Below are 55,971 nucleotides of genomic sequence, written 5' to 3'. Positions count from 1 at the left end.
TGCGCACGATGAAGGAAGGCGATCTGGCGTTCTTCTATCATTCCAACATCGGCAAGGAAATCGTCGGCATTGCCACGATCAGCGTGCCCGGCCTGACCGACCCGACTGACCCTGAGGGCAAGTGGGCAGCGGTCAAGGTCAGGCCGGTGGCAAAGCTGGTCCACCCGGTCACGCTCAAGGCGATCAAGGCCACGCCCGATCTGGCCGAGATGGAACTGGTGCGGCTTTCGCGGCTCTCGGTCTGCGCGGTCCGTCTGCCCGAATGGGAGCACGTCCTGGCGATGGCGGGCGGAACCCGGCCCGGGGTTGGCGCGTAGGGTTTGCGAAGGGTGCGGCTGGCTCCTTCCTCTCCCGGCCGCACCCGACCCTCAAACGCCAAGGAGACATACCATGGGTGAACTCAAGGATCGCGCCAAGGGCCTGACCAACGAAGCGCTCGGCAATGTCAAGGAAGCCGCCGGCAAGCTGACCGACAACCCCTCGCTTCAGGCCGAGGGCCTGGCCCAGCAGGCCAAGGGCAAAGTCCAGCAGGCCGCGGGCAAGGTGAAGGGCGCCTTCGGCAACGAGATCTGATCGCAGGATCTGCCCCTTTTCGAGACGCATGTAGCGGGCCGTCCCTTCGGGGGCGGCCCGTTTTGCGTGGGGGCAGAAAGTTCCCGTGCAGATGGCGTCATTCCCGAACTGTCCCGGTACGGTACGGCCCGTTTCCGGCGGTGCGCGGGCAGTGCCGCAATGGTAAATTTTTGGTTAAACGGATCGCGCAATGATCCGCTCTGCTTTCTTTCCCGGTCGGCGGGTTCCGGCCCGGCCCGGCCATCCGTTCCGCCGCACGCTGCCCGAGCGTGCGTTGCGCCCGGTTCCCGTCATCGTTCCGGTTCACGAGCCGGAAGTGCGCGCGGCGATGGCCCGTGCCCTGACCACTAGCACCATGACACAAGGCGCCGCGCTGCGGTCCCCGCCGGTCAATCCCGCGCGGATCACCGCGCGCGATGTCAGGGATTTCCTGCTTGCCTATTGCGCGTGCTTCGTGGCGCTCATGGCGTTTTTGAGCTGATGGGCCTTCGTTGACGAGGTGGGCGCTCAGCCCATTTCGTCGAACGTGTGGTGTTCCTGCTCGCCGTGGTGGGCCAGTTCGGCGCGATAGAGGCGCCAGCCCAGCAGGGCCGAGATGAAGCACAGCAGGCCGGTGAACAGCAACTGGTCGACGATGCTCACCCCCATCGAGGTCAGCACCATGGCCAGGACCGAGCCGATCAGCATGGCCGCCGAATTGACGATGTTGTTCGCCGCGATCGTGCGCGCAGCCTCGCACTTCTCGACCACCGTGGTCAGGAACGCGTAGAGCGGCACGATGAACATGCCCCCGGTGATCGCGATGCCCAGCAGCGTGCCCACCAGCGGCACCGCCAGCGGCGCGCGCAGGAACAGGCCCAGCGTGAGCAACCCGCGCTGGCTCGGCACCGGCCAGGCCGCGCAGACGAAGTGGAAGGCCACCACGAACAGCCCGGTTCCCACCACGCAGGCCGGGGCATAGCGCGCCGAAACCGCGCCCTTGAGCATCCGGTTGATCGACATCGAGCCGATCGCGATCCCCACCGAGAAGACCACGAGGAACAGGCTGGCGACTTCCTTGCTGCATCCCAGCACGTTCTTGGCGAGCGGCGGGAACTGCACGAAAAGGATCGCGCCGACCGCCCAGAAGAAGCTGATCGCCGCGATGGCAAGGAACACGCGCGGATGGCGCGTGGTCGAATGGACGAGCCGGTAGAGCGAGACGGCTTGGTCCGCCACGGTGACCGGCACCATGCCCAGCGTGCGCAACAGCCCGCGCGGACGGCGCAGGAACGGGCGCAGCAGCGGCAGGGCCAGCGGCACGTCGGGCATTTCGGGCGGGGCCGGGGGCACGCGCTGCCCGGCGAAAAAGCCGATCAGCGCGACCACGATCACGCCGATGGCCGCCGCCGGGGCCGAGATATAGCCCGCCACGATGGTTCCGGCCAGAATCGCCAGATAAGTCCCTGCCTCGACCAGCCCGGTTCCGGCCAGAACTTCCTCGGCATGGAGATGCTGGGGCAGGATCGCGTACTTGATCGGCCCGAAGAACGTCGAATGGATGCCCATCGAAAACAGCGCGATCAGCATCAGCGGGATCGCCAGCGCGTGGACCTCGATCCCCTTCCACGCCAGCAGCAGGCCCGCCGCGCCCACGGTCATGATCCCGATCTCGCAGGTCTTGACGATGCGGATGATGCGCGCCTTGTCGCGCATGTCGGCCAACTGGCCCGAGATCGCCGACAGCGCCACGAAGGGCACGATGAACAGCGCCGTGGCCAGCCCCGAGAAGCGCGCTTCGGCCTGCTCGGAATTGTAGACGTTGAACACCACGAACAGAACCATGGCGTTCTTGAACAGGTTGTCGTTGAACGCGCCCAGCAACTGCGTGACGAACAAGGGCAAAAAGCGGCGCGTGCGGAGGAGATGCGTCGTGGTGGTCATTCGGTTATGGTGCCAAGCATCCCTGTTTTTCCCGTTTTTGCCTTAACGCCCCCGAAGCGGTGGGCAAGAGGCAAGCGTGGTGGATCATCATTTTTGCTTGGGGGGCGGTTTGGGGCGCCGGTCGCAAAAACCCCTGCAATCGGGCGCATAAACCGTTTCCATGTCGGGCAAGGGCCGCGTATTGCGGGCTTTGCCATGCTGACTTTGCCCAATATCCTCACGCTCTCGCGCATTGTTGCCGTTCCGCTGCTCGTGGCCCTGCTGTGGTGGCCGGGCTGGCCGACCGGCTATGCGCTGGGCTTTGCCATGTATTGCCTGATGGGGGTGACCGACTATTTCGACGGCTACCTCGCGCGGGCGCAGGGGGCGGTTTCGAAGCTGGGCGTGTTCCTCGATCCGATCGCCGACAAGATCATGGTCGCCGCCGTGATCCTCGTGCTGACCGCGCAGGGGATTTTGACCGGGCCTTATGTGGGCGACATGCATGTGATCGCGGGGCTGGTGATCCTGCTGCGCGAGATCGCCGTTTCGGGCCTGCGCGAGTTTCTGGGCGGTATTCAGGTTTCGGTGCCGGTGTCCAAGCTGGCCAAGTGGAAGACCACGTTCCAGATGATCTCGCTCGGCGCGCTGATCCTGGGCGGGGCGATGCCGTGGTGGACGGTGCGCGTGGCCGGGATCGTCGCCAATGTGCCCCATACGGTGGGTCTGGCCACGCTCTGGGGCGCGGCGGGGCTGACGCTGATCACCGGCTGGGATTACCTGCGCGTGGGCCTCAAGCACATGGACTGAAGCCGGAGCGTGGAAAGCCCCGGATGGGGCCTCTCGCTATGCGGGTTCCAGGCGGCATGGGCCAAAGTGCTGCGCGATGTCTGCTCCATTTCTCGTCATCCCCGCGCAGGCGGGGATCCAGTTCCGAGGGTTGCGCATGCAAACAGAGCATCAGGCTGGATTCCCGCCTGCGCGGGAATGACGAAGAAAATCACGCAAATCAGGTTTTTTCAAACCTCAGGGTGCATTTCCAGGATCTGAATTTGTCCATGCCGTCTACCGGCTCTGGGCCAGATAGCGGTCGGGGCGGTGCCAGGTCATCAGCATGAGGTTCATGCAGACCGCGCTCAGCAGCGACCACAGCGCGCGCTGCGGGCTCAGCACGAGGAACGAGGAGCCGATGATCATCGCGTCTCCGGCCATCATCAGGCGGCCAAAGTTCCAGCCCTTCTTCACGCTCAGCCAGCGGGCGATCATCGTCGATCCGCCCACCGCCGTCCCGTGGCGGGTGACGGCCAGCAGGCCCATGCCCATGACCGTCCCGCCGATGATCGCGGCGGCCAGCGGGGTAACCGAGGTGATCACGATCTCGTGGGCGACCAGCGTGATGATGCCCGAGATGGCCAGCGTCGCGATGACGCTGCGGATCGTGTAGAAAACCCCCTGGCTGCGCCAGAAGATCAGGAAGATCGGCAGGTTGAGCACGGCAAACAGCGTGCCGGGCGTGGCCGGAAGGGCATAGGAGAGCAGCAGGGCGAGGCCCGCCACGCCCCCGGTGATCAGGTGGGCCTGATGGAGCAGGTGGACGCCCAGCGCGAGCATCATGCACCCGGTGGTGACGCCATAGACGTCTTCGCGCGCGTTGTGGCGCTGGGGTTGCGGTTCAAACGGAAGGTCGGTTTGGGGAGGCGTGCTCATGGCGCGCGCAGTTCCTGTGCGAGAAGCTGGAATTCTTCGGCCCTGGGTGAATTCTTGCGCCAGACCAGCGCGATCTCGCGAAAGGCATGGTCGGATTGCAGGGGCCGGGCGACGATGCTGGTGCCTTTCAGGATGCCCGCCTCGATCGCCATTTCGGGCAGCATGGTGAGCCCGAGGTCGTTGTCGACCATCTGGACCAGCGTGTGCAGGCTGGTGCCGATCATCGTGGCGCTCGCGCGCAGTTCGGGGCGGTTGCACGCGGCGAGCGCGTGTTCCTTCAGGCAGTGGCCGTCTTCGAGCAGCAGCAGCCGGTGCTCGTCGATCAGGGCCGGGGAGACGATTTCGGGCGGATCGCGCGGATCGTCCTTGGGAAAGGCCACGAAGAGCCGGTCATCGAACAGATGCGCGACCTCGACTTCGCCGGTGGCGAAGGGGAGGGCGAGCAGCACGCAGTCGGCCCGGCCATGGTGGAGCGATTCGATGGCCGCCGCGCTCGGCTCCTCGCGCAGGAAGAGCTTCAATTGCGGGCGCTCGTGGCGCAGGCGCGGCAGGATGCGTGGCAGCAGGAAGGGCGCGATCGTGGGGATCACGCTCATCCGCAGCTCGCCCGCCAGCGGCGCGCCGTGCGACTGGACCAGTTCGGACAGCTCTTCGGCCTCGCGCAGCAGGCAGTGCGCCTTGGCGACCACCTGATTGCCCAGCGGGGTGAAGCGCACGACACGGCGCGTGCGCTCGACCAGCGTGACACCGAGCAGCGATTCAAGCTCGCGCAGGCCCGCCGAGAGCGTGGACTGCGAGACGAAGCACGAATCGGCGGCCTTGCCGAAGTGGCCATGCTCGTGCAGCGCCACCAGATACTGGAGCTGCTTGAGCGTGGGCAGGTAGGTGCTCATTTACGCCGCCGGTTCGTCGCCCCGAGGGACTTCGTTGTGCGGGGCTTCGTCCTGTTCGTCCTGCGGCGCCTCGTTTTGGTCCGTCTCGTTCTGGGGTGCCGCGCTGCCGCTGGCGCCGATCTGGTCGATATGCGCCATCTTGAGCTTGCCGTTCACCGCCGCGAAGGCCAGCTTGCCCTCGACGAGTTCGAGCGCATCGCGGCCAAACTGGTCGAAGCGCCAGGTTTCGAGCAGGGCGAGGCCCTTGCGCTGCCCGGCGGCGAGCGCCTCCAGATCGTCGGAACGGGCGAGCAGGCGGGCGGCCACGTCGATCTCGCGGCTGCGGATCTTGAGCAGCAGCTTGAGCAGGTCGGCCACCAGCGCGCCTTCCTTGCCCAAGGGCGCGCCGCGCGGCGCGCGCGGGGGCATCTCGGCCTCGGTCAGCGGCTTGGCATCGGCCAGCGTCTGCATCAGGCGGCGCCCGATGTCGTTGTCCTTCCAGCCCGAGGACAGGCCGCGGACTTTGGCAAGGTCGTGCTGTTCGCGCGGGGGGTGGCTGGCGATGTCGGCCAGGGTTTCGTCGCGCATGATGCGCCCGCGCGGGATGTTCTTGTCCATCGCCTCGGATTCGCGCCACGCGGCCAGCGCGCGCAGGCGGCCGAGCACGGCGGGGTTGCGGCTGGGCGGGCGGATCTTTTCCCAGACCTTGCCCGGATCGTTGCGGTAGTTCTCGGGGTCGGCCAGCTTTTCCATCTCGATGTCGAGCCATTCGCCGCGCCCGGTCTTGATCAGCCGCTTGAGGATGCGCGGGAAGATCTTCGACAGGTGGGTCACGTCGCCGATCGCATATTCGATCTGCCGCTCGGTGAGCGGGCGGCGCGACCAGTCGGTAAAGCGCGCGCCCTTGTCGATGGTCAGCCCCAGCCAGGCCTCGACGAGGTTGGAATAGCCGATCTGCTCGCTCTGCGAGAGGGCCATCATCGCGATCTGGGTGTCGAAGATCGGGTGAGGGGTGCGCCCGGTCAGGTTGTAGATGATTTCCACATCCTGCCCGCCCGCGTGGAAGACCTTGAGCACGTCCTCGTTGTCGACCAGCAGGTCGAGCAGGGGGGACAGGTCGATCCCCGGCGCGAGCGGGTCGACGGCGGCCGCCTCTTCCTCGTTGGCGATCTGCACCAGGCACAGTTCGGGCCAATAGGTGTTCTCGCGCATGAACTCGGTATCAACCGACACAAACTCGGACTTGGCCAGCCGCGCGCAGATGGCGGCGAGGGCTTCGGTCGTGGTAATCAGCGGATGTATCTTCATCGTTCTTTTTTCTGTATGGCCCGTTCCCGCGGCAGGTGGTTAAAGACCCGACATGGTATGGGGCCGGTTGTGCCCCCGTCCGGGAGCTGCGGCCTGAGAGCTGTCGCTTGACAAATGCGCGGCCATCGCCTCTTGGCCGCGCCTGACAGTGATGCCTGCAACACCTGCCTTATTGCAGCCCGATTGGAAAGAGTTTCGATGCACCCTTATCGTTCCCACACCTGCGGCGCCCTCTCGCGCGAGCAAGTCGGCGAGAATGTCCGCCTCTCGGGCTGGGTCCATCGCAAGCGCGATCATGGCGGCGTGCTGTTCGTCGACTTGCGCGACCACTACGGCATCACCCAGATCGTCGCTGACAGCGACAGCCCCGCGCTCGCCCTCCTCGAAGCCACCCGCGTCGAAAGCGTGGTGACCATCGAGGGCGTGGTCAAGGCCCGCAACGATGCGACCGTCAACGCCAACCTCGCGACCGGCGGGATCGAAGTCTTCGCCAAGGCCGCCACGGTGATCTCGGCGGCCGAGGAACTGCCGATGCCGGTCGCCGGCGAACAGGAATATCCCGAAGACATCCGCCTGCGCTATCGCTTCCTCGACTTGCGCCGCGAAACGCTCCACGCCAACATCGTGACGCGCACGAAGATCATCTCGGACATGCGCCGCCGCATGGAAGGGGCGGGCTTTACCGAGTATTCGACGCCGATCCTGACGGCTTCGAGTCCCGAAGGCGCGCGCGACTTCCTCGTGCCCAGCCGCATCCACGCGGGCAAGTTCTATGCGCTGCCGCAGGCGCCCCAGCAGTACAAGCAGCTGCTGATGGTGGCCGGTTTCGACCGCTACTTCCAGATCGCGCCCTGCTTCCGCGACGAAGACCCGCGCGCCGACCGCCTGCCGGGCGAATTCTACCAGCTCGACCTCGAAATGAGCTTCGTGACCCAGGAAGAAGTCTGGGAAACGATGGAGCCGGTGATTGGCGGCGTGTTCGAGGCCTTCGCGCAGGGCAAGCCGGTGACCCCGGTGGGCCAGTTCCCGCGCATTGCCTATGACGAGGCCATGCTCAAGTATGGCTCGGACAAGCCCGACTTGCGCAACCCGCTGATCATTTCGGACGTTTCGCACCACTTCACCGCTTCGGGCTTTGGCCTGTTCGAGAAGATCGTCGGTTCGGGCGGCGTGGTCCGCGCGATTCCCGCCCCGAACACTGCCGAGAAGAGCCGCAAGTTCTTCGACGAGATGAACGACTGGGCCCGCGCCGAAGGCCATGCCGGTCTTGGCTATGTCACCCGCAAGGGCGGCGAGTTCGGTGGTCCGATCGCCAAGAACCACGGGACCGAAGGCATGGAAAAGCTCTATGCCGAGCTGGGCCTGGGCGAAAACGACGGGCTGTTCTTTGCCGCGGGCAAGGTCGAGCAGGCCGCCAAGCTGGCAGGCGCCGCGCGGACCCGCGTGGGCAACCTGCTGGGCCTGATCGACGAAGGTCGTTACGACTTGTGCTGGATCGTCGACTTCCCGTTCTACGAATGGGACGAAGACGCCAAGAAGGTCGAATTCAGCCACAACCCGTTCTCGATGCCGCAGGGCGGGATGGAGGCGCTGACCGGTCAGGACCCGCTGACGATCAAGGCCTATCAGTACGACCTCGTATGCAACGGCTACGAGATCGCCTCGGGCTCGATCCGCAACCAGTCGCCCGAAACCATGGTCAAGGCCTTCGAGATCGTGGGCCTGACCAGGGACGACGTGGAAGAGCGTTTTGGCGGTCTCTATCGCGCGTTCCAGTATGGCGCGCCGCCCCACGGCGGCATGGCCGCGGGTGTCGACCGCATCGTGATGCTGCTGTGCGGCGCGCAGAACCTGCGTGAAATCACGCTGTTCCCGATGAACCAGCGCGCCGAAGACCTGCTCATGGGGGCGCCTGCTCCTGCCGAGCCCAAGCAGTTGCGCGAGCTTAACATTCGCGTGGTCGAACAGCCCAAGGGCTGAGCGGCCACCCGTTCCGACCGGGCTTGCGCATCTCTCGGCTCAAGGGCCTTGGATGCGCGGCCTCTTGCCAGCGGGTCATCCGCCCATTAGGGCGATGCCAAACCCGCCACCACCAACCAGTTTCCTGTGAAGGGGCATACAATGAGCGATACCGCCGACCGCGTTAAGAAGATCGTCGTCGAGCACCTCGGCGTCGAAGCCGAGAAGGTCACCGAAGACGCCAGCTTCATCGACGATCTGGGCGCCGACTCGCTCGACATCGTCGAGCTGGTCATGGCCTTCGAAGAAGAATTCGGTGTCGAAATCCCCGACGACGCGGCTGAAAAGATCGCGACCGTCTCGGATGCGATCAAGTACATCGACGAAAACAAGGGCTGATCGCCCCGCTTCCCCACGCGCGCAGCAAGCCTTTGAGCAGGCTGCCAAAGGGGAGGATTTCGGCAGGCTCAGCCCCTTTTTTCAGGGGCTGGGCCTGTTCGTTTGTCATTTCCGGAGAATAGAATGCGTCGTGTCGTCGTAACCGGCCTTGGTCTTGTCACCCCCCTGGGGGCAGACGTCGAAACCGTTTGGGCGAACCTGCTTGCGGGCAAGTCGGGGGCGGGCCCGATCACCCGTTTCGACGCCAGCAACCAGAAGTGCCAGATCGCCTGCGAGGTGAAGCCCGCCGATCATCCTTATGGTTTCGATGCAGGCAAGCGCGTCGATCACAAGATCCAGCGTCAGGTCGATCCGTTCATCGTCTATGGCATCGATGCCGCAGGGCAGGCGCTCGAAGATGCTGGTCTCGTCGACATGGACGATGACCTCAAGCTGCGCACCGGCTGCTCGATCGGCTCGGGCATCGGCGGCTTGCCGGGCATCGAGAGCGAATCGATCGTCCTTCACGAAAAGGGGCCGAACCGCGTTTCGCCGCACTTCGTGCATGGCCGCCTGATCAACCTGATCTCGGGTCAGGTCTCGATCAAGTATGGCCTGATGGGCCCCAACCACGCGGTCGTGACCGCCTGCTCGACGGGCGCGCACTCGATTGGCGATGCGGCGCGCATGATCAAGGATGGCGACGCGGACGTGATGCTGGCGGGCGGCGCGGAAAGCACGCTCAACCCGCTGGGCGTGGCCGGGTTCGCCCAGGCGCGCGCGCTCAATTGCAGCTACAACGACCGCCCCGAACAGGCCAGCCGTCCTTATGACAAGGACCGCGACGGCTTCGTGATGGGCGAGGGCGCAGGCGTTGTCGTTCTCGAAGAGTACGAGCACGCCAAGGCGCGCGGCGCGAAGATCTATGCCGAAGTCGTCGGCTATGGCCTGTCGGGCGATGCCTACCACGTCACCGCTCCCCACCCGGAAGGCAAGGGCGCGGAACTGGCCATGCGCATGGCCCTGCGCAAGGCGGGCATGGAAGCGGGCGACATCGACTATGTGAACGCCCACGGCACCTCGACGATGGCCGACACCATCGAACTGGCCGCCGTCAAGCGCGTGCTGGGCCCGGACCTGAGCGGCGCCTCGATGAGCAGCACCAAGTCGGCCATCGGCCACCTGCTGGGCGGCGCTGGCGCGGTCGAGGCGATCTTCTGCATCCTGGCCCTGCGCGACCAGATCGTGCCGCCCACGCTCAACCTCGACAACCCGGATGAAGGCACCGAAGGGGTCGACCTCGTGCCGCATGTCGCCAAGAAGCGGCAGGTGCGCGCGGTCCTCAACAACTCGTTCGGCTTTGGCGGCACCAACGCCAGCCTGATTCTCAAGGCGGTCTGAGCTTCCAGCCTGCATAATGTCCGGGAAGCGCCGAAAGCGTCGGAAAGCTTCCCAAAAGCAAAGGAAACGCGCCCCCATGATCGCCCGTATCGGTCCTGTCCGATTGGCCATTCTGGGGGCGCTGCTCCTGATGCTGGGCTGGGGGGCCCATTTCTTCTGGGGCTGGTATGGTCCCGGCCCGCTCGACAAGGAGACCTCGTTCGTGGTGCCCGATGGCGCCAGCGTGGGCTCCATTGCGGGCAAGCTTGAAGCCGAAGGGGCGATTGCCTCGGCCAGCACTTTCCGCGCGCGGGCGCGCCTGCTGGGGGCCAAGGACCCGATCAAGGCGGGTGAATTCAGCCTGCCGGCCCATGCCAGCGGCTCGACGATCCTTCTGATCCTGCAAGGCCGCGAGGGCGTGATGCGGCGGCTGGTCAATGTGCCCGAAGGGATGCCCTCGGTCATGGTGGCCGAGCGCCTGATGGCCCAGCCCCTGCTGACCGGGCCCGTCGCCGTGCCCGCCGAAGGCAGCGTGCTGCCCGACAGCTACGACTTCCGCCGGGGCGAGGCGCGCAGCGCCGTTCTGGCGCGGATGCAGGCGGCGATGACCACCACGCTGGCCAAGCTGTGGGCGGAGCGCGGCCCCGACACGGTCGCCACGACGCCGCAGGAAGCGGTGATTCTGGCCTCCATCGTCGAGAAGGAGACCGGCAAGCCTTCGGAGCGCAAGATGGTGGCCGGGCTCTATTCCAACCGCCTGCGCAAGGGCATGCGGCTTCAGGCCGACCCGACGATCATCTATCCGATCACCAAGGGCAAGCCGCTGGGCCGCCGGATTCTCGCCTCGGAAATCCACGCCCGCAACGATTACAACACGTATACGATGGCGGGCCTGCCCAAGGGGCCGATCACCAATCCGGGCCGCCTGTCGATCGAGGCCGTGCTGCACCCGGCCCAGACCAAGGCGCTCTACATGGTGGCCGATGGCAAGGGCGGGCATGTCTTTGCCGACACCCTCGAACAGCACAATGCGAACGTCGCCAAATGGTTTGCCCTGCGGCGATCCCGTGGTGAGTTGTAAGAGCCCGACCCAAAAGTCCTTCGGGTCGGTTTGGCGGGTCTTTTGCCCCACCACGGCGTCGGCTGTTCGCCACGATGCTTCCAGCATCGCTGGGCTCGCAGCCTTCTTGTGGTGACCCAAAATCCCTCGCCAAACCTCCGCCGCCCGACTTTTGGGTCGGGCTCTAAGCTGGATTTAACCTTTAGAGCTGAGTAAAAGGCCTTAGGGAAACTTACGGATTTGCCGATTGATACCCATCATTCCGGCTGTTCCGGGGTTTCCCGACCTTTCACAATACACCCTGCACCCTGCTCTCGTCCGGGATCGACCCGGCCAGACCGGCGCAACGCGAGAGGCTGGACATGAACCGGAACGACACGGGCCCGGCCCCGCGCGCGCTGCATGTCCAGCCTCTTTCACAGACACAGGCCCAGACGCAGACCCCGTCACAGGCCCCGGCACAGCCCCCGTCACAGGCGCTCATCGTCACGGCGCAATTGCCCCACGGCCTGTTTTCCAGGCTCGAAGGCTTGCGCCGCGCGCATTATCCGCCTGCGCGCAACCATGTGCCTGTCCACGTCACCCTGTTCCACGCGCTGCCTCCCTCGTCGCTGGGGGAAGTGCGCGGCCTGCTGGCGCGCGCGGCGCGTGGCGCCCCTCCCGCCGCGCAGACGCGGGGGGTGTTCGACATGGGGCGCGGCACCGGTATCGCGATTGCCAGTCCCGCGCTCGCGGACTTGCGCGAGGAGCTGGGCCATGCCCTGCATGGCCTGCTGTCGGCGCAGGATCAGGGGACCTTGCGCTTTCATGTGACCGTGCAGGCCAAAGTGGACCGGGCCGAGGCCCGCGCGCTTCAGGCGCAGTTGCAGGCAGGCTGGCGCGACGAGGCTTTTGCCTTCCCCGCGCTCGCCCTGCACCGGCTGGTGCCCCGGCCCGGAGGTGGGGCGGGATGGGACACACTGGGCGAATGGCCGTTTCGCGGCCATCGCTGAGCCTGCGTCCATCCCGCTTGCCGGCACGTCAGAACTCGTAGCCGAACGTCGCGCCATAGGTGCGCGGCGCCATCAGGGTGCCCCCGATGGTGCGGCTGGTGGCCACGGCATAGCTGCCGGCCCAGACCAGCTTGTCGGTCAGGTTCTTGACCCACAGGTTGATCGAACTGCGCCCGTCCGAATGCTTGTAGCGGACATTGGCATCGATCAGCGTGTAAGCTTTCTGCGACAGGCGATCATCGTTGAATTCGGTGTGATACTGCTTGGACCGGTAGGCGATGTTGGTGCCCAGCGTGACGTTGGCGCCGCTGGCGAGGGGGATGCGGTAGGTCGGGTTGAAGTTGAGCGTCCACTTGGGGCTCATGCGGGTATAGTTGCCCGAGAGGTCTTCGGGCACGACGGTGCTGGCATTGGGGCCGAACAGCACCGGGTCGAGCGGGTTGGTCGAGTGGAAGTCGGTGAACTTCGAGTTGAGATAGGCCGCTGAAAGATCGAGCGCGAGGGCGCGGGTGGCCTGCCAGCGGAATTCCACTTCGGCGCCATACGAGCGCGAGGCCGCCGCATTGTCGAGCGAACTGGCGAAATAGGGTGCGACGGGGATCGGGAAGGAGCGCTGGAACTGGCCGTTCTTGAGCTTCTGGTAGAAGATCGCGAGGTTGGCCTGAAGGGTGCCCTTCGAATACTTGATGCCGCCTTCGAAGGCCTCGACCTTTTCGGGGTTCACGAAAGGCGTGGTCGCCGTGGCGCTGCGCCGCGCGCCGATTTCAGCCGTGCCCGACTTGAACCCGCGCGACCAGTTGAAATAGAGCATCACCGGGTCGGACGGGCGATATTCGAGGCCCGCCGAAGGCGAGAAATCGGTCCAGGTCTTGCTGGTGTTCCACTGCAAGGGGTCGAGCTGGAAGCCGGTGGCTGCGGTGCCGATGCCCGCATTGTTGGCGACGTGGCGCTTTTCCCACGAATAGCGCCCACCCAGCTTGAGCGAGAGCTGGTCGGTCAGGTCGTAGGTGGCATTGGCGAAGACGGCCCAGGTCTCGATATCGAGCTTGCCGTCGAACTGGACGCGATAGGGATCGGTGTCGGTCAGCACGTCGTAGCCGATGTGGTTTTCGACGCGGATGTGTTCCTTGAGGTAGAAGGCCGCGAGGATCGCGTGGAGGCGCTGGCTCTCGTAGTTGGCCTGGAGTTCCTCGCTGAACTGGTGCTGCCAGACCGGCTGCCAGTGGTTGGCGCTGGTCTTGACGGCGTTGGTCTGGGCCAGCGGATAGCCGGTGTAGCTCGAAATATCGAAATCCTGGAAGAAGTAGGCGCGGAAGTCGCGATAGGAGGTCGCCGACTTGATCGTGAGCGCATCGCTGGCGTCATAGGTCGCAACGCCGGTGAACGCATATTGGCGGCGGTCGTTGATCGGGTCGAGGTTGGTGTTGAGGTCGCGCACGTTCTTGGCGAAAGCGGCCTGGCTGCCGTCGGGATTGGTGCGCTGGCCCAGCGCGGTCAGGCTCGGGATGGTGGTTCCCGGAAACGAGACCTCGCGGAATTTCACCGCCAGCCCGCGATCCTTCTCGGTGTGCAGCTCGCCGGTGAGCAGGATCGAGAGCTTTTCGGTCGGTTCGAGCATCAGGTGCCCGCGCACCGACCACTGGTGGGCATTGTCGATGGTGTTGCCGGTGAATTCGTTGACGCCATAGCCGTCGCGGTCGATCCGCTGGACGGCGATGCGCGCGCTGATCCCGTGGGCGAGGGGGCCGCTGATCGCCGCATCGGTCTGTGTGAGCAGGGCCTCGCCGCCGATGGTCTGGCGCACATAGCCGGTCAGGTGGTCGGTCGGCTTGGCGGTGATCAGGTTGATCGCGCCGCCGGTCGCGTTGCGGCCATAGAGCGTGCCCTGGGGGCCGCGCAGCACTTCGACGCGTTCGAGGTCGAACATCGAGCCCAGCTGCGCCTGGGGCAGCGAGACGACCACGCCATCGACATGGAAGGCCACCGAAGGATCGACGCCGGGCAGCGAACTGGACAGGCCGATGCCGCGGATGAACAGCTTGGCGAAGTTGAAGTCGTTGCCGAAGCTGATCGAGGGAACCAGCGTCTGGAGACCTTCGAGGGAGACGGTGTTGTTGGCCTGAAGCTGGGCGGCGCCGACTGCGGCGACGGAGAGCGACACGTCGGACAGGGCCTGGGCCCGCTTTTGCGCGGTGACGATGATCTCGCCGGGGATGCCCGTGGTGGAGGCGGGTTCCTCGCTCGATTGCGGCTCGGTTGCAGCCTGCGCGGACGGGGAGGGCGCAGCTTGAGCCATGGCCGACGGGCTCGCGGCGATCTGGGCGGTGAGGGCCAGAGCTGTGAGGGGGTGGGTGGCAGCAGACAGCAGGCGCGCACGCAGGGGTACGCGCGCAAGTGCGCGAATTTCAGGCATCAGACATCCTCTCACTCATTGGCGCATTTTTGCGCTTATCAAAATTCTGGCGCCGCAACCGGGCGGGCACCTTCATTCCGGCGTCGCAATTCTGTTACGATTCATAACAATCTAAAATGGAAAATCACCGGGCACAAGGCCTTTGTGCGAAGGCGATTCCAAAATCCGGGGTTGGGGGAGCGGGTGGTTGTTTTCAGGCCAAAATGCCGGGCCGTCCGGTGGCGAATGCCGCGCAACGGGCGCGTTTTTCAGCCCTGTCAGGTGCCTCAGGCGGCGGGGATCGGGACGAGTCGCACATCGTGCATTGCGCCATGCCGGGATGACCTGTCCGGGCAGCCGGCCCGCAAGATTCCGATGGACACCGTATTGCTGCGCAAAGACCTTGAGGGCCTGGTCCTGATTGAGGCGGCAACCGGGCCCTGTCGTGAAATTCCCGGTTGCCCGCGCGCCTGATCCGGCACAAACGTGCGGCCCCGGCTTCCTGACCGCATCCCGGCGGGCTGCCGGTCGGCTCTGGCAAGGTTGCACTGCGTTTCATGCGTACGTTCGATATTTTTGACACCCTGATTGCAAGGCGTTGCATCGACCCGGCGCTGGTCTTCGAGATTGTCGAACGCAAAGTGGGCAGGCCCGGCTTCGCGCGTGCGCGCCGTCAGGCCGAAAAGGTGGTCAGCGAGCGCGATTACACCCTCGATGACATCTATGCCGAACTGGCCCGCTCCGGGTTCTGTTCGCAGGAGGAAGCCAAGGCCCTGAGCGAGGCCGAGATCGACACCGAACTGGCCCAGGTGATCCCGATCCGCGAGAACATGGACCAGGTCCGCGACGGCGACATGCTGATCACCGACATGTATCTTCCGCTCCGGGTGATCAAGGCGCTGCTGGCAAAGGCCGGGTTCAAACGGAAAGTGGGGATCCTGCTGTCGAGCCATGGCAAGCGCAACGGCAAGGTCTGGCGCGACCGGACCCTGTTGCCCGACACCAGCCTGCACATGGGCGACAACTGGCGCAGCGATATTGCCAATGCGCGCGCCGCCGGGTTTCGGGCCATGCACACCACGCTGAGCGCGCCCACGCAGGCCGAACGCGCGCTCATGGGCCATGGCTATGTCCAGTTGGCGCGGCTGGTGCGCGAGGCCCGGCTGACCTTGTGTGGCACGCAGGGGGACGCAGGGACCGGCGGGCAGACCTCGCGCGATCGCATCCGGCTGCTTCAGGTCCAGTACAACCTGCCCATGCTGGTGATCATCTCGCATTACATTGCCGGGGAAGTCATCGCCAAGGGCTATCGCAACGTGCTGTTTTCCAGCCGCGACTGCCTGTTCCTCAAGGATGTCTACGAGGCGCTGGCCGGTGACACCTGCCGCGCCCGCTCGCACTATTTCTACACGAGCCGGGTCTCGCGCCTCAACGCGAGCGAGGACTATCTGGCCTATTTCCGCTCGATCGCCTGCGACAGGTCGCTGGTGGTCGATCTGTGCGGGACGGGCTGGTCGCTCCACCAGCTCTATCGCCATGCCGGGATCGCGCCCGATACTTTCATGTTCCACTTTCTGGGCAACCGGCTGGCCACGCGGCTGCGCTATCGGGCGATTGCGCGGTCGCAGGGCACGCTGGCGGTCGGCTCGCTGATCAACGGGCTGAGCAGCCTGTGGATCGACCAGTCGCTGCTGGAGATGGCCAACTACAACGGCATGGGCATGACGCTCGATGTGCGCAAAGGGGCGGGCGCGCAGGACGGTGCGGACACCATGTACCCGGTTCTCGAAGACCCTGACTTTCCCGAGGCGGCGCAGGCCGATATCGAGGTCATCTGCCAGAGCGTGCAGCATTTCGTCGACCTGTTGCGTGGCTCTGACCGCGAGGCCTTGCGGGCGGAGATGGGCGCCCATGCGAAGCAGCGCCGCTCGATCCTGTTCCTGCTCTATCGCGCCCTCGTGCGCGAGGCGCAGGCCCTGACCGGGCTCATCGCCTATCATGGCGAGCAGGATGCCCGGACGGTGGAGCGGTTGCGGCAGGTGGGCGCTGCCTGAATCGGCCCTGGATCGGCATTTTGCGCCGGCAAGGGCATGATTTGACGCTGGAAAGGCCGCTGTTCCGGGCATTCTGGAGCCGGTTTCACGGGCTCCGGGTGTCAGGACAAAGGGCTCTGTGCGTCAAATATCGAGGCTTGTCCGCGCGCCCCTGTTAACCCACTTTTACCACGCAGACACCGGCGGCACCGTCGGGTCAGGCGACCGCGGGGCCGATGGAGCCGGTGCGGCGTGCCGGGTCCGGCGTGATCCGGGGGATGGGGTGGGGAAGGCCAGGGACCGAACGAAACAGGCCGCGCAACCGGCCGTCAAAAAAGCTAAGGGGCTCTCCGTGAGGATATCGCAACAAGTCCGCAAGACTTTCACCAGCTCGTTTCTGGCCATCGCCGCCGTGATGGCCGGTCAGGCCCATGCGGCCGAAAGTGCTGTCGAAAATGGGGGCGATGCCGCCGTTCCGGGCGTTCAGGGAGGGCCGACGGACGCCGCTCAGAACAACGGGCAACTGGGCGAGATCGTGGTTTCGGCCGAGCGCACCAACACCACGCTGCAAAAGGCCAATCTGGCGGTCACCGCCGTTACCGCCGACTTGCTCAGGCAGAACAACATCACCGAGATCGGCGGCCTCAACGGCAGCGTGCCGGGCCTTGTCGTGGCCTCGGGCAACGGGGGCGAGCGCAATATTGCGATCCGCGGCATCGGTCTGGGAACGCCGGAAAATCCGGCCACCCAGTCGGGCGTGTCCTATCACATCGACGGCGTCTACATCTTCAATTCGATTGCCGCGAACGCCGCCTTTTCCGATGTCAGCCAGATCGAGGTGCTGCGCGGGCCGCAGGGCACGATGTATGGGCAAGGCTCGACCGGGGGCACGATCAATGTCGTCTCGACCCAGCCGACCACCGACAAGCTTTCGGGCTATGTGGATGCCGGATATGGCAACTACAACTACGTGACGACCAATGCCGCGCTCAACGTGCCGATCACCGACACGCTGGCCGCGCGCGGCGCGATCCAGTTCATGAAGCACGACGGCTATGCCAAGGCGACCGACGTGGCCGGGCAGCCCGGCTATCCGCTGAGCGATGCCAACACCATCAGCGGCAAGGCCTCGATCAAGTGGACGCCGGGCACGGTGTTCAGCCTGCTGCTCAGCACGATCCAGTATCGCGGCGATGCCAATGGGGCCGAGCAGAAGAACGTGCTCGATCCCAATCCCGATCCGCGCAAGGTGACCCAGGATTTCCCCGGCACCAGCTATGTGCGCACGCAGCTCTATTATGGTGTCGCCAAGCTCGATTTCGACGGGTTGGTGGCGACCTCGATCACCAGCTACCAGAAACTGCTGTCGCGGCAGGGCTGGGATGGCGATGGCCTCAACCAGGCGCTGTTCCTGCAATATCAGGGCGCAAACACCGGCGGGGCGGCCTATGACCATATCGCCCTCTGGCAGCAGCAAGCCAAGTCGTGGACGCAGGAAGTCAACCTGGCCTACGACAAGGGCGGGCGCTTCAAGGGGATCATCGGGGGCGTCTATCTCCACAGCCGCAACAGCAGCTATATCAACGAATATAGCGCGGCCACCGGCGACGGGCTCAATGCGCCGCTGGCGATGCACACGGCCTATGACGATCCGCTGATCTCGGCGCTGCAATATGCCGAGCTTTCGTCGATCACGCGCGATTCCTTCGCGTTCTACGGGCAGGGCACCTACAAGCTGACCGACCGCCTCTCGATCACGGCGGGCCTGCGCTACAACCGCGACAAGTACGTGGGCGAGAGCGACAGCATTTCGGGTGGACGAAGCTCGCAGACCTCGGGGGTCTATCTCCAGCCCAGTTCGTCCGGCCCTGCCAATATCAGTGATGCGCTGACCTGGAAGGCGGCGGTCAACTACGACATCACGCCCGTCAACATGGTCTATGTGAGCTATACCCGTGGCTACAAGCCGGGCGGGGTCAATACCAATGCCGGTCGGTTCGGGTCGTTCATCTCGATGGGCAACCCCTATGGCGTGCAGGGCAATTTCAACAAGGAAACCGTCGACAGCTTCGAGATCGGGTCGAAGAACCGCTTCTTCGGCAATCGCCTGCAATTCAATGCGGCGGCTTTCTATTATCTCTACAAGAACATGCAGTTCATCAACGACGACCCGATCCTCTATTCCTACGGGATCGGCAACGTGCCGATGGCGCATATCTATGGCGGGGAGTTCGAGGCCGACTGGCGCGCGACCGAGCATCTCCGTCTGGACGGCAACCTTTCGCTCCAGCACGGTTCGTTCACCGACGATTTCCAGGCGCTCAACCCGATCACCGCAACCGCGGCGCAGGCGGCGGCAGGCTTTGCCGGGACCGGCGGCTTTTATGGCAACTACTATGCGGCCTATCTGTCGCGTGCGGCGGCCTACCAGAACGTCAAGGGCAATGCCGTGCCCAACATGCCCACGGTGCAGGGCAGCGGGGCGATCTCGTGGACGGGGCAGGCGGGGCCCGGCAAGTTGATGCTGCGCGCACAGTACCTTTACCGTGGCGGCTTCCAGTCCAACGTCTTCCAGTCGGCCTGGTATGACAAGACGCCGCACTATTCGCAGGTCAACCTCTTCGCCAACTACGATTTCGTGGGCACCGGGTTCTCGGTCTCGGCGACGGTTACCAACCTGTTCAACGTCGACGGCATTTCCTCGCGCTTCACCGATCCTTACGGTACGCATCAGGTGTTCAGCACCTATATTCCGCCGCGTCAGGCGCTGGTTTCGGTCAAGTACGCGTTCTGATGGCAAAAAAAGGGGGGCAGGCCTGCGGGATCGTCCGCAGCCTGCCCCCTCTTTTTCCGGTCTGGCGTCAATAGCGGCTGAGCGCGAGGTCGGCCGCTTCGATGGCCGGGCGCTTGCCGCCGATGATGTCGGCGATCACATGGGCCGAGCCGCAGGCCATCGTCCAGCCCAGCGTGCCGTGCCCGGTGTTGAGGAACAGGTTGGGCAGGCGGGTGGGGCCGATGATCGGGGTGCTGTCGGGCGTCATCGGGCGCAGGCCCGACCAGAACGTGGCCTCTTTCATCGCGCCCGCGCCGGGGAACAGCGAACTGGCCGACATTTCGAGCGTGGCGCGCCGGGCTGCGGGAAGATCGGTGTTGAAGCCCGAGATTTCGGCCATGCCGCCCACGCGGATGCGGTTCCCCAGCCGGGTGATCGCCACCTTGTAGCTCTCGTCGAGCAGGGTCGAGACCGGGGCATGGGCTTCCTCGACGATGGGCACGGTCAGCGAATAGCCCTTGACCGGATAGATCGGCAGGTGAAGCCCGAGCGGCGCCATCAGGTGGGGCGAATAGCTGCCCATGGCCACCAGATAGGCATCGGCAACGACCGGGCCCTTGCTGGTTTCGACGCGCACGATCCGGCCTGCGTCCTCGACCATGGCGGTGATCGTCGTGTTGTTGAGGAAGGTCACGCCTTTGGCCCTGGCCATGTCGGCCAGCGCATTGGTGAACTTGAAGCAGTCGCCTGTCTCGTCGTTGGGCAGCAGCAGGCCCCCGGCGATGGGCGCGGACGAGCGGGCAAGGCCCGGTTCGGTCGCAATGCAGCCCGCGCGGTCGAGCACCTCGAAGGGCACGCCATCGGCCTTGAGCACGGCGATGTCCTTGCCGATCCCGTCGAGCTGCTTCTGCTCGCGGAAGAGTTGCAGCGTGCCCTGCATGCGCTCATCATAGGAAATGCCGGTTTCCTCGCGCAGCGCGGCCAGGCAGTCGCGGCTGAATTCGGCGAGGCGGACCATGCGACTCTTGTTGATCGCATAGGCGCTTTGCGTGCAGTTGCCCAGCATCGCCACCAGCCAGCGCAGCATCGCCATGTCGGGCTTGGGGCGCAGGATCAGCGGGGCGTGATCCATCATCAGCCAGCGCAGCGCCTTGAGAGGAATGCCCGGCGCCGCCCAGGGCGAGGCATAGCCGGGCGAGATCTCGCCCGCATTGGCAAAGCTGGTTTCCAGCGCGGGGCCGTCCTGACGGTCGATCACGACGACTTCGTGTCCGGCCTGCGCCAGATACCAGGCCGAGGTGACGCCGATGACGCCGCTGCCGCAAATCGCGATTCTCATGCGGGAATGCTCCGCTGTTCGGGGGTGGGGGGAGAGGTGAGGCCAGGGGCGGGCAGGACCACGCGCTCGTACCGGCGGCTCAGTTGGGTGAGGATTTCATAGGAGATCGTGCCCGCATCGGCGGCGACCGCATCGATCGTCTGGTGCGGGCCGATCAGTTCGACCGGGGCGCCGGGATAGAGGTGTTCGGGCGCGATGTCGGTCACGTCGAGGGTGATGCTGTCCATCGAGACCCGGCCCACGACAGGCACCCGCGTGCCCGCGATGAAGGCCGATCCGCGATTGCCCAGGCACCGGGGCCAGCCATCGGCATAGCCGACCGGGATCGTGGCGATGCGCGTCTCGCGGGTGGTCTGGAAGGTTAGGCCATAGCCCACGCCCGTGCCCGCCGGGATCGTGCGCAGTTGCGCGATCCGCGCTTCGAGCGCCACGACCGCGCGCATCGGGTTGGGGCCGGTGCTCGGGGTGCCCCCATAGAGCGCGATGCCCGCCCGCACGAGGTTGAAATGGCCGCGCGACTGGAACGCGCCGCCGCTGTTGTCGAGGGCAAGGGGAACATCGGGGAAGCGGGCGGCGATCGCGCGGAAGCGGGCTTCCTGTGCGCCATTGGCCGGGTCGGCAGGGTCATCGCCACAGGCCAGATGGCTGATCAGCCAGCGCATGTCGAACCGGGCGAGCAGTTCGGGCCGGGCGAGCAGGGCGTCGATCTCCTCGGGGGGAAGGCCCATGCGCGACATGCCGGTATCGACCTGGAGCACGGCGGGCAGGCGGCGGCCCAGCCGTTCGGCCTCCGCGCCCCATCGGCGGGCCTGATCGAGCGAGTTGAGCACGGGGATTGCGCCGGCTTGTGCGCAGGCTTCCTCGCCGCCGGGCAGCAGGCCGTTGAGGATATAGACCGGAACCGGGCCCACATGAGGGATCAGGGCCTCGGCCTCGCCCTGAAGCGCGACGAACAGGTGTTCGCACCCCGCCGCGATCAGGGTTCGCGCGACGAGGGCCGCGCCAAGGCCATAGCCATCGGCCTTGACCACCCCGCCCACGCGCGCCGGGGCGACTTGCGCGCACAGGGTCCGGTAATTGGCGGCCAGCGCCGCCAGGTCGATCGTCAATCTTGCTCCGGCTGCCATCGTGCCCCTCGTCTGCAACGCGGCCAGGCAGGAAAGGGCCGCGATCTGTGATCAATGGTATCGCATGTCCTGTCAAATAGGCTGCCTCATATTGGCATGATCGATCAATTTATGCCACTGTACGCATGATTGAACGGGGGATTTGACACGATATGTCTTCGTTGATGGACGATACCGACAGCGCCATCCTGCGGATTCTGCGCGCCGACGGGCGCAAGCCCAATTCCGAGGTGGCCCAGGCGGTGGCGCTTTCGCCCTCGGCCTGCCTGCGCCGCATTCGCATGCTGGAAGAGCGCGGGATCATTCGCGGCTATACGGTGGTGACCGGCTCGGACGTGGAGGAGGGGCGCGGGGTCGACGTGGTGGTGCAGGTCACGCTCGACCGGCAGACCGAGGACTATCTCTCGCGCTTCGAGAATGCGGTGCGGCAATGCCCGGAAATCCGCGAATGCTTCCTGATGACCGGCGACGTTGACTACTGGCTGCGCGTGCGCACCGAGAGCGTGGCGGCCTACGAGGTGATCCATGGCGAGGTGCTCTCGCGCCTGCCGGGGGTGACGCGGATCAATTCGAGCATTGCCATGCGCGATGCGCTTCGCCCGCGCAGGCGGGGGCGAAACTGACCAAGGTGCCCGCGCAGGCTGGCGCGAAGCTGGCAGGTTGGCCCGCGAAGGGGGTCAGGCCAGCCGGACGGGTGTGTCGGATGCGGTGCTGACCCCGTCGCGTCCGGTGCGCTTGACATCGTAGAGCGCCATGTCCGCCGCATCGAACAGTTCGCCGCGGGTCATCCCTTCGCGATATTCGGCCAGCCCGCAACTGATCGAGGCCAGGACCCCGAGCTTGCCGTGGCGGTAGACCGGCTGGTTGCGGATGGCCGCGGCGATGCGTTCGCAGGCCTTGCGTGCGGTCGGCAGGTCGCAGCGGAACAGGATAGCAAATTCGTCGCCGCCCAGCCGCCCGACCAGATCGGTGCTGCGCGAACCGGCGCTCAGGCGGGCGGCGATTTCCTTGAGCACTTCGTCGCCCACCGAATGCCCATACTGGTCGTTGACCATCTTGAAATGATCGACATCGATCAGCGCGAGCACGAGCGGGCCATCATGGCGGACGATGGCGGGGGCCAGGTGGCTGCGGAAGCCCTTGCGGTTGAGCACCCCGGTCAGGTCGTCGGTCTCGACCATGCGGACCATCGCGGTTTCGCGCTGCTTGCGCTTGGTGATGTCGCGCAAGGTCGCGACCACGCCCGAACGGGCACCATCGGTCTCCAGCACGCCGACCGAGGCTTCGAGAATGGTGCCCGGATGCCCGACCGGCTCGAAGTCGGCGCCGATGGCCTCGTCGCCGGTTTCCAGTGCGCTGGCAATGAGATCGGCGAGCCGGTCGCTGGTCATTTCCGACAGTTCGTCGAGCGACTTGCCGACCAGGCTGGCCGAATCGAGGCCGAGTTGCTCGCTCAGCCGCCCGTCGGCCCAGCGGCAGGTGCCGGCCATGTCGAAGGTAAGCACCCCGTCGGGAGACTGCGAGAGGATCTGTTGCAGCACGAGGCGCTGCTCGGTCAGCCTGTTGTGCGCTTCGGCCAGCGAGGAAACCACGGCAGCCACCGGCAGCGCCGTGCACAGGATCGTGCCGAGATAGACCTGGAAGAAGACGGCCTGGATGGCCGGGCTGTGCCGGATCAGGACGACCGGGCCGACATCGAAGTAGCCCGCCGTGGCCCCTGCGGCAGCGACCATGATCACCCCGGCCACGGCCCCCAGCTTGCCCAGGCGGAAGGCCAGCAGGAGCAGCGAACTCATCGGCAGGAACAGGATCGGCAGCGTGGACTGGCAAAAGACCACCGCCAGCACGGATGCATGCAGGACGAGCAGGGCGAAGCCCTCGAAGCGGCCGGAGGGCGATTTCTCGCGCAAGCAGGCCCAGTAGCTGCCGTCGAACACCGCCTTGAAGAACGGCGCGCCGATCAGGAACCCCAGCGCATTGCTGGTGTACCAGCGCAGGAACGAGGGGATGAACGGTTCGCCATAGCTGGCCAGCGAGACCATCGAGCCAAGCAGCGCGCCCATGGCTGGCGCCAGCAGGCCGGCCATGAGCAGGAACCGCAAGGTCGCGCGACCGTCGCTGAGCAGGCCCCGGCTCGCGTCATGGCGGTCGATCAGGGTGGCGGCCAGAAAGGTCTGTCCCATGTTGATCGCGCCATAGAGCACGATCCCGAACGACCAGTCGCGGGTCAGGGCATTGCCCAGCAGGTTGCCCAGCCAGCCTGCCGCCAGCAGCATGGGCCAGTGGCGCCTGGGCATCAGCAGGAGCAAGGCCAGCACCACCGCGTCGGCGGGCCACACGGTCGCATGGTCGCGCCCGTCGCTGGTCATTGTGATGGTGGTTGCTGCCAGCAGTGCATAGCCGGCAAATGCCAGCAGCAACGCGCGTACCATCGATGGAGCTTGATCGGTGCTGGAATGCGGCGTCGGCATGTCTTGGTCATGAACGAAATGGGTTAATGCGTCGTAAGCACAAACCGTGATGACGGTGAGCCTGGAGAAGCCAGGTTCGGGAACCGGGGTTCGACAAACGCAATGCCGGCAAGGATGCGCCAGAGCCTGATACACGCGCTGTGCATAATTCGACAAGTTGCCGTCTTTCAGAAATGGGGGACCAATTTGGCGACTTTTTCGAGCCAGCGACTTTTGCCTTTCCGTGCCGATAGATGAGCGCCATGAAAGACCGGCATGACTTTGTAATAAAAGGTTTCCGCGTGATCGACAAACCGGTGCCCGGGTTTCACAGGCGGGGCCTGGGCCATCCGGGAAAGCGGGAGACCGGGAGGGCGCATGCTGTCTGACAGGGTTGTCTGCATGTATCGGGCCGGTCGATGCTGCACCCGGATGCGCTGCGCGGACGCGGTGTGACGGTGCATTCGGGCGGTGATTTCGAATCGGCTTGTCCGGCGCAAGACTTGCCGTGTCAGGCATCCGCGCGACAATGGCGCGATTCGATGGAGGAGACGAGGATGTCGGCGCGGGGGTTCTTCGTGGCGCTGGTGGTGGCGACGAGCCTGGCCTTTGCCTGGCTGGTCATGCCTTTTTCCGGGGCGATCCTGTGGGCGGTGGTGGCCGCGGTGCTGTTCGCGCCGTTTCATGCCCGGCTGCTGGCCGCGATGCCGGGGCGGCGCAACCGGGCGGCGCTGGCGGGGCTTGTGGTGATCGTGGTCGTGGTGGTCGTGCCCGCGATCCTGCTGGGGCTGGCCCTGCTCGACGAGGCGCGCGCCGTCTATGCGCGGATCGAGCGGGGCGGGATCGATCTGGGCACGCTGTTCGACCGGGTTCAGGCGATCCTGCCCGGCTGGGCACGCGACAGGCTGGTTCAGGCCGGGCTGGGTGATGTCGACGGCCTGCATGCCCGCTTCGACCGGCTGATGACCAGCAGTTTCCAGACCATGGCGGGCCGGGTGCTGAGCATCGGGCAGGGGGCGCTCGGTTTCTTTCTGGCGCTCGGGGTGATGCTCTATCTCACCTTCTTCCTGCTGCGCGACGGGCGGACGCTGGCCGCGCGCGTCGAACGGGCCATTCCCCTGCCGCCCGATCTGCGCGCGCTGCTGCTCTCGCGCTTCGTCACGGTCGTGCGCGCGACGATCAAGGGCAGTCTGGTGGTGGCCGTGCTTCAGGGGCTGGTCGGCGGGCTCACGTTCTGGCTGCTGGGGCTTCCCGGCGCGCTGCTCTGGGGGGTGGCGATGGGGGTGTTTTCGCTGTTCCCGGCGATCGGCACGGGCATCGTATGGGTGCCGGTCACGCTGGTCCTGCTGGCCTCCGGGGCGATCTGGCAGGGGGTGGCGCTGTTCCTGTGCGGGTTCTTCATCATCAGCAGCGTCGACAATATCGTGCGGCCCGTGCTGGTCGGGCGCGATGCGCAGATGCCCGATTATGTCGTGTTGATCGCCACGCTCGGCGGGTTCGAACTGATGGGCTTCAACGGCTTTGTCGTCGGCCCGATGATCGCCGCGCTGTTCCTCGCGGTCTGGGATATCGTGATCCGCGAGAATGCGCGGGAGGATGAAGAAGGGGCCATCGGGCACCCGTGAAGGGGGCCCGCTGGTTGTTCCTCGGTGGTTGTTCCTCGGGGGTTGTTTTTCAGTGCAGTCTGGACAGCATGTGCGCGGTGACAATCACCGCCGCGCAGGCCGCCAGCGCCAGCCAGGGCAGGATGCCGGCCTTGCGGACCATGCGGCCCTGTTCGTCGCGGGCATAGTCCTCGACCAGCGCGTGCGGGAACATGCCCTTGTCCTGGACATAGTGGCGATAGGCAAAGACCGGCACGATGAACAACAGCGCGACCAGCCCGTTGCGCAAGGTGCCCATGCCCCACACTTCGGCGCCCGCGCCCATGAAGACCATGTTGACGAAGCCGAAGCCGCAGCCCAGCGCCAGAAGCCAGGTCGGCGCGCGGAACGGACGCTCGCGCTCCGGGCGGTCGATCCGGTGGATCCAGCCCGATTGCAGGTTGAGGAAGTTGAACGCGAGGTAGCACACGTTGCTGATCATCAGCACCGCGAAGTAGTCCGAGGCGAGCAGCAGGACGAGGTTGAACCCGAGGTCGGTCCACATCGCCGCCGTGGGCGCGCCATGGTCGTTGACGCGCGAGAGGTACTTGGGCAGCCAGCCATCGACCGAGGCCTGGTAGAGCGTGCGCGACGAGCCCATCATCGAGGTCATCACGATCAGCAGCAGCGAGAGGATCAGCATCGCGATGAACACGCGGGTCACCAGCATGGCCGTCGGGCTGCTGGCCGCCGCGCCCATCGCCTTCACGAGGATCGAGGCGAGCGCCTGCGCCACGCCCGAGCCGTCGTAGATGCCCGGCGAAAGCATGTTGTCGAGCCCGAGCGAGGCCTGGAAGGCGAGGGGCACGAGCGTGAAGATCAGGATGCACAAGACGCCCGAGGCCAGAATCGCGCGCGGCGTATCGCGCGCCGGATTGCCGAATTCGCGGGTGTAGCACACGGCTGTTTCAAAGCCGTAGGTCGACCAGCCCGCGCCGAACATGGCGCCCGCCAGAAGCGTCAGCCCATAGACATCCCAGGTTCCGAAATGGGGTGCGCCAGTGGCATCGCGCAGCAGGGGGAGCAGCGGGAACAGCCGGTCGGCGGGCAGGTCGCCAGTGATCAGCGGGACCAGCCCCACGAGGATCAGCGGCGCGAGGCAGGCCACGCCCAGGATCTTCTGGACATAGGCCGCGCGCGCGGCGCCGTTGTGCTGGAGCACGAAAGTGATCAGCAGGAACACCGTGGCGATCAGCGAGACCGCGTTGATGCGCAAGGTCAGCCCTTCGCGGATCATGCCCAGATCGACCAGCGTGATCTGCCAGTGGACGATGGCCGCATCGGGCCCGAACAGCACGGCCATGACATAGCCCGCGCCAAGGCTGGTCGCGAGCGCCAGCACCGGCGACCAGGCCAGCCAGTTGGCCCAGACCGAGACCGGGGCCACGAACTTGCTGTAGGGCAGCCAGGCCGCCGCCCCGTAGACCGAGGCCCCGCCCGACTTGTGCGGGTAGAGACCGGCGATCTCGGCATAGACGAAGCTCTGGACGAACCCCATCAGGATCGAGGCGATCCACACCACCCAGCTTGGCTGGCCGATGGTGGCGGCAATGCCCCCCATCGTCAGCAGGACGCCCGCCGGAACCCCCGAGGAGGCCCAGAACGCGCCCTTCCAGTCGAGCGAGCGATGGAGTTCGCCCGTGCCCGGTTCGCCATGAGGCGGATGGAGCACGTCGCCCGGTCTGGCTTCGGCCAGGGTGATGTCTTCGCCGATCATCGCTGGCTGGTTTCCCAGTTGGGGTTCACATAATAGGGTTCGTTGGCCGGGGGCAGCATACCCTTGCCCAGGACGTGGTCGGCGCCCTTTTCACCGATCATGATGCTCGGCGCGTTGAGGTTGCCGGTGGTGATGCGCGGCATGACCGAGCTGTCGATCACGCGCAGGCCCGCCACCCCGATCACCTTCAGTTCGGGATCGACGACCGCCATGGGGTCGTCGATGGCGCCCATCTTGCAGGTGCACGAAGGGTGCAGCGCGCTTTCCAGCCGTTCGCGCAAGAATTCGTCGATCTGCTCGTCGGTCACGCAATCGGCGCCCGGCTGCATCTCGCGCCCGCGGAACGGGGCGAAGGCGGGTTGCTGGAAAATCTCGCGCGTCAGGCGCACGCAGGCGCGCATCTCGGTCCAGTCGTCGGGATGGCTCATGTAGTTGAAGCGGATGACCGGATGCTCGCGCGGGTCGGCGCTGCGCAAGGTGACGGTGCCCCGGCTCTTGGAGCGCATCGAGCCGACATGGGCCTGGAAGCCATGTTCGCTCGCCAGCGACGAGCCGTCGTAGTCGATGGCCATCGGGAAGAAGTGGTACTGGATGTCGGGATACTGGATCCCCGCGCGGCTGCGGATGAAGCCGCACGATTCAAAGTGGTTCGATGCGCCAAGGCCGGTGCGGTGGAGCATCCACTCGGTGCCGACCTTCGCCTTGCCCACCAGATTGGCGTGGCCGAACAGGGTGATCGGCTGGGTACAGGCCATCTGGAAATAGAATTCTAGATGGTCCTGAAGGTTGGCCCCCACGCCCGGACGGTCGGCGAGGACCGGCAGGCCCAGCGCGCGCAACTCTTCTGCCGGGCCAATGCCCGAAAGCTTGAGCAGCTGGACCGAATTGATCGGCCCGCCCGAAAGGATCACTTCCTTGCCCGCACGCACTTCGTGGGTCTTGCCGCCACGCTCATAGGCGATGCCCACCGCGCGCTTGCCCTCGAACAGGATGCGCGAGGCCAGCGCATGCTGGATCACGGTCAGGTTGGGGCGCTTCATCGCCTCGTAGAGATGGGCCTTGGCCGACGAGCAGCGTTCGCCATCGCGCACGGTCATGTCCATCCGGCCAAAGCCTTCCTGACGGAACCCGTTGTAGTCCTCGGTCAGCTCGTAGCCGGCTTCGACCGCCGCATCCATCCAGGCCTGGTGGAGCGGGTTGTCGAGCGTGCCATAGGTGGTCGAGAGCGGGCCGCTGCCGCCGCGATAGGCATTGCCGCCTTCCTTGCGGGTTTCGGCGCGCTTGAAATAGGGCAGGACTTGCGCATAGCCCCAGCCGCGCGCGCCCGCTTCCTCCCAGTGCTCGAAATCGAGCGGGTTGCCGCGCACATAGACGAGGCCGTTGATCGACGAGGAACCGCCCAGCCCCTTGCCGCGCGGGCAGTGCAGGCGGCGGTTGTTGAGGTGGGGTTCGGGCTCGCTGTGATAGCCCCAGTTCCACCGCTTGGTGTTCATCGGATAGGCGAGCGCGGCGGGCATCTGGATGAAGATCGAGCGGTCGGAACCGCCCGATTCGAGCAGCAGCACCTTGTTGGTGCCATCCGCGCTCAGCCGGTTGGCCAGCACGCATCCGGCGCTGCCTGCGCCCACGATGATATAGTCGTAGCGGGGCTCAGTACGGGGCATCGATTGGCTCCATCGCGACATAGACCGACTTCAACCGGGTGTAGTGCTCGATGGCCGCGCGGCTGTTCTCGCGGCCAAGGCCCGATTGCTTGTATCCGCCGAAGGGCAGCTCGATCGGCGTGATGTTGTAGGTGTTGATCCAGCAGGTGCCCGCTTCGAGGAGCGCGATCACGCGGTGGGCGCGGGTGAGGTCGCGGGTGAAGACGGCGCCCGCCAGCCCGAATTCGGTGGCATTGGCCCGTTCGAGCACTTCGGCCTCGTCGGTGAACGAAAGCACGCTCATCACCGGGCCGAAGATTTCCTCGCGCACGATGGTCATGTCGTCGGTGCAGTCGGCAAAGATCGTGGGGGCGACGAACGCGCCCTTGTCGCATGCGTTGGCCAGCACGCGGTATCCGCCGGTGACGAGGGTGGCGCCTTCGGCCTTGCCCTTCTCGATGTAGCCGAGCACCTTTTCCATGTGGCCTGTCGAGATCAGCGCGCCCACATGGGACGCCGGATCGAGCGGATCGCCCACGATCATCGCCTCGGTGCGGGCCTTGAGCTTGTCGAGGAAGGCCGCGCGCACGCTTTCATGGACAAAGACGCGCGTGCCGTTCGAGCAGACTTCGCCCGCCGAATAGAAATTGGCGAGCAGCGCGCCCGAGACGGCATTGTCGAGATCGGCATCCTCGAACACGATCAGCGGGCTCTTGCCGCCCAGTTCGAGGGTCACCTGCTTGAGCGTGGCGGCAGCGTCGGCCATGACCTTGCGGCCCGTGCCCACTTCGCCGGTCAGCGAGACCTTGGCGATGCCCGGATGCAGCGTGAGCAGGCGGCCAGTGTCGCCAAAGCCCTGCACGACCTGGAACACGCCCTCGGGAACGCCGGCCTCGATATAGATCTTTTCCAGCTCGATGGCGGTCAGCGGGGTCAGTTCGGCGGGCTTGAAGATCATCGCATTGCCGCAGGCCAGCGCCGGGGCCGACTTCCAGCAGGCGATCTGGATCGGATAGTTCCACGCGCCGATCCCGGCGGTCACGCCCAGCGGCTCGCGGCGGGTATAGCCAAAGGCGCCCGCGCCCAGATCGACATGCTCGCCCGCGATCGTGGCGGCGATCCCGGCGTAATACTCGATGCAGTCCGCGCCCGAGAGGATGTCGACGGCGCTGGTTTCCTGGATCGGCTTGCCGGTGTCGCGCGCTTCGAGCAGGGCCAGTTCGTCGTTGCGTTCGCGCAGCAGGTCGACCGCCCGGCGCAGGATGCGCCCGCGCTCGGTGCCGGTCATCGCGCCCCAGATCTTCTGCGCAGCCTTGGCCTTGACGACGGCGGCGTCGATATCGGCGGGCCCGTCGATGCGGATGCTGGCCAGAACCTCGCCCGTGGCGGGGTTGATCGTATCAAAATGCGTCATGTCGCTGCCTATCTGCAAGCAATGGATCGAAGCAGCCTGCACGGGGGCGGTCCCGGTTGCGGGGCCTTGTCCGGGCAGTATGCCTCAACGTGCCATTTCGTCGTGAATATCACGCTGTCCAATAGCCGCCATCTTGGCAACGGGGGTAACGCTTTCTGATGGACTACATAACCGATCCTTATTACCCGGCGCGACTTCGGATCGCTTTTCCAAGTATTTGGACGCGTGATATTTTCGCGCCGGAACACGCGGTTTGCGGGTGATTTTCAGGGGGGAGGAGGCGCTGGCCTGGTGGCGGGGATGGCTGCCCCGGCGCGAGGCCAGGCCCGTCGTTTCAGGAGAGCGGCGGTTCGAGGATCTTTTGCAGGAACAGCAGGTCGAGCCAGCGGTCGAACTTGCGACCCACTTCGTTCAGGCGCCCGGCCACCACGAACCCGAGCGCTTCATGCAGCGCGATCGAGCCCGTGTTCGAGGCATCGATCCCGGCCACCAGAACATGGAGCCCGGCCCGTCCGGCATGGGCGACGAGCGCTTCGAGCAGGGCCTTGCCGATGCCCTGCCGGTGGCTGGCCGGATCGACATAGACCGAATGCTCGGCGGTCTTTGCATAGCCGCTGAACGCGCGAAATTCGCCATAGGTGGCATAGCCGCGCACGGCGCCATCCTTTTCGGCCACCAGTACGGGAAAGCCGCGCCGGGCCTTGTCGGCCAGCCATGCCTCGCGGTCGGCCAGGGTCGCGGGGGTGGCATTCCAGACTGCCGTGGTGTGCTTCACGGCGTGGTTGTAGATCGCCAGAATGGCTGGCGTATCGGCGGGCCCTGCATTGCGGATCAGCATGGCGGGTTTGTGCCCGGAACACGGGGGGCGGGTCAAGGGAAGGCCGCCCCCGGTCCTTGCCTTCAGGCGGCGGACGGGCGCCGTGCCAGCCAGATCATGTGGCGGTCTCCCTGTCCGTTCCCGCGCGAGCGCACGACGGTGCGCGTCACGCTGAAACCGGCCTGTTCGAGCCGGGCGGTGAAGGCCGGGGCCGCAAAGGCCGACCAGATCGCCAGAATCCCTCCCGGACGCAGCGCGTTCCAGGCCCGCGCGAGTCCGGCGGGCGAATAGAGCCCGTTGTTGTCGCGCCGGGTCAGGCCCTCGGGGCCATTGTCGACATCGAGCAGGATCGCGTCATAGCCCTCGCGCGCGGCGCCGATCAGCATGGCGACGTCCTCGTCCAGGATCATCATGCGCGGATCGTCGAGGCAGTCGCCGGTCAGCGCGTGCATCGGTCCGCGTGCCCAGGCGATGATCTCGGGCACGATCTCGGCCACGATCACCCCGGCATCGGCGGGCAGCGCCAGCAGCGCGGCGCGCAGGGTATAGCCCATGCCATAGCCACCGATCAGCACTTGCGGGGCAGGCCGCCCGGCCAGCTGCTCGCAGGTAAGCGTGGCGAGCGCCTCTTCCGAGGCATTGGCCCGCGTGCTCATCAGCTCGGTATTTTCGAGCAGGATGGTGAATTCCTCGCCATGACGGACGAGTCGGATTTCCACGCCATCGGGCACATGGGCCACGCCCACGAGTTCGTCGATCATCTGGTGAATTGCCCTTGTTGGCCGGTTTTGAAGTGTGGTCAGCGTTGAAGCTGGTCGGCGTGGTAGCGAGCGCCGAGATGAACCGGGGCCATGGTGCAGCACGGCCCGCTGCTGGGCGGGCCGTATCTAAGGTTCCATAGGTCGGTGGCGCGCGAGGTCAACCATGCAATCGCGCGGGCCGCAAGCAACGGTCGGTCAGACTTGCGCCCCCACGAGCCGCCCGATGCCCGCCGTGATCGCCATGGCCAGCGCGCCCCAGAACACCACGCGCAGCACCGGGCGCAGCGGCGCCGAGCCGCCGGTGATCGCCCCGGCGGCGCCCAGTGCGCCCAGAAACACGATCGAGCCGAGCGCCTCGCCCATTGCCACCAGATGCAGCGGCAGCAGCGCGGCCAGCAGCAAGGGCAGGGCGGCCCCGGCGGTGAACATCGCCGCCGAGGTCAGCGCGGCGACGACCGGGCGCGCGGTGGTCATCTCGGTGATGTGCAATTCGTCGCGGGCATGGGCGCCCAGCGCGTCGTGGGCCATCATCTGGGTGGCCACCGTGCGGGCGGTTTCCCGGTCGACCCCGCGCGCGACGTAGATTTGCGTGAGTTCCTCCAGCTCGGCCTCGGGCGTGCTGGCCAGTTCGGCGCGCTCGCGGGCAAGGTCGGCCTTCTCGGTATCGGCCTGCGAGCTGACCGAGACATATTCCCCCGCCGCCATCGACATCGCCCCGGCCACCAGCGCGGCCACCCCGGCCACCAGCAGCGCGGGCCGTTCCGCGCCCGAGGCGGCCACGCCCAGAATCAGGCACGAGGTCGAGACGATCCCGTCGTTGGCGCCCAGCACGGCGGCGCGCAGCCAGCCGATGCGGGTGACGAGGTGGGATTCGCGATGGCGTGGCATGACAAAGGGGCCTTTCTGGTCAGAATTTCGGCGCGCGAAGCGGTCTTGCCCAGCCGCTGAGCGTGAGGATCTCGAACTGTTCGGTAACCCGGCCATTCCCGTCCTCAAGGCGATCCTGTTCGGATGCTTGCGCAAAAGCGGCCTGGGCGCGGGCCAGCGCCGCCTTGCCCAGCGGCGCACCGGGGCGGGCGAGGCAATTGGTCAGGCCCTGCGCGCGCAAGTCTTCGACGAGGCGGTCGAGCGAGCGGTAGCGCACGGCCAGGCTGCGACTGTCGACCACCGGATCGGCAAAGCCCGCGCGCTGGAGCAACTGGCCACCCGCGCGCACGTCGACTTGCGGATGGAGGCGGGGCGAGGGCCGGTCGCCATCGGCTTCGAGCATGATCGCGCGCAAGGCGGGCAGGCTTCCGGCCGCACACAGGCTCATCATCGCAAGGCCATCGGGGCGCAGCGCGCGGCGCAAGTGGACGAGCGCGCCGGGCAGGTCGTTCACCGTGTCGAGCGTGCCAAGGCTGGCGATGAAGTCGAAGCCTTCCGCAAAGGGCAGCGGCGCTTCCTCGTCGATGGGCACTTCGCCGGCCAGCGGGGCCGGATCGGCCCGCGTGACCTCGACCCCTTGCGCGGCCAGCGCGCTGCCCAGCGCGCCGGTGGTATCGCCGATCACCAGCGCGCGGGCCGGTTCGTGGCGCAGGAAGGACAGGCGGTCGAGCATGTCCTCGACCATGTCCTGGGCCATGAACGTGGCGGCATCGGGCCTCTGGGCCAGACGGCGCATCCGCGCGCGCTGGGCGAGGCGCCGGGCGGGGGCGAAGATGGTGGGCGGGGCTGCCGTGGGAGCGGGGGAGGAGGGAAGAGGGGCAGAGGAAGGGGGGAGAGTCGCCATGGCGCCTGACTGCGCCCTTGGCGCGCGCTTGCCAAGTCTTCTTGAGCGCCCAATCTTCCTGCCAATCTTTCTGAATGCCATTCGTCATCCCCGCGCAGGCGGGGATCCGGTTGCGAGGGGTGCGCATGTAAACGGGGCACAGAATCCGGATTCCTGCCTGCGTGGGAATGACGAAAGATGGGGTATTGGAAAGCGTGGCGTCGTTGCATCTTGTAATGGCCGCCGGGCTGGGGGATGACCGGGGACGATGCGGCGCCTGTCGATCCTCACCCCGATCATCGATTTGCTGTTCCCGCCGCGTTGCCCGCTCTGTGGCGAGACGCTGGCGGCGCAGGGCGGGTTGTGCGCGGCCTGCTGGGGCATGCTCGCCATGCCGGGCGAACCGGCCTGCCGCCTGTGCCAGCGTCCGCTGCCCGATACGATGGCCGTTGTCCGGGCGGGGCATGTCCGGGGGGCGGAAGATGAGGCGACGATGCAAGGCGGGGTGTGCGCGCCCTGCCTGTCCGCCCGGCCGCTCCACGATGGCGTGGCGGCGGCTACGGCCTATGGCGATGCCACGCGCAAGCTGGTGCTGGCCTTCAAGCACGGGGGCAAGGTCGGCCTTGCGGGCCTGATGGCGCGGTTGATGATCGCCCGTTTGCAGGCCGGCGCATTGCAGGTGGGGAATGGGCAGGTGGGGGATGGAAAGGGGGACGGGGAATGGCTGGTGGTGCCCGTGCCGCTCAACCGCTGGCGCCTGTGGGCGCGCGGCTACAACCAGTCGGCCCTGCTGGCCGCGCCCATCGCGCGGGCGACCGGCGCGCGGCTGGTGGTCGATGCGCTGGTCCGTCCGCGCCGCACGCCCTCGCTCGGGCCGCTGGGGGCAAAGGAACGGGCCGCCGTGCTGGCAGGCGCGATCCGCGCCAATCCCGCGCGCACGGGCCTTCTGAAGGGGGCGCAAGTCCTGCTGGTCGACGATGTGCTGACCAGCGGGGCCACCAGCGATGCCTGCGTGCGGGCCTTGCGCGCGGCGGGGGTCAGGACCGTGCGGATCGTGTGCTTCGCCCGCGTTCTTGAGGAGGCGGCAACATGGCGCGCGGATGGCGAAACGCCCGGAACCTTGCGGAACCGGGCGTCGTCGTGACGAACTCGTTCATGAAACCTTGAGAATACGAAGACGATTGTGCCAGCCTTCCCACTTGCTGGCGCCCCCCTTTTACAGGTCGTCAATTGTGACAGAATTCGTGACTGACGGGGTTTCCCTCTCGGCCCTGACCGTAACCCCGCCACCCGAACTCTTCAGGTAGCGCCGCCTTCCTTGGTTGGAAGATCGACCATCCACCCGTTCCCTCGCGTCTCCCTGAACTTTGGCGCTTGCGCGTCGCCTTGCGGCGGTTCAGTGCGCGGTTCCCTCAAACCGCAGTTTCTTTCTTGACGATTGCATCGGGAGAAGGAAGGGGGACCGGCGAAAAGCCCCGATTTTGCGCCTCTGTTGTGGTTATCGTGCAACATTTGACCGGTCCGGGCCCCAGTCAGAACCAGTCAGAACAAGTCAGAGCAAGGGAGTCCTCACATCGTGTCGCCATCCAGCGCCTCGTCCGCCGATGAAACCACGCAGCGCGAACAAGGCACCGCCTTCATGCCGCGTTTCGATTCCCAGGGACTGGTGACCGCCGTGGCGATCGATCATCGCACCGGCAGGCTGCTCATGCTGGCCCACATGGATGCCGAAGCGATCACCCGCACGCGCGAGACCGGCCTTGCCCACTTCTGGTCGCGCTCGCGCAAGAAGCAGTGGATGAAGGGCGAGACTTCGGGCCATGTGCTCAAGGTGCTGGAAATCCGCGTGGATTGCGATCAGGACGCGCTCGAACTGCGGGTCGAGCCTGCCGGGCCTGCCTGCCACACGATGGCGACCAGCTGCTTCTACCGCCGGATCACCCCGGACGGCACGCTCGAACGGTGTGACGGCTGATCCGCGTTCGGTATTTGACGTTTACGTAAGCTGCGGGTTATCGAGGGGGGATGGAGCAAGCGCCCCCTTCACCCGGCCCGGATGGCCCGGAATCGGATAGCCCAAAACCGGATAGCCCAGAATCCGGCTATCTGGCTGGCCATCTTGATCGCCCGGACGCTCTGGAGCGTGAACAGTTCACGATCACTGACCTGTCCGCCGAATTCGGGGTCACGGCGCGCGCCTTGCGCTTCTACGAGGACGAGGGCCTGATCGCCCCGACCCGGCAGGGCACGGCGCGAATCTATTCGCGCCGCGACCGTGCGCGGCTGGCCTGGATCATGCGGGCCAAGAATGTCGGGTTCAGCCTGGCCGACATCCGCGAGATGATCGACCTCTATGATCTGGGCGACGGGCGCGCGCAGCAGCGCCGGGTCACCATCGCCAAGTGTCAGGAGAGGATCGCGGTGCTCCACCGCCAGCAGCACGACATTGCCGCCACGATCACCGAACTGGAAAGCTTCATCGCCATGCTCCGCGCGCGTGAAGCGGGCCTCGGGCAAGCTGGCGGGGAGGGGGAAGGAGCCCCGGCGGATCAGGCCGGGGGCCCCTTCACCGGGTCGGATCAGGCGTAGATTTCGTCGAGCAGCGCGGCGAGGGCCTGCCACGACTGGCGGTCGGCGCTCGTGCTGTAGCCGAGGAAATCCTTGCCGCGCGCGTCGCTTTCAGGGTCGGTGAAGCCGTGCTTGACCCCGGCATAGGAGTGGAAATGCCAGTTGCCGCCCGCGGCATCCATTTCCTTCCAGAAATCGAGCACCTGCTCGCGCGGGACCAGCGGGTCCGCATCGCCGTGGCTGATGAACAGGCGTGCCTTGACCGGGGTTTGCGCCGTGGCCGGGCGGTCGGTGGCCAGAATGCCGTGGAAGCTGGCCGCCAGCACGATGGGCGCGCCCAGACGCGCCAGTTCGAGCGCGGCCTGCCCGCCCATGCAATAGCCGATGGCCGAGAGCGTGAGCCCCGGTGCGGCGCTGGCCAGCGCGTCGAGCCCGGCGACAAGGCGCGCGCGATAGTGATCGACATCGGCGCGCAGGGCATTGCCCATCGGGAACGAGGCCTCGAAGCTTTCGACCGGCGCGCCGTAGAAATCGGCGACCATGGCCACGAACCCCAGATCGGCCAGCATCGTTGCGCGCCGTTCTATGTTGGCGTTGATGTTGGCGATCGTCGGCAGGATCAGGATCGCGCCGCGCGGGGTGCCCTCAGGGCGGACGAGCCGCCCCTTGAGCGCGACATCGCCATGGGCATAGTCGATGGTTTCAAACGTCACGTCATTTACTCCGGGAGGAAATCGGGCACCGAGAGGTAACGCTCGCCGGTGTCGTAGTTGAAGCCCAGCACGCGCGATCCGGCGGGCAGTTCGGGCAGCTTGCTGGCGATGGCGGCCAGCGTCGCGCCCGAGGAAATCCCCACCAGCAGGCCTTCGGAACGCGCCGCGCGGCGGGCCCAGTCCTTGGCGTCGGCGGCATCGACCTGGATCACCCCGTCGATCGACCGGGTGTGGAGGTTGCCCGGAATGAACCCGGCGCCGATGCCCTGGATCGGGTGGGGCGCAGGCTGCCCGCCCGAAATCACCGGCGAGAGCGTGGGTTCGACCGCATAGGCCTTGAGGCCCGCCCAGTGCGGCTTGAGTGCTTCGGCGCAGCCGGTCAGGTGGCCGCCGGTGCCCACGCCCGAGATCAGCACGTCGATCGGACTGTCGGCGAAGTCAGCCAGGATTTCCTGCGCAGTGGTGCGCACGTGCGCTGCCACGTTGGCGGGATTGTCGAACTGCTGGGGCATCCATGCGCCGGGCGTTGAGGCGACGAGTTCGCGGGCGCGCTCGATGGCGCCCTTCATGCCCTTTTCGCGCGGGGTGAGGTCGAAGCTGGCGCCATAGGCCAGCATCAGGCGGCGGCGCTCGATCGACATCGATTCGGGCATGACCAGCACGAGCCTGTAGCCCTTGACGGCGGCCACCATGGCCAGCCCGATGCCGGTGTTGCCCGAAGTCGGCTCGACGATGGTGCCGCCCGGCGACAGGCTGCCGTCGGCCTCGGCGGCCTCGATCATGGCCAAAGCGATCCTGTCCTTGATCGAGCCACCCGGATTGGTGCGCTCGCTCTTCACCCATACCTCGTGGTCGGGAAACAGGCGGGACAGGCGAACATGCGGTGTGTTGCCGATCGTGGCGAGAATGGAATCCGCTTTCATGTCGCGTGTGCTCCTTGGATGGTGAGCGGTCAGGAAGTGTATTTGGCTGCAAATGTGCGGGCCCGGCGCAGTTCGGGGAAGCCGACGGCCCAGGCCAGGGTAACGACTATCGCACCGATCCCGCCCACGACAACCGCCCCCGTCGCGCCCAGCAGTGCTGCCGCCACGCCCGATTGCATGTCGCCCAGCTCGTTCGAGCACGAGATCGCCAGCCCCGAGATGGCCGAGACCCGCCCGCGCACGGCGTCAGGCGTGTGCAACTGGATCAGCGTCGAGCGGATGAACACCGAGATCATGTCGGCCGCGCCGATCAGCACGAGCATCAGCAGCGAGAGTGCAAACGTGCGCGAAAGGCCAAAGCCCACCGTCGCCGCCCCGAACAGGCCTACGGCGATCAGCATCTTGGCGCCCACGTCGCGCTCGACCGGGCGGCGCGAGAGGAATGCGGCGACCAGCGCCGCGCCAAGGCCGGGCATCGCGCGCATCGCGCCCAGCCCATAGGAGCCGACCGCATGGCCATCGATGGTCAGGATGTCGCGGGCATAGACCGGCAGCAGCGCGGTCGCCCCGCCCAGCAGCACGGCAAACAGGTCGAGCGTGACACAGCCGAGCAGGAAGCGGTCGTGCCAGACGAAGCGGAACCCTTCGGCCAGCTGGCGCAGCGGATGGGCATGGCGGTTTTCCGCCGGGGGCGGAATGCGCCGGATGCCCAGCGCGCCGGTCGCCGCGATGGCCAGCAGGACGGTCGAGAGCGCGTAAGGCGCGCTGGGCGCGGCGGCAAACAGCACGCCGGCCAGCGCCGGCCCCCCCATCGAGCCGATCTGCCAGGCCATGGCATTGATCGCCACGGCGCGCGGCATCAGCGGGGCAGGCACGATATTGGGCGCGATGGACGAAAGCGCCGGGCCGATGAACACGCGCGAGGTGCCATGGGCGGCGGCCAGCGCGAACAGCAGCGGCAGCGAAAGCGCCCCGAACCACGTCGCCAGCGCCAGCATGAGCGCGACCAGCGTGTCGAGGATCATCGTCAGCCCGGTCACCAGACGGCGGTCGAAGCGGTCGGCAACGAGGCCCGAAACCGGGGTCAGCACGAATTGCGGCAGGAACTGGACGAGCCCGAGCAGGCCGAGCTGGAACGCGGCTTCCTTGATGCCCATGCCATATTGGCTGCGGGCGACATCGTAGAGCTGGTAGCCCAGCACCACGACCATGCCCGATGTCGCCAGCACCGAAAACAGGCGGGCGACCCAGAAACGGCGGAAATCCGCGATCTGGAAGGGGGACGTCAGTTCGCTCTCGGGCAGGGAGGGAGGGCTGGTAGACACGAGCGTGTGTGTGGCAGTGGCCCGACCGTTTGCCAAGCGAACAATTCCTTGACACCTGCTGAGTTTTTCAAGGGATGCAGGGGCTGTTGTTCAGCCTTTTCCGCGCAGGCGGGCATTGGGCTGAAGCTGCCGGATCATCTTCGTGAAATCGTCCTGCCGGATGATCCGCTCGAACTGGAAACCGGCGCGGGCCCCGTCGGTCCAGACGAGGAAGGCCTCGATCCGGCCAATCTGGGGCAGGCGCACTGTCACCCGCTCGCCGCGCCCGAGATCGGGCGCCTGCACGACAAGAAAACCGGTTGTCGAGACATTGGCAATGTTGAGCATGATATCGCCGAGCCGGCGATGTTCACCAATGACCGGAAGGTCGACCGGATGGCGCGTGGCGCGGCGCAAGTCGGTTACTGAAAGCTGCGCTCCGCCAGACATTGCTCCTCCTGTCCGCGTTAGAGAATCCGGGAGAGGCAGTCATGGATCGAAATGGCTTATATTTCGTAAATGCGGCGCGTTCTCTTTCACTTCTGTCGGATGACATGTCTTTTTTGCGGGATATTCCGGTGTGCAAAAATGTTCGGCCCGCGCAGGAGGGGGTCTTGCGCGGGCCGGTTCAATCGCGGTGATGGGGCGCGCGGGCGCCGGGCGGGGCCCGCTCAGGCGGGCTTGAGGATGCCGTGCTTCTTCTTGCCCGAGGACAGGCGGCGTTCCTGGGCAACGGTGATGACCGCAGCCTCGTCGCGCAGCGGCTCGCCATCGAGGCGGGCGCCGCCGCCCGCGATCAGGCGCTTGGCTTCGCCCCGGCTGGCCGCAAAGCCGAGCGCGAGGAGCGCGTCGATCACCCCGATGGTGCCTTCGGCCACTTCGTGGGTGGGCAGGTCCTGGCCAAGGCCGCCACCGGCAAAGGTGGCCTGCGCCGTGGCCTTGGCGGCCTCGGCGGCCTCGGGCCCGCGGATCAGCGCGGTCACCTCGTTGGCGAGGACTTCCTTGGCGGCGTTGATCTCGCTGCCTTCAAGCGCTTCGAGGCGGGTGATCTCGTCGAGCGGAACATCGGTGAAGATGCGCAGGAAGCGGCCCACGTCGCGGTCGTCGGTGTTGCGCCAGAACTGCCAGAAATCGTAGTTCGGCAGCATTTCCTCGTTGAGCCAGACCGCGCCGTTGACCGACTTGCCCATCTTGGCGCCATCGGCGGTGGTCAGCAGCGGGGTGGTCGCGCCGAACAGTTCGATCCCGTTCATGCGGCGGGTCAGTTCGATGCCGTTGACGATGTTGCCCCACTGGTCCGACCCGCCGAACTGGAGGCGGCAGCCATGGCGCAGCGCCAGTTCGCGGAAGTCGTAGGCCTGAAGGATCATGTAGTTGAATTCGAGGAAGGTCAGCGGCTGTTCGCGGTCGAGGCGCAGCTTGACCGAATCGAAGGTCAGCATGCGGTTGACCGTGAAGTGCGGGCCCACCGTGCGCAGCATCTCGATATAGCCGAGCTTCGAGAGCCAGTCGTCGTTGTTGACCATGACCGCGCCACTGGCACTGTCATCGAAAGTCAGCAGCCGCTCGAAGACCTTGCGGATGCCGGCGATATTGCTGGCGATCAGCTCTTCGGTCAGCATCTGGCGGCTGGTGTCCTTGCCCGAAGGATCGCCGATCTTGGTCGTGCCGCCGCCCATCAGGGCGATCGGCTTGTGCCCGGCCTGTTGCAGGCGGCGCAGCAGCATGACCGAGGCCAGGTTGCCGACATGGAGCGATGGCGCGGTCGCGTCATAGCCATTATAGCCCACCACGATTTCCCTGTTCGCCAGAGCATCGAGGCCCTGTGCATCGGTCAACTGGTGGATATGGCCCCGCTCGGAGAGCAGGCGCAGCAGGTCGGACTTGTATTCGGTCATGATCGCCTCGAAGTGGAGCGGGTCGCCTAGCATGAAAGGACGTGTCTTGGAACCGGCGCTGCTTGTGCCTCATCCCGATCATCCGCCCCGGTCCTTGCGCGGGGTTACTGCGCGGGTCATCGGCCTTGACGACAACTGGCTTTCGCTGCGCTGGCGGGTGGAAGGCGCGCGCGGGCTCGTCGTGCCTCCGTTCGCGGGCAAGGGCCGGGCCGACGGGCTGTGGCAGACGACCTGCTTCGAGATGTTCCTGGCCGAGGACAGCGAAGCGGCGCAGGGCAGCTACTGCGAATTCAACCTGTCGCCATCCGAACGCTGGGCCGCCTACGATTTCGACGCCTATCGCGAGGGCATGGCGGCAAGGCCGCTGCCGCGCCAGCCGGTGCTGACCGCAAGAACCGGGCAGGACGTGCTGATTTTCGATGCGGTCCTGCCAAGGGCTGGCTTGCCCCCGCTGCCGTGCCGCATGGGGTTGACGGCGGTGCTCGAAGAGGAGGGCGGCACGAAGTCCTACTGGGCGCTCGCCCATGGGCCGGGCAAGGCCGATTTCCACCACGCCGCTTGCTTCGCCGCGCGCCTTGAGGCACCGCTCGCCCCATGAAGACCGGACTTGATCGCCTGCTCGCCTCGCCCGCGCTGCGCCGCCCGCTCGAAGGCCGCCGCGTGGCGCTCGTCGCCCATCCCGCCTCGTTGACGCAAGGCCTGACCCACGCGCTCGACGCACTGGCCGCCTGCCCCGACGTGACCCTGACCGCCGCCTTCGGCCCGCAGCACGGGCTCAAGGGCGACAAGCAGGACAACATGGTCGAGACCGACGACTATCGCGATCCCGCGCTCGGCATCCCGGTGTTCAGCCTCTACGGGCAGGTCCGCCGCCCGAGCGCGGCGATGATCGACACTGCCGATGTCTTCCTGTTCGACCTTCAGGATCTGGGCTGCCGGATCTATACGTTCGTCACCACGCTGCTCTACCTGCTCGAAGCCTGCCACGGCACGGGCAAGGCGGTCTGGGTGCTCGACAGGCCCAACCCCGCCGGCCGCCCGGTCGAGGGGCTGACACTGGTGCCCGGCTGGGAAAGCTTCGTGGGGGCAGGGCCCATGCCGATGCGCCACGGGATGACGCTGGGCGAAATGGGCCGCTGGTTCATCGCCCACTACAACCTCGACGTGGATTACCATGTCGTCACGATGGAAGGCTGGGAACCCCAGGCCGCGCCCGGCTTTGGCTGGCCGACCGACCGCCTGTGGATCAACCCCAGCCCCAATGCGGCGAGCCTGGCGATGGCGCGTGCCTATGCCGGGACGGTCATGCTCGAAGGGACGACCCTGTCCGAAGGGCGCGGCACCACCCGCCCGCTCGAAGTCCTGTTCGGCGCGCCCGACCTCGACGCGCTGGCCGTCCGCGCGGAAATGGAGCGCCTCGCGCCCGATTGGCTGGCAGGCACCGCGATCCGCGAATGCTGGTTCGAGCCGACCTTCCACAAGCATGTCGGCACGCTGTGCCACGCGCTCATGCTGCACCCGGAAGGTGCGTTCTATGACCATGGCGCGTTCCGGCCATGGCGGGCGCAGGCGCTGGCCTTCAAGGCGATCCGCAACCTTGCGCCCGACTATCCGCTCTGGCGCGATTTTCCCTATGAATACGTGCTCGACAAGCTGGCGATCGACGTGATCAACGGCGGTCCGGCCTTGCGCGAATGGGTCGATGATCGCGCGGCATCCCCCGCCGACCTCGACCGCATGGCCGGGGCCGACGAAAGGGCCTGGGAAGAGCAGCGCGCGCCGTTCCTGCTCTATTGAGCCGGAACGGGTGGGGTCGGCGACTGGGGGGCAGGCGGCTGGCCCTCGAACGTCTGGGCGCGGGTATCGATCTGCGCCCAGGGCGGGGCCTCGCTGGTCCAGATCACCATCTCGGGCTCAAGCCCATGGCCCGGATCGAGGAAGCCCAGGCGCATGGTGCGCAAGTGCATCCGCCCCGACGATTGCGCCATGACCGGCGTTCCGCAGTCCGGGCAGAAGAACTGGGTGAGCGTGTTGCCCGAAGGCGCGACATAGGAAAAGGTACCCAGCGTGCCGGTCAGCGCCACGTCTTCGGCAGGGAAGATCGCGTTGTTGGTCGATCCACCGGCGGCGGCCTGCTGGCACTGGCGGCACCAGCACTGGCGCACGGTGACCGGCTGCGAGGCTGAAATCGTCGCGCTCACCGCGCCACAGGCGCAGCGTCCTGAAAAAGACATGGATGCTATCTCCCGACAGGCATGATGCCCGTATGGGCCTGTCATACCAGAGGCCATACCAGAGGCATCACGCATTCCTGTGCAATTTTTCACGTTATCCGCGAAGGGAACCGGGCTATCGAGGGTTTTGCCCTGAAACCCCATGGTATAGGGCATGACCCCCGGCGGGCGCTGCCCTGCGTGACGGAGCCTCGATGCAAGACCAGATCCTTGCGGAAGGGGGAGGGCGCTATGGTGCCGATCCCCGCCGCCGCCCCCTGTCGTTCGTTCTGGCACTGGCGATGTCGCTCCTGCTGCTGGCGGCGCTGTGGTCGGTCGGGCTCTACGATCCCCCGGCCAGGCACGAGGGCGGCACGCTCACGGCGGTGAACCTGACCGCCGCGCGCGGGGAAAAGAGCGATAATCCGGCCCCCAAGGCCGCGCAGCAGGCGCCGCAAAAAGCATCCTCGTCGGCTGCTGCGGCCGCTTCCGCACCGCGCCCGCCGCGCGTGGTCGTGCCCACGCAAAATCAGGTGCAATGGCCCGAAGGCTTCATCCCGATGAAGCATTCCGACTTTGCCGCGAGCGACATTTCCGGGATCAAGAGCGCGGGTACGGGCAGCGGCGCGCAAAGCGCCTCGGCCGGGGGCGGCGGGGGTGGTGGCGGCAGTACCGATGGCGCCGCGCCCGACGGCTCGCGCCTCTACAACGCGCAGTGGTATCGCGAACCGCGCGACGCCGAACTGCAAGGCTACATGCGCCCCGGCCAGAACGTGCGCGGCTGGGCAATGATCTCCTGCCGCACGGTTGCCAACTATCATGTCGAGGATTGCCAGGAACTCGACGAAAGCCCCGCAGGCTCGGGCATGGCCCGCGTGCTGCGTCAGGCCTCGTGGCAGTTCCTCGTGCGCCCGCCCCGCGTCAACGGCACGCCGCTGGTCGGCGCCTGGGTCCGCATCCGCTTCGACTTCATCCGCCGCAAGGGAAGCGACAGCCCAGCCTCGGGAGAATGAGGCTGGGCGGTTCTGGCGCTCAGGCGTCGATCAGGTCGCGGTCGAGGTCGCCCGCGCGGTTCTGGATGAACTGGAAGCGGTGTTCGGGGTTGCGGCCCATCAGGCGGTCGACCAGATCCTTGACCGCCGCCCGGCCTTCGTATTCGGGGGGCAGGGTGATGCGCAAAAGGCTGCGCGTGGCCGGTGCCATCGTGGTTTCGCGCAACTGGCCGGGGTTCATTTCGCCAAGACCCTTGAAGCGGCCCACGTCGACTTTCTTGCCCTTGAACTTGGTCGCTTCCAGTTCGGCGCGGTGCGCGTCGTCGCGGGCATAGGCCGAGACAGTGCCCGCCGTGAGGCGATAGAGCGGCGGCTGGGCGAGGTAGAGGTGCCCGCGCCGGACGAGTTCGGGCATTTCCTGAAAGAAGAAGGTCATCAAGAGCGTGGCGATATGCGCGCCGTCGACATCGGCGTCGGTCATGATGATCACGCGGTCATAGCGCAGCGCGTCGGGGTTGCAGTCCTTGCGGGTGCCGCAGCCCAGCGCGAGGCCGAGATCGGCGATTTCCTGATTGGCGCGGATCTTGTCGGCGGTGGCACTCGCGACGTTGAGGATCTTGCCGCGGATCGGCAGGATCGCCTGCGTCTTGCGGTCGCGCGCCTGCTTGGCGCTGCCCCCTGCCGAATCGCCCTCGACGATGAACAGTTCGGTCTCGCCCTCGCCTTCGCCCGAACAGTCGGTCAGCTTGCCCGGCAGGCGCAGCTTGCGCGCGTTGGTGGCGGTCTTGCGCTTGACCTCGCGCTCGGCCTTGCGGCGCAGGCGCTCGTCCATGCGGTCCATGACCGCACCCAGCAGCGCGCGGCCCCGGTCCATGTTGTCGGTCAGGAAGTGGTCGAAATGGTCGCGCACCGCGCTTTCGACCATGCGCGCGGCCTCGGGCGAGGTCAGGCGGTCCTTGGTCTGGCTCTGGAACTGGGGATCGCGGATGAACACCGAGAGCATGATCTCGCTGCCGGTGATCATGTCCTCGGGCGTGATGTCCTTGGCCTTCTTCTGGCCGACCAGTTCGCCAAAGGCGCGGATGCCGCGGGTGAGCGCGGCGCGCAGGCCCTGTTCATGGGTGCCGCCATCGGGCGTGGGGATGGTATTGCAATACCACGAATAGGCCCCGTCCGACCACAGCGGCCAGGCAATTGCCCATTCGACGCGGCCCATTTCCTCGCCATTGGGGCCATGGGGAAATTCCTGGCTCCCGGCAAAGGGGGCACTGGTCACGCATTCGCGGCCCTTGACCTGTTCGGCCAGATGATCGGCAAGCCCGCCGGGGAACTGGAACACGGCCTCGGCGGGGGTGTCGTCGGAAACCAGCGCGGGGTCGCACTTCCAGCGGATTTCGACGCCCGCGAACAGGTAGGCCTTGGACCGCACGAGGCGGAACAGGCGCGCGGGCTTGAATCTGGCGTCCGCGCCGAAGATCGTCGCGTCGGGGATGAAGCTGACACTGGTGCCGCGCCGGTTGGGCGCATTGCCCACGCGCGCCAGCGGCCCGGTGGGCAGCCCGCACGAAAACTCCTGCGCGTAGAGTTCCTTGTTGCGCGCCACCTCGACACGGGTGAGCGTCGAGAGCGCGTTGACCACCGAGATGCCCACGCCGTGAAGCCCGCCCGAGGTGGCATAGGCCTTGCCCGAGAACTTGCCGCCCGAATGGAGCGTGGTGAGGATCACTTCGAGCGCGGACTTACCCGGATACTTGGGGTGTTCATCGACCGGGATGCCGCGCCCGTTGTCGGTGATGGTGACTTTGCCCGCAGCGCCGGCTGCGGCTTCGAGCGTGACCTCGATGCGGTTGGCATGGCCAGCGACCGCTTCGTCCATCGCGTTGTCGAGCACTTCGGCGACGAGATGGTGCAGCGCGCGCTCGTCCGTGCCGCCGATGTACATGCCGGGGCGGCGGCGGACGGGTTCGAGCCCTTCGAGCACCTCGATGGCCGAGCCATCATAGCTTTCTTGGGGGCTGCCGGCGGGCAGCTTGTCGAACAGGGAGCCGGAATCGTCTGTCGCCATAGAGAACGACTGTAGAACATTCCCGATTTCGCGCGCAAGGCCCCTGCGCGCGTCAATCCTCCCTTATTCGCCCGAAAATGGTCAGTTCACGAACTTTTGCGGGGCCTTCGACACGGTGCTGACGGTTCCGGTGCCCACTTCGCGCACTTCGAGCGCACGCTCGGCCACGCCGCGCGCGTTGAACCGGAAGACCCCGTCCATGCCGATGAAGCCGTCGCGGTCATAAAGGCGCGCGGTCGGGAACAGGGTGCCCGGCTTCCACGTACGCGCGATGTTGAGGGTGAGCAGGACCGAATCATAGCCCAGCGTGGCGATGCGCGCAGGCGCCGCGCCGAAACGCTGGCGGTAGGACTGCTCGAAGCGGCCATAGCGGTCGTCCGACACGGCGGCGAACCATGCGCCCTTCATCGCCGGGCTGCGCGCGATCCGCGCGTCGCCGCTCCACAGTTCGGTGCCGATCAGCCGGGTGCCGCGCGCAAAGGGCGCGGCCTGAAGCGCGATGCGCGCACCATCGGCGATCACCAGCGCATCAAGGGGCCCTTTGGCCTTGACCCGGCGCACGGCGCTCGCCGCCGAGGTGTTGCCGCGATCATAGGTCTCGGTGTCGGTCAGCGTGATGCCCTGTGCGCGCGTGGCCTCGACCAGCGCATTGCTCACCCGCTGGCCGAAAACGCCGGTGGGGATGATCGCACCAATCGATTTCACACCTTGCGCACGGGCATAGCCGATCACGCGGGCAATCGATTGGCCGGGCACCTGCCCGAGCACGAAGACATCGCGGTCGGCCACGGCAGTGTCGTTGGAATAGGTGATCATCGGCAGCTTGGCCGGGCGCGCCACGGCGGCCACGGCGTTCACGTCGTCGGCGGTGAGCGGGCCCAGGATCAGGCGGTTGCCGTCGAGCACGGCCCTGCTGGCCGCAGCCCCCGCGCCGGTGCCGGTGTCATAGGTCGTGATGCGCAGCGACTGGGCATTGGTGTCGAGCAGGGCCATCGTGGTGGCGTTGGCGATGGCCTGACCCACGGCGGCATTGGGGCCGGAGAGCGGCACCAGCAGGGCGACGCGATGACGCCCGGAATCGGTGGGCAGGACATTGGCCTGGGGCGCGGTTTCGCGCGGGGGCGGCGGGCCGACGGGCTCGCCCCCCTTGGGGATGACGGCGCAGCCCGCGAGCAGGGCGGCGGGCACGCAGAGGGCGGCCATACGCGCGAGGGTGCGGCGGCTCCATCCATCAGGGGCCTGATGTCGAGCCTGTCCCTGGCCCGAAATGCCCTGATTGCCGTCAAAACCCGTCATCATCTGCTTGCCGCTCCCGAAAGGCCGGTCCATGGAAATGCGATGGAAACACCATCGCTTGCGCCAGGGCTCTATATCGTCGCCACGCCCATCGGCAATCTTGGCGACATCACCGCGCGGGCGGCCGACGTGCTCGCCCGATGCGACCTCGTAGCCTGTGAAGATACCCGCGTCACGGGCAAGTTGCTTAATCATTTGCAAATTCGCAAGGTCATGCGCCGCTATGATGACCATGCCTCGGCCGAGGTGCGCGAGAGACTTCTCGGTGAAATGGCCGAAAAGTCGGTCGTACTGGTTTCGGATGCGGGCACGCCGCTGATTTCGGACCCCGGCTACCGGCTCGTGCGCGAGGCGCGCGAGCGGGGCATTGCCGTCACCAGCCTGCCGGGGCCGAGCGCGATGGTCGTTGCGCTGACACTGGCCGGGCTTCCCACCGACCGGTTCCTGTTTGGCGGTTTTCTGCCCTCGAAGGACAAGGCGCGCGGCGATGTGCTGGGCGCTCTGGCCGCCGTTCCGGCAACGCTGGTGTTTTACGAGACGGGGCCGCGTCTGGTCGCCAGCCTCGAAGCCATGGCGCAGCACCTGCCGGGCCGCGATCTGGCCGTGGCGCGCGAATTGACCAAGCTGCACGAGGAATGCCGGACGGGCAGCGCGGCAGAGCTGATCGCCCACTACACCGCCCATCCGCCCAAGGGCGAGATCGTCCTGCTCGCCGGCCCCGCGCCCGAGGCTGCCGCGCCGCAGGGCGAGGACGTGGACGCGCTGCTGCGCGCGGCGCTGGCGCAGGCCTCGCCCTCGCAGGCGGCGGGCATGGTCGCCAAGGCCCACGGGCTCGACCGCAAGACGCTCTATGCCCGCGCGATGGAGTTGAAAGCGCAAGGATGACCAATCCGCGCGCCCGGGCCGAGGCGCGCGGGCGCCGGGGGGAGGGCTGGGCCGCGCTCTATTGCCGGTTGACCGGCTGGCGCGTTCTGGCGCGGCGGGTGAAACTGGGCGTGGGCGAGGTGGACCTGGTTGTCCGGCGCGGGCGGACGGTGGCCTTTGTCGAGGTGAAATGGCGGGCGCAGGCCGCCGCGCTGGACTGGGCCGTCGATGCGCGGCGCCTGACCCGCGTGGCGCGGGCGGCAGAGGCGCTGGCGCCCCGGTTCGCGCGGTTTGGCGAGGATGTGCGGATCGATGTGATCCTGCTCACGCCGTGGCGCTGGCCGCGGCGGATCGTCCATGTCTGGCAGCCGGGGGGCTGATCCGGCCGGGCTCCGTGTTGGGGCTCCGTGTTGGGGGCTCCGTGTGGGGAAGCCCCGAAAGCGGACACGCCGGATTGCCATCGTCTGGCAACCCGGCGCGGCCTTCAAACACGGGTGAGGGCAGGCCGCGTGTCAGCGGTGGCCTTCGTGATGGCCTTCCTTGTGCTCTTCCTTGTGTTCCTCGTGGTGCTCGTCCTTCTTGTCGTGGTGTTCTTCTTCCTTGGGGTGTTCGACCGGCGGATTGGCGAGGGCCATTGCGGGGGCGCCGAAGGCGAGGGCCGAGCAGGCGAGGGCGGTCAGGAGCGGGGTGGCGAGCTTGGAAGTGCGCATGAAGATCCCTTTCAGGCAGTGTCATCCTGTGATGCGCCGCGTTGGGCGCGGCACCTTTTTGGTCGCCCAAGTGCCAAATGATCTTTAAGTGAGGGCCCGCAAGACCACGGATAATTTGCGGAGTATCGGCTTTGACCCTGCGCGTTGCGGTCCAGATGGACCCCCTTCATTCGATCAATATCGCGGGCGATTCGAGCTTTGCGCTGATGCTCTCGGCCCAGGCGCGCGGGGCGCAGCTGTGGTATTACCATGTGACCTCGCTGGCCTGGGAAGCGGGCCGCCTGAGCGCACAGGCCGCGCCTGTCACCGTCCAGCGGGTCGAGGGCGCGCACTACACGATGGGCGAGATGCGCAAGATCGACCTCGGGCGCGATGTCGATGTCGTGCTCATGCGGCAGGACCCGCCGTTTGACCTGGGCTATATCACCGCCACCCACCTGCTCGAACGCCTTGAGGGCGAGACGCTGGTGGTCAACGATCCGCGCTCGGTGCGCAATGCGCCCGAAAAGGTCTATGTGCTCGATTACGCGCACTTCATGCCGCCCACGCTGATCACGCGCTCGGCGGCCGATGTGCGTGCGTTCCAGCACGCGCAGGGCGAGCGCGCGGTGGTGGTCAAGCCGCTGCATGGCAATGGCGGCAAGGCGGTCTTCAAGATCGAGGCCGATGGCGGCAATCTTTCGGCGCTGGCCGAGCTGTTCGGGCAGGTCTGGCCCGAGCCGTTCATGGTCCAGCCGTTTCTTCCCGAAGTGGCCGAGGGCGACAAGCGCATCGTGCTGGTCGACGGGGAAGTGGCCGGCGCGATCAACCGCAAGCCGGGCGAGGGCGAATTCCGCTCGAACCTCGCGGTCGGCGGCTATGCCGAGGCGGCCACGCTCACCGCGCGCGAGCAGGAAATCTGCGAGGCGCTGGGCCCCGAGCTGAAAAAGCGCGGGTTGATCTTCGTGGGGATCGACGTGATCGGGGGCAAGTGGCTCACCGAGATCAACGTGACCTCGCCCACCGGCATCGTCGCCATCGACCGCTTCAACGGCACCGACACGCCCGCCCTCATCTGGGACGCGATCGAACGCCGGTTGTGAAAGGGGGCGCGAGGGGCCAAAAGCGCCCCTCGCGCGTTGTGCTTCCATGAACGAATGGATTTTGCAGGCCATCGCCGATGGCGGCTATTGGGGCATCGTGGTCCTGATGGCACTGGAAAACATCTTCCCGCCAATTCCTTCCGAAGTGATCATGGGGATGGGCGGGATCGCCGTGGCGCAAGGGCGGATGGAGGTTCTCCCGCTGATGCTGGCGGGCACGGTCGGCTCGACGCTGGGGAACTATCCGTGGTTCCTGCTGGGCCGGGCGCTGGGCTACAAACGGTTGCGGCCCTTCGTGGCGCGCCATGGGCGCTGGCTCACGCTCGACTGGCCCGCGATGCGGCGGCTGGTCGCGTTCTTTCGGCGCCATGGGCAATGGGTGGTCTTCGTGATGCGCTTTTCGCCCGCGATGCGCACGATGATCTCGCTGCCTGCGGGCCTCGCCAAAATGGGCCACGCGCGCTTTTTGGTGTTCACCTTCGCCGGGACGACGATCTGGAACGCGCTGCTGGTCTGGGCCGGGTGGCATCTGGGGCAGCACTACGAGCTGCTGGGGCGCTATACCGGGCCTGCGTCGGTGGCGCTGACGGTGGTGCTCGTCGGGGGCTGGCTGTGGCGCGTGGTGCGCTGGAACCCGCGCGGGGTTTGATAAGGGTGGGAAGACCCCTCCACCAGCCTTCGGCTGGTCCCCCTCCCCATTTCATGGGGAGGACCTTCCCGATCCTCCCCGCTCGCGGGGAGGGGGACCATGCGAAGCATGGTGGAGGGGCTCTGAAGACTTACTGGCCCTCGTCCTTGGCCAGCCACTCTTCCAGATACTTGATCGAGTAGCCGCCATCGAGGAACGTGGGATCGTCGAGCAGGCGCTGGTGCAGGGGAATCGAGGTCTTCACGCCCTCGATCACCATCTCGTCGAGCGCGCGGCGCAGGCGCATGATGCAGCCTTCGCGGGTGCGGCCATAGACGATCAGCTTGGCGATCATCGAATCGTAGTAGGGCGGGATCCTGTAGCCGGCATAGAGCCCGCTATCGACGCGCACGTGCATGCCGCCTGCCGCGTGATAGCTCTTCACCAGCCCCGGCGAGGGGGCGAAGGTGAAGGGATCTTCGGCGTTGATGCGGCATTCGATCGCGTGGCCCTTGAACTCGATCTCGTCCTGCGTGACCGAGAGCGGCTTGCCGTCGGCGATGCGAATCTGTTCGCGCACGAGGTCGAGCCCGGTGATCGCTTCGGTCACGGGGTGTTCGACCTGAAGGCGGGTGTTCATCTCGATGAAGTAGAACTCGCCGTTTTCCCACAGGAACTCGATCGTGCCCGCGCCGCGATAGCCCATGTCGGCCATCGCCTTGGAGACGATGCCGCCCATGCGCTCGCGCTCGGCGGCGCTGATCACCGGCGAGGGGGCTTCTTCGAGCACCTTCTGGTGGCGACGCTGGAGCGAGCAGTCGCGCTCGCCCAGATGGATCGCCTGGCCCTTGCCATCGCCAAAGATCTGGAACTCGATGTGGCGCGGGTTGCCCAGGTACTTTTCGAGATAGACCGTCGCGTCGCCGAAGGCGGCCTTGGCTTCCGAGCCGGCCTGCTGCATCAGCCGTTCGAGATCGTCGGGGCTGGTGCAGACCTTCATGCCGCGCCCGCCGCCGCCCGAAGCGGCCTTGATGATCACCGGATAGCCGATTTCCTCGGCGATCTTTCGCGCTTCCTCAACGTCCGAGATCGCGCCGTCCGAGCCGGGCACCAGCGGCAGGCCGAGCGCCCCTGCGGTGCGCTTGGCTTCCACCTTGTCGCCCATCGTGCGGATGTGCTCGGGCTTGGGGCCGACCCAGGTGATGCCGTGGGCTTCGACGATTTCGGCAAAGCGCGCGTTTTCCGACAGGAAGCCATAGCCCGGATGGATTGCATCGGACTGGGTGATCTCGGCCGCCGAGATGATCGCGGCGACGTTGAGATAGCTGTCCTTGGCCGCGGGCGGCCCGATGCAGACCGCATGGTCGGCCAGGCGGACATGCATGGCATCAGCGTCGGCGGTGGAATGGACCGCCACCGTCTCGATGCCCATTTCCTTGGCTGCGCGATGGATGCGCAGCGCGATTTCGCCGCGGTTGGCGATCAACAGGCGCTTGATGGCCATGGAGTCTTCCGGCCCTTACGCGATCACGACGAGCGGCTGGTCGAATTCGACCGGCTGCGCGTTCTCGACGAGAATGGCCTTGATCGTGCCTGCGGCGGGCGCGACGATCGGGTTCATGACCTTCATCGCCTCGACGATCAGCAGGGTGTCGCCGGCCTTGACGGTCTGGCCCACGCTGACAAAGGCAGCCGCGCCCGGTTCGGGCGAGAGGTAGCAGGTGCCGACCATCGGCGACTTGACCGCACCGGCCAGATCGGCGGCAGGAGCCGCTTCGCCGGCGGGAGCCGCCACCGGAGCTGCCGCGAAGGGGGCAGCGGGAGCCGCGACCATCTGCGTCACGGGGGCAGCGGTCAGCGTGCGGGCGACGCGGATCTTGCGCGCACCGTCTTCCACCTCGATTTCGGTGAGCCCGGTGTCGGCCAGAAGTTCGGCCAGTTCGCGCACGAGGGCGCCGTCGATTGCCATGGTTGCGGCGGCCTGCTTGCCGTGGTCTTCGCCGGTATCGTGGCCCATTGTGTTAACCTCACACTTGGAATTTCAAGCGTCGCGCCATGCCCGGATGGGCGCGCGCTGGCAAGGGCTAAGGCGGTCGGATCGCCGTGCCCTGGGGGAAAAGGCACGGGTCGCCGGGCCTGACCGGGCCTTCAGGAGGGTGTCAGAGCGCCGCCACAGCGTCGAGCGCGACGATGTAGCTGGCCGCCCCGAACCCGGCGACCGTGGCCCGCGCGGCCATGCCGACATAGCTCTTGTGGCGGAATTCCTCGCGCCGGTGCGGGTTCGAAAGGTGAACCTCGATGACCGGGGTGGTGATCGACTTGATCGCATCGTGGAGCGCCACGCTGGTGTGGGTATAGGCGCCTGCATTGAGCAGGACGGCCAGGGCGCCCACGGCCTGTGCCTCGTGGAGCCAGTCGATCAGGTGGCCTTCGTGATTCGACTGGCGCACGTCGACGGCAAGGCCCAGATCCTGCGCGCGGTCTTCCAGACGGCCCGCGATGTCGTCGAGGGTGTCGTGGCCATAGATCTCGGGTTCGCGCAGGCCCAGCAGGTTGAGGTTGGGGCCGTTGAGCACGTAGACGACGGGAAGCTCGGGCACGACGGGAAGGTCGGAGGAAAACGCGGATTGGGTCATTGCCAGAGATACTCCTGCCGGAAGGTCTGGCGGGTGATAGCGCGCGCCCTTCGCGGTGCAAGAGGGGAACCTGCCGCGGGCAGTGTCTGATCCGAAACTGTGGTTTCGGATGGTACGGCACCGGCCCGCTCCCCCACCCGACCACCCAACGATAGTACCTTGTGGGAGGTCGGGTGGGGGAGCGGGCCGGTACCGTACTGAAATGCGCCTCTTCGGCGAATTTCGGATCAGACTCTCAGCTCACCGGGGGCAGGTGTCCTACCGGGAGCGGGCCGATCATGGTCGTGGACGGGGGTTGCTGGGCCATCGCCTGTTGTCGGGGGGGGCTGTCGGGTTGCAGGTCGGGGGCGGGCTGGTCGCCGTTGTCCTGCTGGCTGAAATCGCCTTCGAGCGGGGGCTGGGCGTCGGGATTGTCGTTCTGGCCGGCGTCGGGATCATCCGGGCCGGGGTCGACGGTGACGGGCGAGCTGTGCGCGGCGGCCGCTTCAGCGGCGTTTGCGCGCTTTTCGGCGGCGGCGGCCTTGGCTTCGGCGGCGGCGATGCGCGCTTCGAGCTTGGCGTCGCGGTCGCTCTGGCTGTCGCACCCGCCCAGCGCGAGCAGGGAGGTGGCCAGCAGGAGCGTGATGGCCGGACGGCGGCGCAAAATGGGCGGCAGGGCAGGCATGATGGCAGCAGGGTAGCGATCAAAGGTTAGCGCAAAACTAACCAGCGCGGGCGGCATGGCGGGCGGGCTGGCGGGCCTGTCGGGCCAGCCAGAGCCCTTGCGCCCCGGCGCGTGCAGCCAGGAACAGGGCATAGGCCAGCCACAGCCCGTGGTTGCCCAGCGGCGCGGCCAGCATCAGCGCGCCCTGGAACATGAGCGCCGCCGCCGCCATCGTGACCAGCAGCCCGCGCGTCCACCCCGCGCCCACGAAGACCCCGTCGAGCACGAACGAGGACGCACCGATCAGCGGCAGGGCCATGGCCCAGGGCAGCGCGGCCCCGGCTGCCGCGCGCACCGCCGGATCGAGCGTGAACGCGGCGATCAGGCGGGCTCCGGCGAGCCCCTGAAGGGCGCCCAGGGCCAGCCCGAGCACCAGCCCCCAGCCCAGCGTGTGGCGCAGCGCGCGGCGCAGGCCCGCTCCGTCGCCCGCCCCTTGCGCCTGCGCGCAGAGCACCTGGGCGGCGGTTTCCAGCCCGTCGAGCAGCATCGCGGCGGCCAGAAACCATTGCATCAGGATGCCGTTGGCGGCCAGCACCGCCACGCCGCCCTGTGCGCTCTGGCGGGTGAAGGCGAGCATGGTGACGATCAGCAGCAGCGTGCGCATCATCAGGTCGCCGTTCATCGCCGCCAGCGCGCGAAAGGCGCGCGCATCGCGGATGGCCGGGGCCCAGATGGGCATGCGCGCCGGGCCCAGCGTGTGCCAGACCCGCCGCGCGATCAGCGCCAGCGCCAGCAGCCGCGCCAGTTCCGAGAGGACCGAGGCCAGCGCCACCCCGCTCACCCCCATGCCGAACCCCAGCACGAGCAGGAGGTCGAGCGCGATGTGCAGCACATTGGCCGCCACTTCCGCGCCCAGCACCGCGCGCACATGGCGCTGGCCGATCAGCCAGCCGGTCAGCGCCATGTTGGCCAGCGCGGCGGGTATGGCCAGTCCGCGCAAGCCGATATAGTGCCCGGCCAGATCGGCCACGCGCCCGCCCGCGCCCAGCCAGACCGGCGCGCGCGGCGCGGCCCAGGGCACGAGCGCGAGCAGCGCGGCGCCGATGGCCCCGGCCACGATCAGCGCGCGCCAGAGCGCGGCGGCGGTCTGTGCATCGGCGGTCTGTGCATCGGGGAACTGGGCATCGGGGCCTTGCGCATCGGCGCCCACGGCGCGCGCGGTCAGCGCGACGGTTGCCGTGCGCAGGAAGTTGAACACCGTCAGCGCCGAAATCAGCGCCCGCGCGCCCAGATCGACCGCCCCTTGCGCAGCAGAATCGCCCAGCTGGCCGATGGCCCAGGTGTCGGCCAGCCCGAACAGCGCCGTGGCCAGATTGGTGGCCATGGCAGGCAGGGCCAGCGCCCAGATCGTCCGCGTCATCGACGGGGTGGACGCAGAGGGGCGGG

At 66.7% G+C, this 55,971-nt stretch carries 52 protein-coding genes (1 of these 52 running past the window's edge); 23 read left to right on the top strand and 29 right to left on the bottom strand.

Annotation, left to right across the window (positions count from 1 at the left end):
* From SBI20_RS06835 to SBI20_RS06825, 3 genes are all read left to right on the top strand, one after another.
* Nucleotides 1–317: the 3' portion of an EVE domain-containing protein gene (locus SBI20_RS06835; protein ID WP_317974354.1), read on the top strand. 133 nt of this gene lie to the left of the window's left edge; 317 of the gene's 450 nt are visible here — the last part of the coding sequence; its start codon lies beyond the left edge, outside the window; the stop codon is at nt 315–317.
* A gap of 73 nt (nt 318–390) precedes the next feature.
* On the top strand, nt 391–573 hold the full coding sequence (locus SBI20_RS06830; RefSeq protein ID WP_317974353.1) for a CsbD family protein: 183 nt from the start codon (nt 391–393) through the stop codon (nt 571–573).
* Nucleotides 574–763: 190 nt separating this feature from the next.
* Entirely contained in the window at nt 764–1,054 is a 291-nt protein-coding gene (locus tag SBI20_RS06825; protein ID WP_317974352.1) for a hypothetical protein, read from the top strand.
* A gap of 26 nt (nt 1,055–1,080) precedes the next feature.
* Here SBI20_RS06825 and SBI20_RS06820 read toward each other — a convergent pair whose 3' ends face one another.
* Nucleotides 1,081–2,496, bottom strand: a complete 1,416-nt coding sequence (locus tag SBI20_RS06820; protein ID WP_317974351.1) for an MFS transporter — start codon at nt 2,494–2,496, stop codon at nt 1,081–1,083.
* A gap of 195 nt (nt 2,497–2,691) precedes the next feature.
* Here SBI20_RS06820 and pgsA point away from each other — a divergent pair, with 195 nt between their 5' ends.
* Nucleotides 2,692–3,285, top strand: a complete 594-nt coding sequence (gene pgsA, locus SBI20_RS06815) for a CDP-diacylglycerol--glycerol-3-phosphate 3-phosphatidyltransferase (RefSeq protein ID WP_317974350.1) — start codon at nt 2,692–2,694, stop codon at nt 3,283–3,285.
* A 255-nt stretch (nt 3,286–3,540) separates the two neighbouring features.
* Here the strand turns inward: pgsA and SBI20_RS06810 are convergent, their stop codons facing one another.
* The 3 genes from SBI20_RS06810 to rnd are packed head-to-tail and all read right to left on the bottom strand — an operon-like array spanning nt 3,541 to nt 6,362.
* Nucleotides 3,541–4,182, bottom strand: a complete 642-nt coding sequence (locus SBI20_RS06810) for a YitT family protein (protein ID WP_317974349.1) — start codon at nt 4,180–4,182, stop codon at nt 3,541–3,543.
* Entirely contained in the window at nt 4,179–5,075 is an 897-nt protein-coding gene (locus tag SBI20_RS06805; protein WP_317974348.1) for a hydrogen peroxide-inducible genes activator, read from the bottom strand. The genes SBI20_RS06810 and SBI20_RS06805 overlap by 4 nt, the downstream gene beginning before the upstream one ends.
* Complete coding sequence (gene rnd / locus SBI20_RS06800; RefSeq protein WP_317974347.1) at nt 5,076–6,362, bottom strand: ribonuclease D; 1,287 nt, start codon at nt 6,360–6,362, stop codon at nt 5,076–5,078. It abuts the gene before it with no gap.
* A gap of 198 nt (nt 6,363–6,560) precedes the next feature.
* Here rnd and aspS point away from each other — a divergent pair, with 198 nt between their 5' ends.
* From aspS to SBI20_RS06775, 5 genes are all read left to right on the top strand, one after another.
* Nucleotides 6,561–8,342: an aspartate--tRNA ligase gene (gene aspS, locus SBI20_RS06795; RefSeq protein ID WP_317974346.1), complete on the top strand. Its 1,782-nt coding sequence runs from the start codon at nt 6,561–6,563 to the stop codon at nt 8,340–8,342.
* Nucleotides 8,343–8,483: 141 nt separating this feature from the next.
* Nucleotides 8,484–8,720, top strand: a complete 237-nt coding sequence (locus SBI20_RS06790; RefSeq protein WP_169492034.1) for an acyl carrier protein — start codon at nt 8,484–8,486, stop codon at nt 8,718–8,720.
* A 123-nt stretch (nt 8,721–8,843) separates the two neighbouring features.
* Nucleotides 8,844–10,100 carry a beta-ketoacyl-ACP synthase II gene (fabF, locus tag SBI20_RS06785; protein WP_317974345.1) on the top strand — a complete coding sequence of 419 codons (1,257 nt, stop codon included), beginning with the start codon at nt 8,844–8,846 and terminating at the stop codon, nt 10,098–10,100.
* Nucleotides 10,101–10,176: 76 nt separating this feature from the next.
* Nucleotides 10,177–11,160, top strand: a complete 984-nt coding sequence (mltG, locus tag SBI20_RS06780; RefSeq protein ID WP_317974344.1) for an endolytic transglycosylase MltG — start codon at nt 10,177–10,179, stop codon at nt 11,158–11,160.
* A 341-nt stretch (nt 11,161–11,501) separates the two neighbouring features.
* On the top strand, nt 11,502–12,131 hold the full coding sequence (locus SBI20_RS06775; RefSeq protein ID WP_317974343.1) for a 2'-5' RNA ligase family protein: 630 nt from the start codon (nt 11,502–11,504) through the stop codon (nt 12,129–12,131).
* A gap of 28 nt (nt 12,132–12,159) precedes the next feature.
* Here SBI20_RS06775 and SBI20_RS06770 read toward each other — a convergent pair whose 3' ends face one another.
* Complete coding sequence (locus SBI20_RS06770) at nt 12,160–14,544, bottom strand: TonB-dependent receptor (RefSeq protein ID WP_317974342.1); 2,385 nt, start codon at nt 14,542–14,544, stop codon at nt 12,160–12,162.
* Nucleotides 14,545–15,080: 536 nt separating this feature from the next.
* On the opposite strand from SBI20_RS06770, the gene SBI20_RS06765 reads away from it, so the two are divergent.
* Nucleotides 15,081–16,577: a hypothetical protein gene (locus SBI20_RS06765; protein WP_317974341.1), complete on the top strand. Its 1,497-nt coding sequence runs from the start codon at nt 15,081–15,083 to the stop codon at nt 16,575–16,577.
* 331 nt (nt 16,578–16,908) lie between these two features.
* Entirely contained in the window at nt 16,909–19,350 is a 2,442-nt protein-coding gene (locus SBI20_RS06760; protein WP_317974340.1) for a TonB-dependent receptor, read from the top strand.
* A gap of 67 nt (nt 19,351–19,417) precedes the next feature.
* On the opposite strand, the gene SBI20_RS06755 is transcribed toward SBI20_RS06760, so the two are convergent.
* Complete coding sequence (locus tag SBI20_RS06755; protein ID WP_317974339.1) at nt 19,418–20,668, bottom strand: D-amino acid dehydrogenase; 1,251 nt, start codon at nt 20,666–20,668, stop codon at nt 19,418–19,420.
* Nucleotides 20,665–21,777 carry an alanine racemase gene (alr, locus tag SBI20_RS06750; RefSeq protein WP_411911500.1) on the bottom strand — a complete coding sequence of 371 codons (1,113 nt, stop codon included), beginning with the start codon at nt 21,775–21,777 and terminating at the stop codon, nt 20,665–20,667. The genes SBI20_RS06755 and alr overlap by 4 nt, the downstream gene beginning before the upstream one ends.
* A gap of 170 nt (nt 21,778–21,947) precedes the next feature.
* On the opposite strand from alr, the gene SBI20_RS06745 reads away from it, so the two are divergent.
* Complete coding sequence (locus tag SBI20_RS06745; RefSeq protein ID WP_317974337.1) at nt 21,948–22,418, top strand: Lrp/AsnC family transcriptional regulator; 471 nt, start codon at nt 21,948–21,950, stop codon at nt 22,416–22,418.
* Nucleotides 22,419–22,472: 54 nt separating this feature from the next.
* Here SBI20_RS06745 and SBI20_RS06740 read toward each other — a convergent pair whose 3' ends face one another.
* The gene (locus SBI20_RS06740) at nt 22,473–24,227 is read right to left on the bottom strand and encodes a sensor domain-containing diguanylate cyclase (protein ID WP_317974336.1); all 1,755 of its coding nucleotides are present in this window, start codon (nt 24,225–24,227) and stop codon (nt 22,473–22,475) included.
* A gap of 575 nt (nt 24,228–24,802) precedes the next feature.
* On the opposite strand from SBI20_RS06740, the gene SBI20_RS06735 reads away from it, so the two are divergent.
* A complete protein-coding gene (locus SBI20_RS06735; protein WP_317974335.1) occupies nt 24,803–25,870 on the top strand; it encodes an AI-2E family transporter in 1,068 nt (355 codons plus the stop codon).
* Between the two features lie 49 nt (nt 25,871–25,919).
* On the opposite strand, the gene SBI20_RS06730 is transcribed toward SBI20_RS06735, so the two are convergent.
* The 7 genes from SBI20_RS06730 to SBI20_RS06700 all read right to left on the bottom strand — a co-directional run bounded on the left by SBI20_RS06730 (nt 25,920) and on the right by SBI20_RS06700 (nt 34,011).
* On the bottom strand, nt 25,920–27,605 hold the full coding sequence (locus tag SBI20_RS06730) for an APC family permease (protein WP_317974334.1): 1,686 nt from the start codon (nt 27,603–27,605) through the stop codon (nt 25,920–25,922).
* The gene (gene betA, locus SBI20_RS06725) at nt 27,602–29,269 is read right to left on the bottom strand and encodes a choline dehydrogenase (protein ID WP_317974333.1); all 1,668 of its coding nucleotides are present in this window, start codon (nt 29,267–29,269) and stop codon (nt 27,602–27,604) included. The genes SBI20_RS06730 and betA overlap by 4 nt, the downstream gene beginning before the upstream one ends.
* Nucleotides 29,256–30,662 (bottom strand): betaine-aldehyde dehydrogenase, encoded by a 1,407-nt coding sequence (betB, locus tag SBI20_RS06720; protein WP_317974332.1) that lies wholly within the window; start codon nt 30,660–30,662, stop codon nt 29,256–29,258. Before betB ends, betA begins: the two co-directional genes overlap by 14 nt.
* 334 nt (nt 30,663–30,996) lie before the next feature.
* Entirely contained in the window at nt 30,997–31,500 is a 504-nt protein-coding gene (locus SBI20_RS06715; RefSeq protein ID WP_317974331.1) for a GNAT family N-acetyltransferase, read from the bottom strand.
* A 62-nt stretch (nt 31,501–31,562) separates the two neighbouring features.
* Nucleotides 31,563–32,240 carry a polyamine aminopropyltransferase gene (locus SBI20_RS06710; protein ID WP_317974330.1) on the bottom strand — a complete coding sequence of 226 codons (678 nt, stop codon included), beginning with the start codon at nt 32,238–32,240 and terminating at the stop codon, nt 31,563–31,565.
* Nucleotides 32,241–32,435: 195 nt separating this feature from the next.
* Entirely contained in the window at nt 32,436–33,128 is a 693-nt protein-coding gene (locus SBI20_RS06705) for a VIT1/CCC1 transporter family protein (protein ID WP_317974329.1), read from the bottom strand.
* A 19-nt stretch (nt 33,129–33,147) separates the two neighbouring features.
* On the bottom strand, nt 33,148–34,011 hold the full coding sequence (locus tag SBI20_RS06700; RefSeq protein ID WP_317974328.1) for a methyltransferase domain-containing protein: 864 nt from the start codon (nt 34,009–34,011) through the stop codon (nt 33,148–33,150).
* Nucleotides 34,012–34,258: 247 nt separating this feature from the next.
* Between SBI20_RS06700 and SBI20_RS06695 the strand changes: the two genes are divergently transcribed.
* From SBI20_RS06695 to SBI20_RS06685, 3 genes are all read left to right on the top strand, one after another.
* Nucleotides 34,259–35,134, top strand: a complete 876-nt coding sequence (locus SBI20_RS06695) for a ComF family protein (RefSeq protein WP_317974327.1) — start codon at nt 34,259–34,261, stop codon at nt 35,132–35,134.
* Between the two features lie 432 nt (nt 35,135–35,566).
* Complete coding sequence (gene hisI, locus SBI20_RS06690; protein ID WP_317974326.1) at nt 35,567–35,965, top strand: phosphoribosyl-AMP cyclohydrolase; 399 nt, start codon at nt 35,567–35,569, stop codon at nt 35,963–35,965.
* A gap of 50 nt (nt 35,966–36,015) precedes the next feature.
* Nucleotides 36,016–36,579, top strand: a complete 564-nt coding sequence (locus SBI20_RS06685) for a MerR family transcriptional regulator (RefSeq protein ID WP_411911499.1) — start codon at nt 36,016–36,018, stop codon at nt 36,577–36,579.
* Here the strand turns inward: SBI20_RS06685 and SBI20_RS06680 are convergent.
* The 5 genes from SBI20_RS06680 to tyrS form a co-directional block, all read right to left on the bottom strand.
* A complete protein-coding gene (locus tag SBI20_RS06680) occupies nt 36,570–37,271 on the bottom strand; it encodes a dienelactone hydrolase family protein (RefSeq protein ID WP_317974325.1) in 702 nt (233 codons plus the stop codon). The genes SBI20_RS06685 and SBI20_RS06680 overlap by 10 nt on opposite strands.
* A gap of 5 nt (nt 37,272–37,276) precedes the next feature.
* Complete coding sequence (gene cysK / locus SBI20_RS06675; protein WP_317974324.1) at nt 37,277–38,194, bottom strand: cysteine synthase A; 918 nt, start codon at nt 38,192–38,194, stop codon at nt 37,277–37,279.
* A 29-nt stretch (nt 38,195–38,223) separates the two neighbouring features.
* Nucleotides 38,224–39,519 carry an MFS transporter gene (locus tag SBI20_RS06670; protein ID WP_317974323.1) on the bottom strand — a complete coding sequence of 432 codons (1,296 nt, stop codon included), beginning with the start codon at nt 39,517–39,519 and terminating at the stop codon, nt 38,224–38,226.
* Between the two features lie 90 nt (nt 39,520–39,609).
* Complete coding sequence (locus tag SBI20_RS06665) at nt 39,610–39,948, bottom strand: PilZ domain-containing protein (protein WP_317974322.1); 339 nt, start codon at nt 39,946–39,948, stop codon at nt 39,610–39,612.
* Between the two features lie 221 nt (nt 39,949–40,169).
* Nucleotides 40,170–41,396 (bottom strand): tyrosine--tRNA ligase, encoded by a 1,227-nt coding sequence (gene tyrS, locus SBI20_RS06660; RefSeq protein WP_317976055.1) that lies wholly within the window; start codon nt 41,394–41,396, stop codon nt 40,170–40,172.
* Nucleotides 41,397–41,442: 46 nt separating this feature from the next.
* On the opposite strand from tyrS, the gene SBI20_RS06655 reads away from it, so the two are divergent.
* The gene (locus tag SBI20_RS06655; RefSeq protein ID WP_317974321.1) at nt 41,443–41,994 is read left to right on the top strand and encodes a DOMON-like domain-containing protein; all 552 of its coding nucleotides are present in this window, start codon (nt 41,443–41,445) and stop codon (nt 41,992–41,994) included.
* On the top strand, nt 41,991–43,193 hold the full coding sequence (locus tag SBI20_RS06650) for an exo-beta-N-acetylmuramidase NamZ family protein (protein ID WP_317974320.1): 1,203 nt from the start codon (nt 41,991–41,993) through the stop codon (nt 43,191–43,193). The genes SBI20_RS06655 and SBI20_RS06650 overlap by 4 nt, the downstream gene beginning before the upstream one ends.
* Here the strand turns inward: SBI20_RS06650 and SBI20_RS06645 are convergent.
* Nucleotides 43,187–43,630: a GFA family protein gene (locus SBI20_RS06645; protein ID WP_317974319.1), complete on the bottom strand. Its 444-nt coding sequence runs from the start codon at nt 43,628–43,630 to the stop codon at nt 43,187–43,189. The genes SBI20_RS06650 and SBI20_RS06645 overlap by 7 nt on opposite strands.
* Nucleotides 43,631–43,824: 194 nt before the next feature.
* Between SBI20_RS06645 and SBI20_RS06640 the strand changes: the two genes are divergently transcribed.
* On the top strand, nt 43,825–44,622 hold the full coding sequence (locus SBI20_RS06640) for a hypothetical protein (protein ID WP_317974318.1): 798 nt from the start codon (nt 43,825–43,827) through the stop codon (nt 44,620–44,622).
* 19 nt (nt 44,623–44,641) lie between these two features.
* Here the strand turns inward: SBI20_RS06640 and parE are convergent, their stop codons facing one another.
* Nucleotides 44,642–46,666 carry a DNA topoisomerase IV subunit B gene (gene parE, locus SBI20_RS06635; RefSeq protein WP_317974317.1) on the bottom strand — a complete coding sequence of 675 codons (2,025 nt, stop codon included), beginning with the start codon at nt 46,664–46,666 and terminating at the stop codon, nt 44,642–44,644.
* Nucleotides 46,667–46,747: 81 nt separating this feature from the next.
* Nucleotides 46,748–47,869: a penicillin-binding protein activator gene (locus SBI20_RS06630; RefSeq protein ID WP_411911546.1), complete on the bottom strand. Its 1,122-nt coding sequence runs from the start codon at nt 47,867–47,869 to the stop codon at nt 46,748–46,750.
* A gap of 135 nt (nt 47,870–48,004) precedes the next feature.
* On the opposite strand from SBI20_RS06630, the gene rsmI reads away from it, so the two are divergent.
* Together rsmI and SBI20_RS06620 are read left to right on the top strand one after the other, a co-directional pair.
* Nucleotides 48,005–48,847, top strand: coding sequence for a 16S rRNA (cytidine(1402)-2'-O)-methyltransferase (gene rsmI, locus SBI20_RS06625; protein WP_317974315.1), 843 nt, complete (start codon nt 48,005–48,007; stop codon nt 48,845–48,847).
* The gene (locus SBI20_RS06620; protein WP_317974314.1) at nt 48,844–49,206 is read left to right on the top strand and encodes a YraN family protein; all 363 of its coding nucleotides are present in this window, start codon (nt 48,844–48,846) and stop codon (nt 49,204–49,206) included. Before rsmI ends, SBI20_RS06620 begins: the two co-directional genes overlap by 4 nt.
* A 132-nt stretch (nt 49,207–49,338) precedes the next feature.
* On the opposite strand, the gene SBI20_RS06615 is transcribed toward SBI20_RS06620, so the two are convergent.
* Nucleotides 49,339–49,536 (bottom strand): hypothetical protein, encoded by a 198-nt coding sequence (locus tag SBI20_RS06615; protein ID WP_317974313.1) that lies wholly within the window; start codon nt 49,534–49,536, stop codon nt 49,339–49,341.
* Between the two features lie 131 nt (nt 49,537–49,667).
* Between SBI20_RS06615 and gshB the strand changes: the two genes are divergently transcribed.
* Both gshB and SBI20_RS06605 read left to right on the top strand, forming a co-directional pair.
* Nucleotides 49,668–50,618, top strand: a complete 951-nt coding sequence (gene gshB / locus SBI20_RS06610) for a glutathione synthase (RefSeq protein ID WP_317974312.1) — start codon at nt 49,668–49,670, stop codon at nt 50,616–50,618.
* A gap of 46 nt (nt 50,619–50,664) precedes the next feature.
* On the top strand, nt 50,665–51,267 hold the full coding sequence (locus SBI20_RS06605) for a DedA family protein (RefSeq protein ID WP_317974311.1): 603 nt from the start codon (nt 50,665–50,667) through the stop codon (nt 51,265–51,267).
* A gap of 130 nt (nt 51,268–51,397) precedes the next feature.
* Here SBI20_RS06605 and accC read toward each other — a convergent pair whose 3' ends face one another.
* The 5 genes from accC to SBI20_RS06580 form a co-directional block, all read right to left on the bottom strand.
* Entirely contained in the window at nt 51,398–52,750 is a 1,353-nt protein-coding gene (gene accC / locus SBI20_RS06600; protein ID WP_317974310.1) for an acetyl-CoA carboxylase biotin carboxylase subunit, read from the bottom strand.
* Nucleotides 52,751–52,765: 15 nt separating this feature from the next.
* Nucleotides 52,766–53,263, bottom strand: coding sequence for an acetyl-CoA carboxylase biotin carboxyl carrier protein (gene accB / locus SBI20_RS06595; protein WP_317974309.1), 498 nt, complete (start codon nt 53,261–53,263; stop codon nt 52,766–52,768).
* Nucleotides 53,264–53,405: 142 nt separating this feature from the next.
* Entirely contained in the window at nt 53,406–53,882 is a 477-nt protein-coding gene (gene aroQ, locus SBI20_RS06590; RefSeq protein ID WP_317974308.1) for a type II 3-dehydroquinate dehydratase, read from the bottom strand.
* A gap of 235 nt (nt 53,883–54,117) precedes the next feature.
* Nucleotides 54,118–54,546 carry a hypothetical protein gene (locus SBI20_RS06585; protein ID WP_317974307.1) on the bottom strand — a complete coding sequence of 143 codons (429 nt, stop codon included), beginning with the start codon at nt 54,544–54,546 and terminating at the stop codon, nt 54,118–54,120.
* A 37-nt stretch (nt 54,547–54,583) separates the two neighbouring features.
* On the bottom strand, nt 54,584–55,945 hold the full coding sequence (locus SBI20_RS06580) for an MATE family efflux transporter (protein ID WP_317974306.1): 1,362 nt from the start codon (nt 55,943–55,945) through the stop codon (nt 54,584–54,586).
* Nucleotides 55,946–55,971 lie beyond the last annotated feature (26 nt).

It is taken from the genome of Novosphingobium sp. IK01, from assembly GCF_033242265.1.
In the GTDB taxonomy this organism is placed as follows: Bacteria; Pseudomonadota; Alphaproteobacteria; order Sphingomonadales; family Sphingomonadaceae; genus Novosphingobium; species Novosphingobium pituita.
The sequence above is the reverse complement of the archived record's forward strand: the minus strand, read 5'-3'. Positions and strand labels throughout refer to the sequence as shown.

What these genes read in the sequence shown, in the direction of transcription:
- SBI20_RS06790 (WP_169492034.1), top strand. Translation starts at nt 8,484, where the DNA reads ATGAGCGATACCGCCGACCGCGTTAAGAAGATCGTCGTCGAGCACCTC.
- SBI20_RS06695 (WP_317974327.1), top strand. Translation starts at nt 34,259, where the DNA reads ATGCGGCGCCTGTCGATCCTCACCCCGATCATCGATTTGCTGTTCCCG.
- SBI20_RS06775 (WP_317974343.1), top strand. Translation starts at nt 11,502, where the DNA reads ATGAACCGGAACGACACGGGCCCGGCCCCGCGCGCGCTGCATGTCCAG.
- SBI20_RS06700 (WP_317974328.1), bottom strand. Translation starts at nt 34,011, where the DNA reads ATGGCGACTCTCCCCCCTTCCTCTGCCCCTCTTCCCTCCTCCCCCGCT.
- aspS (WP_317974346.1), top strand. Translation starts at nt 6,561, where the DNA reads ATGCACCCTTATCGTTCCCACACCTGCGGCGCCCTCTCGCGCGAGCAA.
- betA (WP_317974333.1), bottom strand. Translation starts at nt 29,269, where the DNA reads ATGCCCCGTACTGAGCCCCGCTACGACTATATCATCGTGGGCGCAGGC.
- rnd (WP_317974347.1), bottom strand. Translation starts at nt 6,362, where the DNA reads ATGAAGATACATCCGCTGATTACCACGACCGAAGCCCTCGCCGCCATC.
- tyrS (WP_317976055.1), bottom strand. Translation starts at nt 41,396, where the DNA reads ATGACCGAATACAAGTCCGACCTGCTGCGCCTGCTCTCCGAGCGGGGC.
- accC (WP_317974310.1), bottom strand. Translation starts at nt 52,750, where the DNA reads ATGGCCATCAAGCGCCTGTTGATCGCCAACCGCGGCGAAATCGCGCTG.
- pgsA (WP_317974350.1), top strand. Translation starts at nt 2,692, where the DNA reads ATGCTGACTTTGCCCAATATCCTCACGCTCTCGCGCATTGTTGCCGTT.
- SBI20_RS06705 (WP_317974329.1), bottom strand. Translation starts at nt 33,128, where the DNA reads ATGCCACGCCATCGCGAATCCCACCTCGTCACCCGCATCGGCTGGCTG.
- SBI20_RS06825 (WP_317974352.1), top strand. Translation starts at nt 764, where the DNA reads ATGATCCGCTCTGCTTTCTTTCCCGGTCGGCGGGTTCCGGCCCGGCCC.
- aroQ (WP_317974308.1), bottom strand. Translation starts at nt 53,882, where the DNA reads ATGACCCAATCCGCGTTTTCCTCCGACCTTCCCGTCGTGCCCGAGCTT.
- SBI20_RS06765 (WP_317974341.1), top strand. Translation starts at nt 15,081, where the DNA reads ATGCGTACGTTCGATATTTTTGACACCCTGATTGCAAGGCGTTGCATC.
- SBI20_RS06640 (WP_317974318.1), top strand. Translation starts at nt 43,825, where the DNA reads ATGCAAGACCAGATCCTTGCGGAAGGGGGAGGGCGCTATGGTGCCGAT.
- SBI20_RS06665 (WP_317974322.1), bottom strand. Translation starts at nt 39,948, where the DNA reads ATGTCTGGCGGAGCGCAGCTTTCAGTAACCGACTTGCGCCGCGCCACG.
- SBI20_RS06745 (WP_317974337.1), top strand. Translation starts at nt 21,948, where the DNA reads ATGTCTTCGTTGATGGACGATACCGACAGCGCCATCCTGCGGATTCTG.
- SBI20_RS06685 (WP_411911499.1), top strand. Translation starts at nt 36,016, where the DNA reads ATGGAGCAAGCGCCCCCTTCACCCGGCCCGGATGGCCCGGAATCGGAT.
- SBI20_RS06755 (WP_317974339.1), bottom strand. Translation starts at nt 20,668, where the DNA reads ATGAGAATCGCGATTTGCGGCAGCGGCGTCATCGGCGTCACCTCGGCC.
- betB (WP_317974332.1), bottom strand. Translation starts at nt 30,662, where the DNA reads ATGACGCATTTTGATACGATCAACCCCGCCACGGGCGAGGTTCTGGCC.
- SBI20_RS06605 (WP_317974311.1), top strand. Translation starts at nt 50,665, where the DNA reads ATGAACGAATGGATTTTGCAGGCCATCGCCGATGGCGGCTATTGGGGC.
- SBI20_RS06650 (WP_317974320.1), top strand. Translation starts at nt 41,991, where the DNA reads ATGAAGACCGGACTTGATCGCCTGCTCGCCTCGCCCGCGCTGCGCCGC.
- cysK (WP_317974324.1), bottom strand. Translation starts at nt 38,194, where the DNA reads ATGAAAGCGGATTCCATTCTCGCCACGATCGGCAACACACCGCATGTT.
- SBI20_RS06580 (WP_317974306.1), bottom strand. Translation starts at nt 55,945, where the DNA reads ATGACGCGGACGATCTGGGCGCTGGCCCTGCCTGCCATGGCCACCAAT.
- SBI20_RS06620 (WP_317974314.1), top strand. Translation starts at nt 48,844, where the DNA reads ATGACCAATCCGCGCGCCCGGGCCGAGGCGCGCGGGCGCCGGGGGGAG.
- SBI20_RS06710 (WP_317974330.1), bottom strand. Translation starts at nt 32,240, where the DNA reads ATGATCGACGAACTCGTGGGCGTGGCCCATGTGCCCGATGGCGTGGAA.
- SBI20_RS06645 (WP_317974319.1), bottom strand. Translation starts at nt 43,630, where the DNA reads ATGTCTTTTTCAGGACGCTGCGCCTGTGGCGCGGTGAGCGCGACGATT.
- SBI20_RS06805 (WP_317974348.1), bottom strand. Translation starts at nt 5,075, where the DNA reads ATGAGCACCTACCTGCCCACGCTCAAGCAGCTCCAGTATCTGGTGGCG.
- parE (WP_317974317.1), bottom strand. Translation starts at nt 46,666, where the DNA reads ATGGCGACAGACGATTCCGGCTCCCTGTTCGACAAGCTGCCCGCCGGC.
- accB (WP_317974309.1), bottom strand. Translation starts at nt 53,263, where the DNA reads ATGGGCCACGATACCGGCGAAGACCACGGCAAGCAGGCCGCCGCAACC.
- SBI20_RS06770 (WP_317974342.1), bottom strand. Translation starts at nt 14,544, where the DNA reads ATGCCTGAAATTCGCGCACTTGCGCGCGTACCCCTGCGTGCGCGCCTG.
- rsmI (WP_317974315.1), top strand. Translation starts at nt 48,005, where the DNA reads ATGGAAACACCATCGCTTGCGCCAGGGCTCTATATCGTCGCCACGCCC.
- SBI20_RS06830 (WP_317974353.1), top strand. Translation starts at nt 391, where the DNA reads ATGGGTGAACTCAAGGATCGCGCCAAGGGCCTGACCAACGAAGCGCTC.
- fabF (WP_317974345.1), top strand. Translation starts at nt 8,844, where the DNA reads ATGCGTCGTGTCGTCGTAACCGGCCTTGGTCTTGTCACCCCCCTGGGG.
- SBI20_RS06615 (WP_317974313.1), bottom strand. Translation starts at nt 49,536, where the DNA reads ATGCGCACTTCCAAGCTCGCCACCCCGCTCCTGACCGCCCTCGCCTGC.
- SBI20_RS06715 (WP_317974331.1), bottom strand. Translation starts at nt 31,500, where the DNA reads ATGCTGATCCGCAATGCAGGGCCCGCCGATACGCCAGCCATTCTGGCG.
- SBI20_RS06740 (WP_317974336.1), bottom strand. Translation starts at nt 24,227, where the DNA reads ATGGTACGCGCGTTGCTGCTGGCATTTGCCGGCTATGCACTGCTGGCA.
- SBI20_RS06820 (WP_317974351.1), bottom strand. Translation starts at nt 2,496, where the DNA reads ATGACCACCACGACGCATCTCCTCCGCACGCGCCGCTTTTTGCCCTTG.
- mltG (WP_317974344.1), top strand. Translation starts at nt 10,177, where the DNA reads ATGATCGCCCGTATCGGTCCTGTCCGATTGGCCATTCTGGGGGCGCTG.
- SBI20_RS06730 (WP_317974334.1), bottom strand. Translation starts at nt 27,605, where the DNA reads ATGATCGGCGAAGACATCACCCTGGCCGAAGCCAGACCGGGCGACGTG.
- SBI20_RS06630 (WP_411911546.1), bottom strand. Translation starts at nt 47,869, where the DNA reads ATGGCCGCCCTCTGCGTGCCCGCCGCCCTGCTCGCGGGCTGCGCCGTC.
- SBI20_RS06735 (WP_317974335.1), top strand. Translation starts at nt 24,803, where the DNA reads ATGTCGGCGCGGGGGTTCTTCGTGGCGCTGGTGGTGGCGACGAGCCTG.
- SBI20_RS06585 (WP_317974307.1), bottom strand. Translation starts at nt 54,546, where the DNA reads ATGCCTGCCCTGCCGCCCATTTTGCGCCGCCGTCCGGCCATCACGCTC.
- SBI20_RS06810 (WP_317974349.1), bottom strand. Translation starts at nt 4,182, where the DNA reads ATGAGCACGCCTCCCCAAACCGACCTTCCGTTTGAACCGCAACCCCAG.